48 protein-coding genes, 3 tRNA genes and 1 riboswitch are annotated in these 53,087 nt (G+C 70.3%); of the genes, 17 read left to right on the top strand and 34 right to left on the bottom strand.

The annotated features are described in order from the left end of the window. Positions 1 to 343 precede the first annotated feature (343 nt). The 7 genes from ACFY1E_RS37100 to ACFY1E_RS37070 all read right to left on the bottom strand — a co-directional run bounded on the left by ACFY1E_RS37100 (position 344) and on the right by ACFY1E_RS37070 (position 4,252). The gene (locus ACFY1E_RS37100) at positions 344 to 1,786 is read right to left on the bottom strand and encodes a DHA2 family efflux MFS transporter permease subunit (protein WP_389084219.1); all 1,443 of its coding nucleotides are present in this window, start codon (positions 1,784 to 1,786) and stop codon (positions 344 to 346) included. 112 nt (positions 1,787 to 1,898) lie between these two features. Further along, a complete protein-coding gene (locus ACFY1E_RS37095) occupies positions 1,899 to 2,468 on the bottom strand; it encodes a TetR/AcrR family transcriptional regulator (protein WP_389084216.1) in 570 nt (189 codons plus the stop codon). A gap of 152 nt (positions 2,469 to 2,620) precedes the next feature. Further along, a complete protein-coding gene (locus tag ACFY1E_RS37090; RefSeq protein WP_389084314.1) occupies positions 2,621 to 3,049 on the bottom strand; it encodes a MaoC family dehydratase in 429 nt (142 codons plus the stop codon). An 8-nt stretch (positions 3,050 to 3,057) separates the two neighbouring features. Beyond that, the gene (locus tag ACFY1E_RS37085) at positions 3,058 to 3,510 is read right to left on the bottom strand and encodes a MaoC family dehydratase N-terminal domain-containing protein (protein WP_344403656.1); all 453 of its coding nucleotides are present in this window, start codon (positions 3,508 to 3,510) and stop codon (positions 3,058 to 3,060) included. Positions 3,511 to 3,805: 295 nt separating this feature from the next. Further along, positions 3,806 to 3,970 (bottom strand): 50S ribosomal protein L33, encoded by a 165-nt coding sequence (gene rpmG, locus ACFY1E_RS37080; protein ID WP_003948671.1) that lies wholly within the window; start codon positions 3,968 to 3,970, stop codon positions 3,806 to 3,808. 90 nt (positions 3,971 to 4,060) lie between these two features. After that, positions 4,061 to 4,133, bottom strand: a tRNA-Met gene (locus ACFY1E_RS37075). A 46-nt stretch (positions 4,134 to 4,179) separates the two neighbouring features. Continuing rightward, positions 4,180 to 4,252 (bottom strand) — tRNA-Thr (locus tag ACFY1E_RS37070). A gap of 267 nt (positions 4,253 to 4,519) precedes the next feature. On the opposite strand from ACFY1E_RS37070, the gene ACFY1E_RS37065 reads away from it, so the two are divergent. Together ACFY1E_RS37065 and ACFY1E_RS37060 are read left to right on the top strand one after the other, a co-directional pair. Beyond that, positions 4,520 to 5,827 (top strand): amidohydrolase family protein, encoded by a 1,308-nt coding sequence (locus ACFY1E_RS37065; RefSeq protein ID WP_389084214.1) that lies wholly within the window; start codon positions 4,520 to 4,522, stop codon positions 5,825 to 5,827. A 679-nt stretch (positions 5,828 to 6,506) separates the two neighbouring features. Next, positions 6,507 to 7,163 (top strand): NAD(P)H-binding protein, encoded by a 657-nt coding sequence (locus tag ACFY1E_RS37060; RefSeq protein ID WP_389084211.1) that lies wholly within the window; start codon positions 6,507 to 6,509, stop codon positions 7,161 to 7,163. Between the two features lie 71 nt (positions 7,164 to 7,234). Here ACFY1E_RS37060 and ACFY1E_RS37055 read toward each other — a convergent pair whose 3' ends face one another. Continuing rightward, positions 7,235 to 7,447, bottom strand: a complete 213-nt coding sequence (locus ACFY1E_RS37055) for a hypothetical protein (protein ID WP_389084208.1) — start codon at positions 7,445 to 7,447, stop codon at positions 7,235 to 7,237. 229 nt (positions 7,448 to 7,676) lie between these two features. Here ACFY1E_RS37055 and ACFY1E_RS37050 point away from each other — a divergent pair, with 229 nt between their 5' ends. Then, positions 7,677 to 10,226: an MFS transporter gene (locus ACFY1E_RS37050; protein ID WP_389084206.1), complete on the top strand. Its 2,550-nt coding sequence runs from the start codon at positions 7,677 to 7,679 to the stop codon at positions 10,224 to 10,226. Between the two features lie 454 nt (positions 10,227 to 10,680). Here ACFY1E_RS37050 and ACFY1E_RS37045 read toward each other — a convergent pair whose 3' ends face one another. Then, positions 10,681 to 11,157: a DUF1003 domain-containing protein gene (locus ACFY1E_RS37045; protein WP_389084203.1), complete on the bottom strand. Its 477-nt coding sequence runs from the start codon at positions 11,155 to 11,157 to the stop codon at positions 10,681 to 10,683. 373 nt (positions 11,158 to 11,530) lie between these two features. Continuing rightward, positions 11,531 to 11,612: transfer RNA gene (locus tag ACFY1E_RS37040), tRNA-Tyr, on the bottom strand. Between the two features lie 233 nt (positions 11,613 to 11,845). Between ACFY1E_RS37040 and ACFY1E_RS37035 the strand changes: the two genes are divergently transcribed. After that, positions 11,846 to 12,334: a YajQ family cyclic di-GMP-binding protein gene (locus ACFY1E_RS37035; RefSeq protein WP_030945172.1), complete on the top strand. Its 489-nt coding sequence runs from the start codon at positions 11,846 to 11,848 to the stop codon at positions 12,332 to 12,334. A gap of 130 nt (positions 12,335 to 12,464) precedes the next feature. On the opposite strand, the gene ACFY1E_RS37030 is transcribed toward ACFY1E_RS37035, so the two are convergent. Beyond that, complete coding sequence (locus ACFY1E_RS37030) at positions 12,465 to 12,731, bottom strand: GlsB/YeaQ/YmgE family stress response membrane protein (RefSeq protein WP_389084201.1); 267 nt, start codon at positions 12,729 to 12,731, stop codon at positions 12,465 to 12,467. Between the two features lie 155 nt (positions 12,732 to 12,886). On the opposite strand from ACFY1E_RS37030, the gene ACFY1E_RS37025 reads away from it, so the two are divergent. Then, on the top strand, positions 12,887 to 14,137 hold the full coding sequence (locus tag ACFY1E_RS37025; protein ID WP_389084199.1) for an APC family permease: 1,251 nt from the start codon (positions 12,887 to 12,889) through the stop codon (positions 14,135 to 14,137). Between the two features lie 187 nt (positions 14,138 to 14,324). On the opposite strand, the gene ACFY1E_RS37020 is transcribed toward ACFY1E_RS37025, so the two are convergent. The 13 genes from ACFY1E_RS37020 to ACFY1E_RS36960 all read right to left on the bottom strand — a co-directional run bounded on the left by ACFY1E_RS37020 (position 14,325) and on the right by ACFY1E_RS36960 (position 27,045). After that, a complete protein-coding gene (locus ACFY1E_RS37020; RefSeq protein ID WP_389084197.1) occupies positions 14,325 to 14,891 on the bottom strand; it encodes an SMI1/KNR4 family protein in 567 nt (188 codons plus the stop codon). Between the two features lie 120 nt (positions 14,892 to 15,011). Further along, a complete protein-coding gene (locus ACFY1E_RS37015) occupies positions 15,012 to 15,404 on the bottom strand; it encodes a YccF domain-containing protein (RefSeq protein ID WP_389084195.1) in 393 nt (130 codons plus the stop codon). Beyond that, positions 15,401 to 16,264 (bottom strand): zinc metalloprotease HtpX, encoded by an 864-nt coding sequence (gene htpX / locus ACFY1E_RS37010; RefSeq protein ID WP_389084192.1) that lies wholly within the window; start codon positions 16,262 to 16,264, stop codon positions 15,401 to 15,403. Before htpX ends, ACFY1E_RS37015 begins: the two co-directional genes overlap by 4 nt. 193 nt (positions 16,265 to 16,457) lie before the next feature. After that, complete coding sequence (locus ACFY1E_RS37005; RefSeq protein WP_389084190.1) at positions 16,458 to 17,978, bottom strand: NADH-quinone oxidoreductase subunit N; 1,521 nt, start codon at positions 17,976 to 17,978, stop codon at positions 16,458 to 16,460. Beyond that, a complete protein-coding gene (locus ACFY1E_RS37000) occupies positions 17,975 to 19,549 on the bottom strand; it encodes an NADH-quinone oxidoreductase subunit M (RefSeq protein ID WP_389084187.1) in 1,575 nt (524 codons plus the stop codon). The genes ACFY1E_RS37005 and ACFY1E_RS37000 overlap by 4 nt, the downstream gene beginning before the upstream one ends. Before the next feature lie 6 nt (positions 19,550 to 19,555). Continuing rightward, on the bottom strand, positions 19,556 to 21,550 hold the full coding sequence (locus ACFY1E_RS36995; protein ID WP_389084185.1) for an NADH-quinone oxidoreductase subunit L: 1,995 nt from the start codon (positions 21,548 to 21,550) through the stop codon (positions 19,556 to 19,558). Beyond that, positions 21,547 to 21,936: an NADH-quinone oxidoreductase subunit NuoK gene (nuoK, locus tag ACFY1E_RS36990; protein ID WP_389084182.1), complete on the bottom strand. Its 390-nt coding sequence runs from the start codon at positions 21,934 to 21,936 to the stop codon at positions 21,547 to 21,549. Before nuoK ends, ACFY1E_RS36995 begins: the two co-directional genes overlap by 4 nt. Continuing rightward, positions 21,936 to 22,664 carry an NADH-quinone oxidoreductase subunit J gene (locus ACFY1E_RS36985; protein WP_389084311.1) on the bottom strand — a complete coding sequence of 243 codons (729 nt, stop codon included), beginning with the start codon at positions 22,662 to 22,664 and terminating at the stop codon, positions 21,936 to 21,938. The genes nuoK and ACFY1E_RS36985 overlap by 1 nt, the downstream gene beginning before the upstream one ends. A 23-nt stretch (positions 22,665 to 22,687) precedes the next feature. Next, positions 22,688 to 23,299, bottom strand: coding sequence for a NuoI/complex I 23 kDa subunit family protein (locus ACFY1E_RS36980; protein ID WP_389084180.1), 612 nt, complete (start codon positions 23,297 to 23,299; stop codon positions 22,688 to 22,690). Then, positions 23,299 to 24,267, bottom strand: a complete 969-nt coding sequence (locus tag ACFY1E_RS36975; protein WP_123966915.1) for a complex I subunit 1 family protein — start codon at positions 24,265 to 24,267, stop codon at positions 23,299 to 23,301. The genes ACFY1E_RS36980 and ACFY1E_RS36975 overlap by 1 nt, the downstream gene beginning before the upstream one ends. Further along, positions 24,264 to 25,922, bottom strand: coding sequence for an NADH-quinone oxidoreductase subunit C (locus tag ACFY1E_RS36970; RefSeq protein WP_389084177.1), 1,659 nt, complete (start codon positions 25,920 to 25,922; stop codon positions 24,264 to 24,266). The genes ACFY1E_RS36975 and ACFY1E_RS36970 overlap by 4 nt, the downstream gene beginning before the upstream one ends. Beyond that, a complete protein-coding gene (locus ACFY1E_RS36965; protein WP_389084175.1) occupies positions 25,919 to 26,647 on the bottom strand; it encodes an NADH-quinone oxidoreductase subunit B in 729 nt (242 codons plus the stop codon). The genes ACFY1E_RS36970 and ACFY1E_RS36965 overlap by 4 nt, the downstream gene beginning before the upstream one ends. Further along, complete coding sequence (locus tag ACFY1E_RS36960; RefSeq protein ID WP_344403636.1) at positions 26,638 to 27,045, bottom strand: NADH-quinone oxidoreductase subunit A; 408 nt, start codon at positions 27,043 to 27,045, stop codon at positions 26,638 to 26,640. Before ACFY1E_RS36960 ends, ACFY1E_RS36965 begins: the two co-directional genes overlap by 10 nt. A 227-nt stretch (positions 27,046 to 27,272) precedes the next feature. On the opposite strand from ACFY1E_RS36960, the gene ACFY1E_RS36955 reads away from it, so the two are divergent. From ACFY1E_RS36955 to ACFY1E_RS36935, 5 genes are all read left to right on the top strand, one after another. Next, on the top strand, positions 27,273 to 28,466 hold the full coding sequence (locus tag ACFY1E_RS36955) for a sensor histidine kinase (RefSeq protein ID WP_389084173.1): 1,194 nt from the start codon (positions 27,273 to 27,275) through the stop codon (positions 28,464 to 28,466). Positions 28,467 to 28,594: 128 nt separating this feature from the next. Then, positions 28,595 to 29,953, top strand: coding sequence for a sensor histidine kinase (locus ACFY1E_RS36950; RefSeq protein WP_389084170.1), 1,359 nt, complete (start codon positions 28,595 to 28,597; stop codon positions 29,951 to 29,953). Between the two features lie 424 nt (positions 29,954 to 30,377). Beyond that, the gene (locus ACFY1E_RS36945; RefSeq protein WP_311736815.1) at positions 30,378 to 31,037 is read left to right on the top strand and encodes a response regulator transcription factor; all 660 of its coding nucleotides are present in this window, start codon (positions 30,378 to 30,380) and stop codon (positions 31,035 to 31,037) included. Between the two features lie 278 nt (positions 31,038 to 31,315). Next, positions 31,316 to 33,244 (top strand): 2-oxoacid:acceptor oxidoreductase subunit alpha, encoded by a 1,929-nt coding sequence (locus ACFY1E_RS36940; protein ID WP_389084168.1) that lies wholly within the window; start codon positions 31,316 to 31,318, stop codon positions 33,242 to 33,244. Continuing rightward, positions 33,237 to 34,316, top strand: coding sequence for a 2-oxoacid:ferredoxin oxidoreductase subunit beta (locus ACFY1E_RS36935; RefSeq protein ID WP_389084165.1), 1,080 nt, complete (start codon positions 33,237 to 33,239; stop codon positions 34,314 to 34,316). The genes ACFY1E_RS36940 and ACFY1E_RS36935 overlap by 8 nt, the downstream gene beginning before the upstream one ends. A 181-nt stretch (positions 34,317 to 34,497) precedes the next feature. On the opposite strand, the gene ACFY1E_RS36930 is transcribed toward ACFY1E_RS36935, so the two are convergent. Next, positions 34,498 to 34,908 (bottom strand): winged helix-turn-helix transcriptional regulator, encoded by a 411-nt coding sequence (locus ACFY1E_RS36930; RefSeq protein ID WP_389084163.1) that lies wholly within the window; start codon positions 34,906 to 34,908, stop codon positions 34,498 to 34,500. 94 nt (positions 34,909 to 35,002) lie between these two features. Between ACFY1E_RS36930 and ACFY1E_RS36925 the strand changes: the two genes are divergently transcribed. From ACFY1E_RS36925 to ACFY1E_RS36915, 3 genes are all read left to right on the top strand, one after another. Next, positions 35,003 to 35,857, top strand: coding sequence for an SDR family oxidoreductase (locus ACFY1E_RS36925; protein WP_389084160.1), 855 nt, complete (start codon positions 35,003 to 35,005; stop codon positions 35,855 to 35,857). Between the two features lie 127 nt (positions 35,858 to 35,984). Beyond that, on the top strand, positions 35,985 to 36,932 hold the full coding sequence (gene rarD, locus ACFY1E_RS36920; protein WP_389084157.1) for an EamA family transporter RarD: 948 nt from the start codon (positions 35,985 to 35,987) through the stop codon (positions 36,930 to 36,932). 182 nt (positions 36,933 to 37,114) lie between these two features. Next, on the top strand, positions 37,115 to 37,603 hold the full coding sequence (locus ACFY1E_RS36915) for a VOC family protein (protein WP_389084155.1): 489 nt from the start codon (positions 37,115 to 37,117) through the stop codon (positions 37,601 to 37,603). A 115-nt stretch (positions 37,604 to 37,718) separates the two neighbouring features. Here ACFY1E_RS36915 and ACFY1E_RS36910 read toward each other — a convergent pair whose 3' ends face one another. After that, entirely contained in the window at positions 37,719 to 38,948 is a 1,230-nt protein-coding gene (locus ACFY1E_RS36910) for a tetratricopeptide repeat protein (protein ID WP_389084152.1), read from the bottom strand. A gap of 247 nt (positions 38,949 to 39,195) precedes the next feature. Between ACFY1E_RS36910 and ACFY1E_RS36905 the strand changes: the two genes are divergently transcribed. Further along, entirely contained in the window at positions 39,196 to 39,705 is a 510-nt protein-coding gene (locus tag ACFY1E_RS36905; RefSeq protein ID WP_389084150.1) for a hypothetical protein, read from the top strand. Here ACFY1E_RS36905 and ACFY1E_RS36900 read toward each other — a convergent pair. From ACFY1E_RS36900 to ACFY1E_RS36880, 5 genes are all read right to left on the bottom strand, one after another. Further along, a complete protein-coding gene (locus ACFY1E_RS36900; RefSeq protein ID WP_389084149.1) occupies positions 39,695 to 40,576 on the bottom strand; it encodes an ABC transporter permease in 882 nt (293 codons plus the stop codon). The two genes, ACFY1E_RS36905 and ACFY1E_RS36900, sit on opposite strands and share 11 nt — an antisense overlap. Then, a complete protein-coding gene (locus ACFY1E_RS36895; RefSeq protein ID WP_389084147.1) occupies positions 40,563 to 41,540 on the bottom strand; it encodes an ABC transporter ATP-binding protein in 978 nt (325 codons plus the stop codon). Before ACFY1E_RS36895 ends, ACFY1E_RS36900 begins: the two co-directional genes overlap by 14 nt. Positions 41,541 to 41,625: 85 nt before the next feature. After that, entirely contained in the window at positions 41,626 to 42,864 is a 1,239-nt protein-coding gene (locus tag ACFY1E_RS36890) for an outer membrane lipoprotein carrier protein LolA (RefSeq protein ID WP_389084146.1), read from the bottom strand. Between the two features lie 255 nt (positions 42,865 to 43,119). Next, complete coding sequence (locus ACFY1E_RS36885; protein ID WP_389084143.1) at positions 43,120 to 44,067, bottom strand: CHRD domain-containing protein; 948 nt, start codon at positions 44,065 to 44,067, stop codon at positions 43,120 to 43,122. A 157-nt stretch (positions 44,068 to 44,224) separates the two neighbouring features. Next, positions 44,225 to 45,235 (bottom strand): polyprenyl synthetase family protein, encoded by a 1,011-nt coding sequence (locus ACFY1E_RS36880; protein ID WP_389084140.1) that lies wholly within the window; start codon positions 45,233 to 45,235, stop codon positions 44,225 to 44,227. A 680-nt stretch (positions 45,236 to 45,915) separates the two neighbouring features. Beyond that, positions 45,916 to 46,085: riboswitch (cyclic di-AMP (ydaO/yuaA leader) on the top strand. A 4-nt stretch (positions 46,086 to 46,089) separates the two neighbouring features. On the opposite strand from ACFY1E_RS36880, the gene ACFY1E_RS36875 reads away from it, so the two are divergent. Beyond that, entirely contained in the window at positions 46,090 to 46,572 is a 483-nt protein-coding gene (locus ACFY1E_RS36875) for a transglycosylase SLT domain-containing protein (RefSeq protein WP_344403617.1), read from the top strand. Positions 46,573 to 46,718: 146 nt separating this feature from the next. Here the strand turns inward: ACFY1E_RS36875 and ACFY1E_RS36870 are convergent, their stop codons facing one another. From ACFY1E_RS36870 to ACFY1E_RS36860, 3 genes are all read right to left on the bottom strand, one after another. Then, positions 46,719 to 47,576, bottom strand: a complete 858-nt coding sequence (locus ACFY1E_RS36870) for an HAD family hydrolase (protein WP_389084137.1) — start codon at positions 47,574 to 47,576, stop codon at positions 46,719 to 46,721. Positions 47,577 to 47,710: 134 nt separating this feature from the next. Next, complete coding sequence (locus ACFY1E_RS36865) at positions 47,711 to 48,913, bottom strand: FAD-dependent oxidoreductase (protein ID WP_389084134.1); 1,203 nt, start codon at positions 48,911 to 48,913, stop codon at positions 47,711 to 47,713. A 67-nt stretch (positions 48,914 to 48,980) separates the two neighbouring features. Continuing rightward, positions 48,981 to 50,249, bottom strand: a complete 1,269-nt coding sequence (locus ACFY1E_RS36860; protein ID WP_389084132.1) for an ATP-grasp domain-containing protein — start codon at positions 50,247 to 50,249, stop codon at positions 48,981 to 48,983. Between the two features lie 242 nt (positions 50,250 to 50,491). Between ACFY1E_RS36860 and fahA the strand changes: the two genes are divergently transcribed. Together fahA and ACFY1E_RS36850 are read left to right on the top strand one after the other, a co-directional pair. Beyond that, on the top strand, positions 50,492 to 51,721 hold the full coding sequence (gene fahA / locus ACFY1E_RS36855; RefSeq protein WP_389084129.1) for a fumarylacetoacetase: 1,230 nt from the start codon (positions 50,492 to 50,494) through the stop codon (positions 51,719 to 51,721). 211 nt (positions 51,722 to 51,932) lie between these two features. Further along, positions 51,933 to 52,874 carry a M56 family metallopeptidase gene (locus ACFY1E_RS36850; RefSeq protein WP_389084126.1) on the top strand — a complete coding sequence of 314 codons (942 nt, stop codon included), beginning with the start codon at positions 51,933 to 51,935 and terminating at the stop codon, positions 52,872 to 52,874. Positions 52,875 to 53,087 lie beyond the last annotated feature (213 nt).

The raw sequence follows: 53,087 nt of genomic DNA, 5'->3' as shown, positions 1-53,087 counted from the left end.
AGTCGTGCCGCTGGGGCGGCACGGGTGGGCGCAGCGGCACCTCGCCGGCGCGGGAACCGGTTCCGGCGCCGTACGCGACTGCGGGTGCCACTCGCCGCCCTAGCTGCGGGCAGTCGTGCCGCTGGGGCGGCACGGGTGGGCGCAGCGGCACCTCGCCGGCGCGGGAACCGGTTCCGGCGCCGTACGCGACTGCGGGTGCCACTCGCCGCGGTAGCTGCGGGCAGTCGTGCCGCTGGGGCGGCACGGGTGGGCGCAGCGGCACCTCACCGGCGCGGGAACCGGTTCCGGTCGCCGGACGTACGTGGCGGCCCCGCCCTTTCGGACGGGGCCACTGCGGTGGGGGTCAGCCTGCGACCGGCTCCAGGGTCGGCGTCGGTTCGTCCGTGGGCGTCGGCGCGGAGGGCTCCGTGGCGCGCCGCCTCGGGATCAGCAGTGCCGCGAGACCGGCAAGCGCTACGACCGCGGACCCGGTCACCAGCGCCGGCTGCAGGCCGTCGACGAAGGTCTGCGCGGACTCGTAGCCACCCTGCGCCGAGAAGATCGACGACATGATCGCGATGCCGAGCGCGCCGCCCACCTCGCGCAGCGCGTTGTTGGCCCCGGAGGCGATGCCCTGCTCGTTGGCGCGGACACTGGACATCACCAGGTTGGCGGCCGGGGCGAAGTAGAGCCCCATGCCGATGCCGCTGATGATCAGGGCGGGCAGCTGGGCGGCGTAGGAAACGCCGGGCGCCACCACGGAAGCCATCCAGCCGAGACCGACGGCCTGCAGGAAGAGGCCGGTGGCGACGACGGGACGGCCGCCGATGCGGTCGGACAGGATGCCCGCGATCGGCGCGGCGATCATCGGCATGCCGGTCCAGGGCAGCATGCGCAGGCCCGCCTCCGTGGGCGAGTAGCCGAGTACGCCCTGCATGAACTGGCTGAGCAGGAAGATCGAGCCGAACATTCCGAGGAACATCAGCAGGCTCGCGGCGTTGATGCCGGAGAAGGCGCGGGAGCGGAACAGCCGCATCGGGAGCATGGGGTTCTTGGCGCGCAGGCTGTAGCCGACGAACGCTGTGAGCAGCGCGGTTCCGGCGAAGAGGCCGGTCAGGACCAAGGGGGCGGTCCAGCCGTCGGCCGGGCCGCGCACCAGGCCGTAGACGATCCCGAAGAGGCCTCCGCTGGCGAGCAGGGTGCCGGGGACGTCGAGCGGGGCGCCGGTGCCGTACGACTCGGCGAGGCGCAGGCGGGCCAGCGGCAGCAGGGCGAGGCCCAGCGGGACGTTCAGCCAGAAGATCCAGTGCCAGGAGACGTGCTCGGTGAGGCTGCCGCCGATCAGCGGGCCGGAGGCCACCGCGAGGCCGTTGACGGCACCCCAGATGCCGTACGCCATCCCGCGCTTGGCGGCGGGCACGGCGGCCGTGAGGAGGGTGAGCGTCAGGGGCATCATGATCGCGGCGCCCACGCCCTGCACCGCACGGGCGGCGATCAGGGAGTCGATGCCGGTCGCCATGGCCGCGCCGGCGGAGGCGCCGGTGAAGACGGTGAGGCCGACGAGGAAGAGCCGGCGGCGGCCGAACCGGTCGCCGAGTGCCGCGCCGAACATCAGGAGGACGGCGAAGGTGAGGGTGTAGGCGCTGACAGTCCATTCCAGGTCGTCCAGGGCGCCGCCCAGGTCCTTGCGGATGGAGGGCAGGGCGGTGGTGACGACGAGGTTGTCGAGGGCCGCCATGAATCCGGCGACGCTGGTGATGACGAGGGCCCAGACGGTTCCCCCGCGACGTGCGGTCTGCTGTGACATCGCTCCCCCAGAGGGTGATCAGTCGCTCGGTAGAGATTTGGTTAGTTATTGATGACTAACTTTCGCGGGCATGAAAAGGCGGTTGCGGCGCCTTCCCCGCGGCGTGCGTGGACTACTTCTCCAGACGGCCTTCCAGCCGTGCCTCGGGATACAGCCCCTCCCAGACTCGATGCTCGGGAGGAAAACCCATGGCCACCAGGCAGTTGATGAGCATTCCGTACGCCATGAACGTCGTCGTCCCGTCGGTGTCGGCACCCAGCGGCAGATGGACCGTGTCCCACAGCCGCATCCATCCGTTGCGCACCGCCTCGCCGAGCTCGCGGTCGCCCGCCTGCTCGGCGGCGCCCACGGTGACGTACATCTGCATCTGCATCAGCAGCCGCTCGGGCTGCTCCGCGATGACCTTGGTGTACGCGTTCGCCATCGCGCGCAGGGCCTCTTCGCCCTCCAGCCCCTTGGCGGCCTCCTCGAAGGTGCGGATGGTGTCCTCCATGCACCGCTGCGCCACCGCGAGGAAGAGTGCCTTCTTGCCCGGGAAGAGCCGGAAGAGATACGGCTGCGAGACACCGACCCGCTTGGCGATCGCCTCGGTCGACGTACCGTAGTAGCCGCCGCGGGCGAACTCCGTGGTCGCCGCTCGAATGACGCTCTCGCGCCTCTCCTCTGCGCTCATCCTGACCATGCGAGTAAGTTAGTACTCAATCACTAACTAGGTCAAGCCTGTGCCGGAACCTTCCTTGGCGCGCGCACGTTGTCGCAGGCAGAGGGCCACATGCAAGTAAGGGGCGCCCTCAATGGAGCGCACCCCTTACCAGCAGTACGTGCTGTACGCCCTCAGGCCAGCCGTACGACCGCCCGTGACATGCCCAGCACCTTCTGGCCGGCGCTGGTCGCCGTGAGGTCCACGCGGACCGTGTTGTCTTCGAGCTTGGCGGCCACCTTGGCGCTGACCTCGATGAGGGCGCCCTGGTCGTCGTTCGGGACGACGACGGGCTTGGTGAAGCGGACGCCGTACTCGACGACCGCGCCCGGGTCGCCGGTCCAGTCGGTGACCACCCGGATCGCCTCGGCCATGGTGAACATGCCGTGTGCGATGACGTCCGGGAGGCCCACCTCCTTGGCGAACTTCTCGTTCCAGTGGATGGGGTTGAAGTCCCCGGAGGCGCCGGCGTACTGGACGAGCGTGGCGCGGGTCACAGGAAAGGTCCGGGCGGGCAGTTCGGTGCCGACCTCGATGTCGTCGTATGCGATCTTCGCCGTCATGTTCTCGCTCACGCCTCCTCTGCCGCGCGCGCGACGAGCTTCGTCCAGGCGGTCACGACGTGCTCTCCGGCCTCGTCGTGGACCTCGCCGCGGATGTCCAGGATGTCGTTGCCCGCCATGGACTTGATCGCCTCGATGGTGGAGGTGACGGTGAGGCGGTCGCCGGCGCGGACCGGGCGGACGTAGGAGAACTTCTGGTCTCCGTGGACGACCCGGCTGTAGTCCAGGCCGAGCTGGGGGTCCTGGACGACCTGTCCGGCCGCCTTGAAGGTGATCGCGAAGACGAATGTCGGCGGCGCGATGACATCGGGGTGACCGAGTGCCTTGGCGGCCTCCGGGTCCGTGTACGCGGGGTTCGGGTCCCCCACCGCCTCGGCGAACTCGCGGATCTTCTCGCGGCCCACCTCGTAGGGCTCGGTGGGCGGGTAGCTCCGCCCCACGAAGGACTGGTCGAGCGCCATGGCTCGGCACCTCCTTTGTCTGCCTGCTGACTGCTGATTACTGATTGCCGCCGTCGGCCGTCGGCCGTCGGCCGTCGACCATCGGCTGCTGGCCGTCGACCATCAGCTGCTGGCCGTCGGCCGTCGGCTGCTGGCTGCTGCCGGCTGCGGATGCCGACTGCCTCGGGTGTCGGCCGGATGACTGACGGATGGCTGTCCGGGCGCCTGTGATCGGGCGGAACCGGCCGGTAACCGGGGGTGAAACGCCGCGAGGCCGTCCCCCGCTAGTGGGGACGGCCTCGCGTACGAGCCTGATTTATCGCGTCTCGCGGTGCGCGGTGTGCGCGTTGCAACGCGGGCAGTGCTTCTTCATCTCAAGACGGTCCGGGTTGTTGCGCCGGTTCTTCTTGGTGATGTAGTTCCGCTCCTTGCACTCCACGCAGGCCAGCGTGATCTTCGGGCGGACGTCGGTGGCAGCCACGTGAGTGCTCCTTGACGAACGGATGGGACGGGTTTAACGCATAGAAGAGTAGCCGATCGAAGGACCGACCCCGCAATCGGCTACTGTCAGTAGCGGTGACCGGACTTGAACCGGTGACACAGCGATTATGAGCCGCTTGCTCTACCGACTGAGCTACACCGCTGTGATGCGATCCGTTCCCGTCTTGCGACGGGAACCTCACACACCAGAGCCCCAATACGGAATCGAACCGTAGACCTTCTCCTTACCATGGAGACGCTCTGCCGACTGAGCTATTGGGGCGAGCGATGAAGACATTACACGCTCGGCCGCCGTTCACCCAAATCCGTTTCGCGGCCCCCGTCCCGGCCTGTTCCACCGGCGGGCGACGCCTCTGCCCCGGTCCGTTTCCCGGCTGTCCCGGGAGCCACTGAGGGCGCTTCCATACGGCGGACCACACCGGTACGACTATTGCGCTCCTCCCCGACACGGGCGGATCGCCACCCTAGGCTCGACTCACTCTGCGTGATCTTGCGTTCCCCTGCGCAGCCCCCGAGCCCCTGGAGTGCGATGCCCGACAGCCAGCCGCAGCCACCCCACTCGTCGTCCTCCTCTTCGGGCTCGTCGTCCTCATCGGGGTCCTCGGGTTCTCCGGGGTCCTCGGGACGGGTGGGCGACCCGGCCGCCCTGCTGCTGTGCGGGGCCCGGCTGACCGACGGCCGGACCGTGGACGTGCGGCTGAGCGGCGGGCGTATCGAGGCGGTCGGCACGGCCGGAAGCCTGGCTGCCGGCGGGGCGCGGGACTGCGGCATGCGCGTGGATCTCAGCGGCTATCTGCTGCTGCCGGCCCCGGCCGAACCGCATGCTCACGGGGACACCGCACTGTCCGCCGAGGACGACGGTCCGGCCTCGTACGAGCCCCAGGACGTCCAGCGCCGGGCCACCGAGGCGGCGCTGTTGCAGCTGGGGCACGGGGCGACCGCGCTGCGGGCACATGTGCGCGTGGGCGACGTTCAGGGGCTGGGCGCGCTGGGCGCCGTACTGCAGGCGCGGCGTTCGCTGCGCGGGCTGACGGAACTGACGACGGTGGCGATGCCGCGCATGCTGACCGGCGTGGCCGGGGCGGAGGGCCTGGCGATGCTGCGGGACGCCCTGAAGATGGGCGCCTCGGTGGTGGGGGGCTGTCCGGACCTGGATCCGGATCCGACCGGTTACGTGGAGGCGGTCCTCGAGGTCGCCTCCGAACACGGCTGCCCTGTCGACCTGCACACGGACGCCGCCGATCCGGCCCGGCTCGCCCGCATCATCGCGATGGCCGGGGGGCTGCGGCCCGGGGTGACGCTCGGGCCGTGCGGCGGCCTCGGCCGACTGCCCGCCGAGACGGCACGGCGCACCGCCGACCAGCTCGCGGCGGCCGGAGTGACGGTGGTGTGTCTGCCTCAGGGCGGCTGCGGCGGCACCGACCGGCGCGACACGGCTCCGGTACGGCTGCTGCGGGCGGCCGGCGTACGGGTGGCCGCGGGTAGCGGCGCCCTGCGCGACGTGTCGAACCCGGTGGGGCGCGGGGACCCCTTGGAGGCGGCCTATCTGCTGGCCTCCCGGTACGGGTTGCGGCCCGAGGACTCGTACGACGCGGTGAGTTCCTCGGCGCGGTCGGCCATGGGGCTGCCCGAGGTGCGGGTGGAGGCGGGCTTCCCGGCGGAGTTGCTGGCCCTGCGCGGCGACCGGCTGGCGGGGGCGTTGTCGCTGGCGTACAGCCGCATCGTGGTGCACCGGGGGCGGGTGGTGGCACGGACGAGCGCGGTACGGGAGTACTGCAACTCGGCCGCGGCCGCGGAGCTGGGGTTGCCTCGGCAGGGGCGGGGGGAGTTGTCGTGAGGGGTTGGGTGGGAGGGGTTGGCGGGACGGGTTGGCGGGAGGGGTTGGTGGGAGGAGTGGGGGCGCGGGTTTGTGGGGGTGCGTGCTTGTGGGGGCGCGTGTCTGTGGGGGTGTGAGAGGTGGGCGCGTGCGTTGCGGGGGTGTGAGAGGCGGGCGCATGCGTTGCGGGGGTGCGAGGGGCGGGCGCATGCGTTGCGCGGGCGCGTGCGTTGCGGGGGTGCGAGGGGCGGGCGCACACATTGTGGCATTGCGGGGGCGCGCGTTATTGGGGGTCCGCGTTTTCGGGGTGTTGCCGCCGTGGTGAGGAAGCCCGGCGGGCGTTGAGGGCGTGCAGGGGCGTGTAGGCGTTGAGAGCGGTCGGCGTGGGGATTGTGCGCGGGGCGCACGCCGGGCGTGTGAACCTGCCCGGGCTGGGCGCCCTGCTTCAGATCCGCCAGCAGGCCGATGCGAAGTCACGCCGTCGGTTCGGGTGACGGAAACGCGTGCCAGCAGAGCCCGCTCCGAGGTCTTGCACATGGAGTGAGCGGGCAGTGCGTGCCTCAGCGATGTGCGCCGGGAGCGCATGGTCGGGGCTCACGCGCCCGGCGCACGCCCTCCATTTGTGCGCTCCGCGTGCGCACCCTGAGGCGTGGCTCAAGTCGTGCGGCGGACGCGGCCGTCCGGGCGTACGGTCGGAAACATGCGCATTGTCATCGCTGGTGGTCATGGTCAGATCGCGCTGCGGCTGGAGCGGTTGCTCGCTGCGCGCGGAGATGAGGTCGCGGGGATCATCCGTCACGCCGAACAGGGCGACGACCTGCGGGAGGCCGGTGCCGAACCGGTTCTGCTCGATCTGGAGTCGGCCTCGGTCGAGGAGGTCGCGGCGCATCTGCAGGGCGCCGACGCGGCGGTGTTCGCAGCGGGTGCGGGTCCGGGCAGCGGGGCGGCCCGCAAGGACACGGTGGACAAGGGAGCGGCGATCCTGTTTGCGGACGCGGCGGTTCGAGCGGGCGTACGACGGCATGTGGTCGTCTCGTCGATGGGCGCCGATCCCGCGCACCGGGGGGACGACATCTTCGACGTGTATCTGCGTGCGAAGGGTGAGGCCGACGCGTACGTGCTGCGGCAGGACGCCCTGGACGCGACGATTCTGCGCCCTGGGATGCTGACGAACGACGCCGGCACCGGCCTCGTACGGCTGGAGGCGCACACGGGCCGCGGCACCGTCCCCCGGGACGACGTGGCCGCCGTACTGGCGGAGTTGGTGGAGACCCCGGCGACGGCCGGACTGACCCTGGAACTGGTCAGCGGATCGGCGCCCGTGTCGGTCGCGGTGAAGTCGGTGGCCGGGAACTGAGGGTGGACTGCGAGGGATGTTGTAGGAGGGTGCGGCTTGAGGAGCTCACTCTGGCTTCGCCCTAAGCCTCTTTAGAACAAGGGCAGTTGGCCCGGTATCTCCGGGACGACGTATCCGTCCAGTGACGGCTGGGCCGCGTCCGGTTGTGCCTGGCGGCGCGAGCCGGGGCAGGAGACGAGTACGCCGTTCTCGCGCGCGCCGGGCGGGTCGTGGCGAGCGAACCGTCCGGCGACGACGGCGATCTCGCGACGGCATTCGGGGCAGCGTCTGCGGCGAGTGGACATGGGGTCAGTGTGCCCCGGGGCGGGGCGTGTTGTGCGCGGGGCGCAAGCTCCGGCCCGCATGGACCTCGCGCGCCGTCATGTCGCCGAGGGAGCCCCCTGACCCCACAGTCACCCCCGAAGCCTTCACCGGGGCGCTACGAAGCCCGATAACGCTTGCTTAAGTCAATCAATCTACTTACTTTAAGGATGTCGCACACACCCGATGCCCCTTGCCTACGGAGGCCGACCCATGTCCCACGCCCTCCCCCGACCCGCCGCCGACGACGACGGGGTGGTGTCCGCAGCGCCACGGGCCAATGCCGTCGTAGCGGTCCTGGCCTTCGGCGGGATCGTGGTCTCGCTGATGCAGACCCTGGTGATCCCGATCGTCCCGGAGCTGCCGAAGCTCCTGAACGCCCCGGCGTCCGACACCGCCTGGGCCGTCACCGCCACGCTGCTCGCCGCCGCCGTGGCCGTCCCGATGATGGGCCGACTGGGAGACATGTACGGCAAGCGCCGCATACTCCTGGTCAGCCTGGTCCTGCTGGTCGCCGGATCGGTCACCGCCGCGCTCAGCGACTCCCTGGCGCCGATGGTCGTCGGGCGGGTGCTGCAGGGCATGGCGGGTGGTGTGATCCCGCTCGGCATCAGCATCATGCGGGACGAACTGCCCGCCGAACGGCTCGGTTCGGCCACCGCGTTGATGAGCGCCTCGCTGGGCGTCGGTGGCGCTCTCGGACTGCCCGCTGCCGCCCTCATCGCGGACCACTTCGACTGGCACGTACTTTTCTGGAGCTCGGCCGGCATGGGTGCCGTGGCGCTGCTGCTGGTGTTGTTCGTCGTCCCCGAGTCCGAGGTCCGCACGGGCGGCCGCTTCGATGTCGTCGGCGGCCTCGGCATGGCGGTCGGCCTGGTCTGCCTGCTGCTCGGCATCTCCAAGGGCGGCGACTGGGGCTGGGCCGGCGGCACCACGCTCGGCCTGTTCGGGGCGGCCGTCGTGGTGCTGCTGCTCTGGGGCTGGTACGAGCTGCGTACCGAGCAGCCACTGGTCGACCTGCGCACCACCGCCCGCCGTCAGGTACTGGTCACCAACCTCGCCTCGATCGCCCTCGGCTTCGGCATGTTCGCGATGTCCCTGGTGCTTCCGCAGCTCCTGCAGTTGCCTGAGGCGACCGGCTACGGTCTGGGCAAGTCGCTGCTGACCGCCGGTCTGGTCATGGCCCCCTCCGGCCTGGTGATGATGGCGGTCGCCCCCGTCTCGGCCGCCCTTTCCAAGGCCAAGGGCCCGAAGGCCAGCCTGATGCTGGGCTCGCTGATCGTGGCGGCCGGCTACGGCCTGCAGATCCTCCTGATGTCCGAGGTCTGGCAGTTCGTCCTGGTGTCCTGCGTCATCGGTTCCGGCATCGGCTTCACGTACGGCGCCATGCCCGCCCTCATCATGGGCGCCGTGCCCCCGTCCCAGTCGGGAGCCGCCAACAGTCTCAACACCCTGATGCGGTCCATCGGCACGTCGACCGCCAGCGCCGTCGCCGGCGTCATCCTGTCGCAGATGACCATGGACCTGGGCGGGGTCCCTCTCCCCTCGGAGAACGGCTTCAAGACCGTTCTGGCCATCGGCGGCGGAGCGGCGCTGCTCGCCTTCGCCGTCGCGTCCTTCATTCCGCGGCATCGGGCGGCGGGGGCTCGGGCTTCGACTGCGACTGGGGCTTCGACTGCGGCTGGGGGCGACTCCGCTTCCCAGGAGAGGGGTGTTGCCGGAGGGGCGTCCGCTACGGCGACAGCCCTGGTGTCTGCTACGACGCCGTCCGCGGCAGGGGGCGAGGAGAGCGTGCCCGGGCAGGCTGAGGAGGGCGCACCCGCGCCGCCTGAGGAGGGCGTGCCCGGACGGTCCGCGGCGGCCGCGGCTGCGGCCGCGATCGGGGAGGGTGCGCCTGGTCTGTCGGCCGCGCGGTCGCACGGATCCTCGCCCGGACCCGCGTCCTCATCGGCTTCCGTAGAGCCCGTCGGGCCTGACGGGGCGATGGGCTCCGCCGACGGCGGAATCCCGGTGAGCGGGCATGTCCTGGGGGCGGAGCGGGTCCCGGTGGCGGGGGCCGCGGTCACACTCATCTCGCTCGGCGGGGAGCAGCTGAGCCGATCGGTCTCGGGGGCCGACGGCTCGTACTGTGTCGACGCGCCCGCCGCCGGTTCGTACGTCCTGATCGCCTCCGCCGACGGCTTCCAGCCGCAGGCCTCGACACTCGTCGTCGCCGACGGGCCGGTCTCGTACGACGTCATCCTGCTGAGCGGCACGAGCGGCCTCGCCGGGTTGGTGCGGTCGGCCGACAGCGGGGCACCGGTCGCCGACGCCGTGGTGATCGTGACCGATGTGCGCGGGGAGGTGCTGACCACCGGACGGACCGACGTGCTGGGCGAGTTCACGGTCACCGACCTGGTGCCGGGGACGGTGACCCTCGCCGTCAACTCCGCCAAGCACCGCCCACTGGCCCTGCCCGTCGAGATCGGCGGCGCGGGCACCACACGCATCGAGGTCGAGCTCCGGCCCGGCGCCCATGTCCGGGGCACGGTACGCAGAGCGGGCGCCCCACTGAGCGACGCCCGGGTCACCCTGGTGGACGCGGCGGGCAACGTGATCGCCACGACCCGGACCGGGCACGACGGTGCGTACGCCTTCTCCGACCTGGACAGCGGCGCGTACACGGTGATCGCGACGGGCTATCCGCCGCAGGTGACGACCGTGACGGTATCGGCCGGCGGCACGGACGACCACGACATCGAACTTGCGTACAGCGGGGAATAGTTGCCCCTGCAGTTCTGATGAGGTTCCGTCTGCCCACAGCAGGAGGACCGCGTCGGATCGGCCTGAGACACGGCTCGCATGGACACCTCGAGCGAGGGGGGTCGTGCGGGCCGTTCGGCTTGATGGCGTGATGGGGGCGCAGTACAGGAAGTGGCGGCGCCAGGATTCGAACCCTGGGGACGCCTGAGCAGGTGCGCTCCCCCGCTGCGAACTACGGGTACGCCGGGGAACGGGCCGACGTCTATGTCGGGCTCGGCCCCCCTGCGACGTGCCCACGAGGTCGGAGGAGAGCACCGGGCCGTGGTGGTCGGTCATTTCCGGCCGCCGGCTGAGGTGCGAGAACGGCGCGTGCGCTCACTCCCTCGGGCACAGGTCCGGCTCGGCCGGACATGCCTCCATGCTTCCACGCGGCCGTGGTTCGCGTAGGGGGACGATGCTGTCGGATCCGGGGCCTTCAGCCTCCCGTGGAAGGCCGGGCGGTGCCGTCCAGGCGGGCGCGGTTCTCGGCGAGCATCTCCTGGACGCGGCGCTCGACCTCCACGGGGTCGACGCCGAGGGCACGGCCCATGTGGATGGACCACACCTCCGAGCGCACGTTGGTCTCGAAGTCCAGGTCGGCGCGGACGTTCTCGCGGGCGGCCTGGCGGTTCTGGCTCACCATGACGAAGGTGGACAGGAAGATCGCCTCCAGGCTGACGATCATGGTGAGCAGTCCGAAGGGAAACGGGTCCCAGATCGCTCCCTCCCCGAAGACCCCCTCGTTGCACACGATCCACGCCGTGAACCACGCGGCATGCAGATACACGAACGTCATGGTCCCGGAGAAGGCGGTGATACCGTCCGCGATCTTGTCCTGGGTCCCACGCATCCGCGCGAGAACGTCCTGTTCGTTGACGATCCGTACGCCCGGCCGCTTCGGCGCAGTGCCCATCGCTTCTCCCTGCCCGGTGTCCGACGAGGAATCGCCGTCAGCGTACGGCGGGCTACAGCGAAGTCGACCCGATGGAAGTCGCCCGTCGGGCCGGACCACTCCGTTGCCGTGCTGCTGCGTGTCTACGCGAAGGTTCTGGCGCATGCCCAGGAGCGGGCGAACCGCCAGATTCAGGCTGGCCTGCGGGAATGGGATGAGACCGGTCCGTCCCCCGGGGGACGCCTGAGGGACATGCCCTGATCAGGGGTGGGACTCACCTGAGATCAGGTGAGTCAAGTCGCCCTTTTCGTTCGCGTTTGAGTGAGGTTGTTCGAACACGAAAGGACCCCCTCTATCCTGCTCTTACACAGGTCAGAGGGGGTCTCTCTCAGCGTGGCGGCGCCAGGATTCGAACCTGGGAAGGCTGAGCCGGCAGATTTACAGTCTGCTCCCTTTGGCCGCTCGGGCACACCGCCGGGTTTGCTGCCGTTCGAACCGCCTTTCGGCGGTGCTCCCTGGCAACGACGTAAACAATACCCGATGCCGAGGGGTGCTTCGCCACCCGATTGATCTGCGCCCCGAGGGCGACGGGTGGCTAGGCTTGTCCGGATGCGGCCCGGACCACGCCGGGCTCGGCGCCCGCCCCCACGTACGCCGATACGCCCCCCGTACGCACCCCATCACGCACCGATACAAGGAGCCACAGGACATGGCCGACTCCAGTTTCGACATCGTCTCGAAGGTCGAGCGGCAGGAGGTCGACAACGCCCTCAACCAGGCCGCCAAGGAGATCTCGCAGCGCTACGACTTCAAGGGCGTGGGTGCCTCGATCTCGTGGTCCGGTGACAAGATCCTCATGGAGGCGAACTCCGAGGACCGGGTCAAGGCCGTCCTCGACGTCTTCCAGTCCAAGCTGATCAAGCGCGGGATCTCACTGAAGGCGCTGGACGCGGGCGAGCCCCAGCTCTCGGGCAAGGAGTACAAGATCTTCGCGTCGATCGAGGAGGGCATCTCCCAGGAGAACGCGAAGAAGGTGGCGAAGATCATCCGCGACGAGGGCCCCAAGGGCATCAAGGCGCAGGTGCAGGGCGACGAGCTGCGCGTCAGCTCGAAGAGCCGTGACGACCTCCAGGCCGTGATCGCGCTCCTGAAGGGCAAGGACTTCGACTTCGCGCTGCAGTTCGTGAACTACCGGTGAGCCACTGCTTCACCGTTGTCGGCTGACAGTCACCGGCCGGCGGCTGCCAGTCCACGAGGAAGGGTGGGCACCTGGCCGGTGCCCACCCTTCTCGCCTGCTGGCTGCGGTCCGGGGCGTTCTCGGTCGTGCTCAGTTGCGCGAGTTGCCGAACAGGATGCGGTAGACGATCAGGAGCACGAGTGAGCCGCCTATCGCCGCGGCCCATGTCGCGCCGTCGTAGAAGTGCTTGGTGATCGGATGGTCCAGCCAACGGGCCGAGATCCAGCCGCCGATGAACGCACCTGCGATGCCGATGAGAGTCGTGCCGATGAAGCCGCCCGGGTCGCGGCCCGGCAGCAGGAACTTGGCGATGGCTCCGGCCAACAGCCCCAGAATGATCCAGCTGATGATGGTCATGCCGTGAACCTGCCCTTCCGCACTGTGGCTGCACTTTCCGGACAGTGAGATTTCGGTCAAGATCCGCTGCGCACCGCGTGCTTGTTCCTGCTCTGTTGATGAGCAGGACGTCGCAGCGGCACTCATCGGTTGCAGCGATCAGTAGGGTGCGGAACATGGCATCGACCGGTACAGCTTCCGAACTGCGGCGCACGCTGGGCGTGGGCGACGCCGTCGTCATCGGGCTGGGCTCGATGGTGGGGGCCGGGATCTTCGCCGCCCTGGGACCGGCGGCGCGTGCGGCCGGGTCCGGGCTGCTGCTCGGCCTCGCCGTCGCCGCCGTCGTCGCCTACTGCAATGCCATGGCGTCGGCGCGGCTGGCCGCCCTGTATCCGGCCTCGGGCGGTACTTATGTGTACGGGCGTGAGCGGCTCGGCCCGTTCTGGGGTTATCTCGCGGGCTGGTCGTTCGTGGTCGGGAAAACTGCCTCCTGTGCGGCGATGGCGCTCACCGTGGGGGCGTACGTCTGGCCGGGGCAGGCGCACGCCGTGGCGGTAGCGGCCGTGGTGGCGCTGACCGCGGTGAACTACGGCGGAGTTCAGAAGTCCGCGTGGGTCACACGGGTGATCGTGGCGGTGGTACTGGCTGTCCTCGCTTCCGTCGTGGTGGTGTGCCTGGGGTCCGGGACGTCCGACGCGGGGCGCCTGGACGTAGGTACCTCGGGCGGTGTGGGCGGGGTGCTGCAGGCGGCGGGGCTGCTGTTCTTCGCGTTCGCCGGGTACGCGCGCATCGCGACCCTGGGCGAGGAGGTACGGGATCCGGCGCGCACCATCCCGCGCGCGATCCCCTTGGCTCTGGGCATCGCGCTGGCGGTGTACGTGTGTGCGGCGGTGGCTGTCCTTTCCGTGCTGGGGGCCGACCGACTCGGGGGTGCGGGTGCTCCGCTGGCCGATGCGGTGCGGGCGGCCGGCGTGCCGGGGCTGGTTCCGGTGGTGCGCGTGGGGGCCGCCGTGGCGGCGCTCGGTTCGCTGCTCGCCCTGATCCTGGGCGTCTCTCGGACGACGCTGGCCATGGCCCGCGACCGGTACCTTCCCGGCGCGTTGTCGGCCGTGCATCAGCGCTTCCAGGTGCCGCACCGGGCCGAACTGGCCGTGGGTGCCGTGGTCGCCGCCCTGGCCGCCACGGTGGACGTTCGGGGTGCGATCGGTTTCTCCTCCTTCGGTGTGCTGGCGTACTACGCCGTGGCCAATGCCTCCGCCTGGACGCTGAGTTCGGCCATGAGGCCTCGGCTGTTGCCTGCGGTGGGCCTTCTCGGTTGCGTGGTGCTGGCGTTCTCGCTGCCCGCGGTTTCGGTGGTCGTGGGCGCGGGAGTGCTGGCGGTGGGTGTGGGCGCGTACGGCGTACGGCGACAGGTGGCTGCGCGGTAGCGCACTGGGCCGAACGCCAGTCCGGGCGGGCGGGCGCCTGGTCAAGGCTTCCGGCCCAGGGTGGGCAGGTCCGGCCGTCAGGGCCGGGGCTGGGCGCGTTCTTCCGGCTTCCGGATGTTGTCTCGCGGGATATCCGCGTCGCCGTACTGGAGGGTTTCTTGCGCTGTCGTACGCATGGTCGCGGCTGCTATGACGCTCGTGCCGCCGTGGGGCGTATGCGGAAGTCGGTCCAAGGGATCATCTCGAGTTCCTCGTTCGTCTCCTCGTACCAGCCCGTGCCGTCCACCCAGGACCTCAGCCAGGCCGTGAGGCTGGGGGCGTCGACGTACCACGCGTGGTGGGCGTGGTCGGCGTTCGGCTCGAAGAGGAGGACGGGGGCTTCCGAGGTGCGGCAGTCCACGCACGCGTACATCGCGCAGCCCCAGTGGGATATCGGCAGGACGCCTTCGGGCCAGGGCCAGTCGGGGTCCTTTCGGGCGCTCTCGCGATTGGCGAGGTATTGCGCTACGGCGGCAGGCTCGTCGGCGGGCGGACTGTCGAGGAGGGGCAACAGGCCGTACTCCGGGCCGAACCCGCCGTCTCCTATGCGCAGGTAGAGGTCGGCGAGCAGCGGAGGCAGGGGGAAGCCCAGGGCGGTCTCGGCGCGGGCCAGCGTGGACGCGTCGACTGGCTCCGGAAGTGAAGGCCAGCCCCACGGGCGGGTGTTGTGCGCCTTGGCCGACACCCGTACCAGCAACTGCTCGTTCTCGGTCATGGGTTCATGATGCAAGGCGCCACTGACAATCGGTCCGGCCTGTGGACAACCTTCGAGCTGTGGAAAACCTGGTCACTCGGATGGGGGCGAGCAGACCGCCCCCGCCCTGGTCCCGGTTGGTCAGCTGGTGGCGAACGGCTGGTCCGTAGGCACGATTTCGCGGCCGAGCGGCAGCAGCGAGACCGGGATCAGCTTGAAGTTGGCGATGCCGAACGGGATACCGATGATCGTGATGCACAGGGCGATACCGGTGACGATGTGCGTGAGCGCGAGCCACCAGCCCGCGAGGATCAGCCACAGGACGTTGCCGAGACATGAGGGCGCACCGGCGTCGCGGCGCTCGACTGTCGTGTACCCGAAGGGCCACAGGGCGTAGACACCGATGCGGAACGCCGCGATGCCGAACGGGATGCCGATGATCGTGATGCAGAGAAGGATGCCCGCGGCCAGGTAACCGAGGAACAGCCAGAAACCGCTCAGGACGAGCCAGATGACATTCAGGATGGTTTTCACTGGGGGCGACCTGCCATCTTCTCGAGCCGGGCGATGCGCTCCGCCATCGGCGGGTGTGTCGAGAACATCTTGGAGAGTCCCTGGCCCGGGCGGAAAGGATTCGCGATCATCATATGGCTCGCGGTCTCGATGCGCGGCTCGGGCGGCAACGGCAACTGCCTCGTACCTGCTTCGAGCTTGCGCAGCGCACCGGCGAGCGCGAGGGGATCGCCGGTCAACTGCGCGCCGGAGGCATCGGCCTCGTATTCCCTGGAGCGGCTGATGGCCAACTGGATGAGACTGGCCGCGAGCGGGCCCAGGATCATGATCATCAGCATGCCGAGGATGCCCGGGCCGTCGTCGTCGTCGGACCGGCCGACCGGGATCAGCCAGGCGAAGTTGACCAGGAACATGATCACGGAGGCCAGGGCCCCGGCGACTGACGAGATGAGGATGTCGCGGTTGTAGACGTGACTGAGCTCATGACCGATGACACCGCGCAGTTCGCGCTCGTCCAGGATCCGCAGGATGCCTTCCGTGCAGCACACGGCGGCGTTGCGCGGGTTGCGGCCCGTCGCGAAGGCGTTCGGCGCCTCCGTCGGGGAGATGTACAGGCGTGGCATGGGCTGACGGGCCTGGGTGGAGAGGTCGCGGACCATGCGGTAGAGGGCGGGGGCCTCGAACTCGCTGACGGGGCGCGCACGCATCGCGCGTAGCGCCAGCTTGTCGCTGTTCCAGTACGCGTACGCGTTCGTGCCCAGTGCGATCACAACCGCGACGACGAGCCCCGTGCGGCCGAAGAAGCTGCCGATGACGATGATGAGGGCGGACAGTCCTCCGAGGAGAACTGCGGTCCTTAGCCCGTTGTGCCGGCGGTGCACGGTACGCCCTCCAAGTCGTGCAGCAGGGGAACCCTTTGCTTGCTGATGTCGGGTGCCACTGGTGCCGTGGTGTCACGTCCAGTGGACCCTCCCGTACTGGTCAACGCCAGGCGAGGGCCACTAGTTCCCTTGTGCGTACGGCGACCTGCGTGGGCCGTCCGGGTGACGGCGCCCCTGGGTGGCCGGCGTCGGCTCAGAAGAGGGCTGTGCCGGCGAAGCGCAGGACCAGCTGGGGTGCTCCGGAGAGGACGATGCCGAGGGCGCCGGTGAGGGTGATCGCCGCGGTGAGGGGCGCGGGGAGGCGGTGCTTGACGGGCTCGCCCTCGGGGGCGCGGAACAGCAGTGCCGTCCATTGGAGGTAGTAGAACAGGGCGATGACGACGTTGACGGCCATGACCACGGCCAGCCAGCCGAGTCCCGCGTCGACCGCCGCCGAGAACACGGTGACCTTGGCGAACAGGCCGATGATGCCTGGGGGCAGTCCCGCCAGGCAGAGCAGGAAGAACGCCAGCAGGAGAGCGGCGACCGGATTGCTCGCGTAGAGGCCGCGGTAGTCCGTGATGCGGTTCGCGGACCTGGTACGGCCCATCAGTGCGGCCATCGCGAAGGCTCCGAGGTTCACGGCGGCGTACATGAGGGCGTAGGCGACCGTGGAGCCGATCGAGTGCTCGGCGTTGTCGGAGTAGGCGGCCGCGGCGATCGGTACGAGGAGGTAGCCGGCCTGGCCGACCGACGACCAGGCGAGCAGCCGTACCGCGCTGTACGCGCGCGTGGCTTGCTGGCGCAGGGCGCCGACGTTGCCGACCGTCATGGTGAGCGCGGCAAGCACCGCGAGCGCGGGCCCCCAGACGTCGGCGTACGAGGGGAACGCGACGACTGTGACGAGGATCAGGCCGGAGAAGCCGACCGCCTTGCCGACGACCGACAGATAGGCGGCGATGGGCAGGGGCGCGCCCACGTAGGTGTCGGGAACCCAGAAGTGGAAGGGCACGGCGGCCGTCTTGAAGGCGAAGCCGACGAGGGTGAGGACGACACCGGTCTGGGCGAGCGTGTGGAGCTGTCCGTCGACGTGCTGGATCCGGTCGGCGACCTGGGTGAGGTAGAGGGTGCCGGTGGTGGCGTACACGAAGCTGATGCCCATGAGGCTGACGGCGGTCGCGGTGACCGACGACAGGAAGAACTTCAGGGCCGCTTCGGAGGACTTCTTGTCGCCGTGCCGGATGCCGACGAGGGCGAAGGCGGGCAGGGAGGCGACCTCCAGGGCGACGATCAGCGTCGCGAGGTCGCGGGAGGCGGGCAGCAGGGCGGCGCCGGCCGCGGAGGAGAGCAGCAGGAACCAGTACTCCCCTTCGGGGAGTTGTCTGTCGGCGTCCTTCAGGGCCGTCACCGACAGGAGGGCGGCGAGGAGGGCGCCGCCGAGGACCAGGAACTGGATGACGAGCGTGAAGCGGTCCGCGGTGTAACTGCACGCGTGTGTGCCGTTCACGCAGAAGGTGCTGCGGTCGCCGTCCAGGAGGGGCAGCAGCAGGAGCGCGGAGGCGGCGAGGCCGGCGATGGAGACCCAGCCGAGGAGTGCCTTCCTGGCGTCGGCGAGGAACAGGTCGGCGACGAGGACGACGAGTCCGACGACCGCCGTGAGGGTGGGTGGCGCGATGGCGAGCCAGTCGACGGACTGGACGACGCTCGCGGCCAGCGGCTGCGCCAGGGAGCTCATCGGGTGCCTCCTGAGAGGAGCTGCTGGACGGCCGGGTCGGTCAGGCCGAGAAGGGCCTTGGGCCACAGGCCGGCGGCGACGGTGAGGGCGACGAGCGGGGTCCAGGCCGCGAACTCGTACGTGTGGACGTCGGCGAGCTGCGGCGCTTCCGCGGGTACGGCGCCCATGCAGACGCGGCGGACGACGACCAGCATGTATGCGGCCGTGAGCAGAGTGCCGAAGGCCGCGATCGCCATGAAGGTGAGGAAGGCCGGCCGGCTGAGGTCGCCGGCGGGCCTGAACGCGCCGAACAGGGCCAGCATCTCCCCCCAGAATCCGGCCAGGCCCGGCAGACCGAGCGAGGCCACTGCGCCGAAGGCGAGCAGACCGCCGAGGCGGGGGGCCTTGCCGTAGAGCGCGGCACCGGTCTCCTCGGCGAGGGTGTCGAGGTCGGTGGTGCCCGTACGGTCCTTGAGCGCGCCGACCAGGAAGAACAGCAGGCCGGTGATGAGGCCGTGGGCGATGTTGGCGAACAGGGCGCCGTTCACGCCGGTCGGGGTCATGGTCGAGATGCCGAGCAGGACGAAGCCCATGTGACCGACGGACGAGTAGGCGATGAGGCGCTTGAGATCGCCCTTCGCTCCCTGCTTGGCGAGCGCCAGGCAGGCCAGCGAACCGTAGATGATCCCGACGACGGCGAAGGCGGCGAGGTAGGGCGCGAAGGTGTGGAGCCCGTCCGGCGCGATCGGGAGGAGGATCCGGACGAAACCGTACGTACCCATCTTCAGCAGGACCCCGGCCAGCAGGACCGAGCCGACGGTCGGGGCGGCGGTGTGGGCGTCGGGCAGCCAGCTGTGCAACGGCCACATCGGCGTCTTGACCGCGAGCCCGATCCCGATGGCCAGAACGGCGATGACCTGCACGGATGTGGTCAGCGACCGGCCGTTGTCAGTGGCGAGTGCCACCATGTCGAACGTGCCGGCCTTGATCCCGATCAGGAGCAGGCCGAGCAGCATGACGACCGAACCGAGCAGTGTGTAGAGGATGAACCGCCAGGCGGCCTGGGTCCGGCCCTCGCCGCCCCAGCGGGCGATGAGGAAGTACATCGGGACGAGGACCATCTCGAACGCGAGGAAGAACAGCAGCAGATCGAGGACGGCGAAGCTCGCAAGGGTGCCTGACTCGAGGACCAGAACCAGTGCCACGAAGGCCTTCGGGGTCGGGCCCGACGGCATCTTGAAGTACGAGTAGAGCGCGCAGAGGAAGGTCAGCAGCGCGGTCAGGACCAGAAGGGGGAGGGAAATGCCGTCGATGCCGAGGTGGATCCGCACGTCGAGGGCGGGGATCCAGCTGATGTCGGTCGTGGCCTGCATCTTCGACGGGTGGTCGTGGTCGAAGCCGAGCGCAAGGACGATCGCGGCGATGAGGACCGCGCCGGTCACGGTCACGCCGTGGCGGAGCACGGCCTGCTCGGGTGACTTCCCCTTCAGTCCCGGCGGAGCGGGCAGGAGAGCGGCGACGGCCCCGAGGAGCGGGCCGACGACGACGAATGCCAGAAGGAACTGCATCACGGACTCGTTGATATCGATCACGCCTGCTCACGCTCCCGTGGCGACGAGGAGGACGGCGACCGCCAGGACGACGGTGCCGGCGAGCAGCGCGCTCACATAGGTCTGCACATTGCCGGTCTGGGCGCGCCGTACGGCGGTACCGAGCAGACGGGGCAGGGCGCCCGCGCCGCGTACGTAGGTCTCGACGACCTCGCGGTCCAGGAAGCGGACGAGACTCGCTCCGGCCAGGACCGGGCGGACGAAGAGGGCCGCGTACACCGCGTCGAGGTGGAAGCCGACGGCTGCGTGCCGGTGCAGCGGGCCGAGCAGCAGCCGTCCCGGGTCCGCCGGGTCGGGTGCGTAGGCCACTCCCCCGTAGGCGGGCGCGTGGCTGGCGATGGCCTCGGCCTCGACGAGTCCGGCGTCGCCCTCGGGGTGGGCCGCGACCGCGCCGAGCGGGGCGCGCGACGCGAGGGCGGTGGTGTGCCGCCAGGCCGCATAGGTGACGATGCCGCCGACCAGGGCCACACCCGTGCCGAGCACGGAAGTGGTGAGCGTCGGGGTGAGGTCACGGCCGTCGAACCAGTCGGGCAGCGAGCGGTAGGTGAGCCCGCCGAGCGCGAGGGAGGGGACGGCGAGGACCCATAGCACCACGGTCATGGTCAGTGGCTGGCGGCCGTGGTCGGGGGCCTCGGCACCTCGGCCGTGGAAGGCCAGCAGCCACAGGCGCATCGCGTACGCCGCGGTGAGTACGGCGGTGAGCAGGCCGGCGACGAGAGTGATCCAGCCTGCGGCGAGGGGGGTGTTCCCGGTGTGACCGGTGACTACGTGCTCGGCGGCGCCGAGGACGGACTCCTTGGAGAAGAAGCCGCTGAAGGGCGGGATCGCGGCGAGCGCGAGAAGCGCCACGGTCATCGTCCAGTAGGCGTCGGGGATGCGTTCGCGCAGGCCCCGCATGCGGGACATGGTGGCCAGCGAGTTGGTGCCGGCGGCGTGGATGATCACACCGGCCGCGAGGAACAGCAGCGCCTTGAAGGCGCCGTGGGACAGGAGGTGGAAGACGGCCGCTCCGCGGTCGCCGACTGCGAGGGCGCCGGTCATATAGCCGAGCTGCCCGATCGTCGAGTAGGCGAGGACGCGCTTGATGTCGTCCTGGGCGAGCGCGGCGAGACCCGAGCCGACCATCGTGACAGCCGCCATGACGGCCAGGACGACCATCGCGGCCCGGGAGGCCTCGAAGACCGGGAGGAGGCGGGCGATGAAGTAGACGCCGGCGGCCACCATCGTCGCGGCGTGGATCAGCGCGGAGACGGGTGTCGGGCCCGCCATCGCGTCGGGGAGCCAGGTGTGCAGTGGGAACTGTGCCGACTTGCCCGCCACTCCCGCCAGGAGCAGCAGGGCGATCACTGTCGGGTGGTGGAGTCCACCGCTCGCGACGGTGCCGAGGACCTTGGTGATGCGGAAGGAGCCGGCATCGGTGGCGAGGGCGAACAGGCCGATGAGGAAGGGGACGTCACCGAGCTTGGTGACCAGGAAGGCCTTGATGGAGGCGGCGCGGGCCTCCGGGGTCTCCCAGTAGTGGCCGACCAGGAAGTACGAGCAGATACCCATGATCTCCCAGCCGACCAGCAGCACGATCAGGTCGCCGGAGTAGACGACGAGCAGCATCGCGGAGGTGAAGAGGGAGACCAGGGCGGCGTACGAGGGGTAGCGCGGGTCGTCGCGCAGGTAGCCGGTCGAGTAGATCTGCACGCAGGTGGCTACGACGCCGACCAGGACGGCGACGAGGGCGGCGAAGCCGTCGATGTGCAGGGCGAGTTCGATGGGGACCGAGCCGGTGGGCGTCAGCTCGGTGGCGGCGTCGATCGCCTGGTCGCCGCCCTGGCGCACGGCGACCAGCACCGCCAGCACGAGGGAGGCGAGGGTCGGCAGGACGGCGAGCGGGCGGACGAAGCCGGGGGCCGTGCGGCCCAGGAGCAGGCCGCAGGCGGCGCCCAGGAACGGCAGGAGGGGGACGAGGGCGGCGAGGGTGGTCGTGGTCACGCGGTGGCCTCAGCCTTCCCGGTCTCTTCCGCCGTGAGCGCGTTGCCGTCGGGGCGGTCGCTCTCGTGGCCCTCGGCGCTGTCGCGAAGCTTGTCGATGTCCGAGGTGCCGCGGTTGCGGTAGACGGCGAGGACGATCGCCAGGCCGATGCCGATCTCGGCGGCGGCGATGGCGATGGTGAACAGGGTCAGGGCCTGGCCGGAGTGCAACTTTTCCCGGGCGGCCTTGCTGAGCCAGACGTCGAAGGCGACGAGGTTGAGGTTGACGGCGTTGAGCATCAGCTCGACGGACATCAGGACCAGGATCGCGTTGCGGCGGGCGAGGACGCCGTACAGGCCGGTGCAGAAGAGGAGGGCGGAGAGTACGGCGGGATAGGCGAGGTGCATCAGCGGGCGCCTTCCTGCTCGGCCGGACTGGTTCCCTCGACCCGGCCTTTCCGCTCGATCGGGTGATTACGGGAATCCGGGACGGATGGGGAACTACCGGTTGCTGCCCGGGAGTTCACAGGAGGAGAGCTCATCTCCGCCTTCGCCTTGCGGGACAGGACGATCGCGCCGACCAGGGCGGCGAGGAGGAGGACGGAGAGGGCCTCGAAGGGGAGGACCCAGTTCTGGAAGAGGCTCGCCCCGGTGACGGCGGTGGAGCCGGCTGCCGGGCCGTCCAGGTCGATCCAGGTCGTGCGGAAGGCGTCGACGACGACCCAGACCAGGGCGGTGGCCGCGGCGAGGGCCACGGTGAGCGCGGCCCACCGGTTGCCGGAGTCGGCGTCCGGGGAGCGGCCGATCGGGGCCTTGGTGAGCATCAGACCGAACAGGAGGAGGACGACGACGGAACCCACGTAGATGAGGACCTGCACCCAGGCGATGAACTCGGCGGTGAGCAGGAGGTATTCGACAGCGAGGCCACCAAGGGTGACCACCAGCCACAGGGCGGCGTGCACCAGTTGCCGGGTGGTGACGGTGACCAGGGCTGCGCCGAAGGTGGCGAGGCCCACGAGGAGGAAGGCGATCTCGACACCAGTCGGTGAGAGGAAGCCGTGGGCGCCGGCGGCGGTCGTGATGGCGTGGGCGTGGGCGTGGGCTGCCGTTGCGTGAGCTGCCGTGGCGTGTGCCATCGTCGCGGTGGCTGCGATGAGGGTCACGACGCTCCTCCCTCGGGTTCGGTCGGCCGGGCAGGGTCGGCGGCTTCGGTGGACTCGGCCTGCGCGGCAGCGAGCTTCTCCGCGGTCTTGCGGGCGGCGGCGATCTCCTTCGGCTCCTCCGCTCCGGGGTCGAGGGCGGGCGGGGCCGGGACCGTCCACATCCACTCGCGGAGCTTGTCGCGTTCGTGGGTGAGTTCGTGGATGTCGGTCTCGGCGTATTCGAACTCCGGGGACCAGAACAGGGCGTCGAAAGGACAGACCTCGATGCAGATACCGCAGTACATGCACAGGGAGAAGTCGATGGCGAAGCGGTCGAGGACGTTACGGCTGCGTTCCCGGCCGCCCGGGGTGGCCGCCGGCACCGTCTCCTTGTGGGAGTCGATGTAGATGCACCAGTCCGGGCACTCCCGGGCACAGAGCATGCAGACCGTGCAGTTCTCCTCGAACAGGCCGATGACGCCGCGGGTGCGGGGTGGCAGGTCGGGCTGGACGTCCGGGTACTGCTCGGTGACGGTCTTCCGCGTCATCGTGCGGAGGGTGACCGCCAGGCCCTTGGCCAGACCGGAGCCGGGGATGCGGGAGCGGGTGGGCGGGAGCGGCTCAGCCATCAGGAGATCACCACCTTGACGATGCCGGTGAGGGCGATCTGAGCGAGGGAGAGAGGAACGAGGAGGGTCCAGGAGAGTTTCTGGAGCTGGTCCTCGCGTAGCCGGGGATAGGTGACGCGGAGCCAGATCACGAGGAAGGCGAGGACGGCCGTCTTCAGCAGGGTCCAGACCCAGCCGAGGCCGTCGGCACCCCAGGGGCCGTGCCAGCCGCCCAGGAAGAGGACGGTGGTCAGGCCGCACAGGACGATGATTCCGGCGTACTCAGCGAGGAGGAACAGGGCGAAACGCAGTCCGGTGTACTCGGTGTACGCGCCGAAGATGATCTCCGAGTCGGCGACGGGCATGTCGAAGGGCGGGCGTTGGAGTTCGGCGAGACCGGCGACGAAGAAGACGATCGCGCCGACGATCTGCCAGGGCAGCCACCACCAGTGGAAGGCGTCCAGGATGCCGGGGAGGGAGACCGTGCCGGCCGCCATCGCGACGGAGGCGGCGGCGAGGAGCATCGGGAGTTCGTAGGCGAGTAGCTGAGCGGCCGTGCGGAGGCCGCCGAGGAGGGAGAACTTGTTGGCGGAGGCCCAGCCGGCCATGAGGGAGCCGAGGACGCCTACACCCATCACCGCCAGGACGAAGAAGATGCCCGCGTCCAGGACCTGACCGACGGCGCCCTCGCCGGGCCCGATGGGGATGGCGAGGAGAACCAGGAGGTACGGGAGGAGGGCCACGGCGGGGGCGAGCTGGAAGATGCGGCGGTCTGCGCCCGCCGGGACGACGTCTTCCTTCTGCGCGAACTTCACGCCGTCGGCGACGAGTTGGGCCCAGCCGTGGAAGCCGCCGGCGTACATCGGGCCGAGGCGGCCCTGCATGTGGGCCATGACCTTGTGCTCGGTCTGGCCGACGATCAGGGGGAAGGTGAGGAAGACGACGAACACGATCAGGAGTCGCAGGGTGACGTCCAGAGCGTCGGTCACTGCGGGCCTCCTGCGGGGTCATCTGGGTTCGGTGTCGGATCTTCGGCGGACGGATCTTCGGGGGTGGCGTGGGGTGACTCCTCGGCGGGGGCCTCCTTGGCGGAGGCCGGCCTTGAGGGGCTGTCACCGGAGGTTGACTCGGCGGAGGGGCCTGAACCCGCGTCGGAGTCGGCGCCGGCGGAAGGTTTCGAGCTGGGTTCGCCTTCGCTCGCCGGTTCGGCGACGGGCTCGGCATCCGAGCTCGGCTCAGCCGCCGGTTGCCGCTCGGGAACCGGGCTCGGCTCAGCCGCCGGTTGCCTCTCGCGAACCGGGCTCGGCTCGCCCTCCGGGGCCGACTTCGAGCCAGGGCTGGGCTTCGTTTCCGCGCTGGGATTCGTTTCTGCGCTGGGCTTCGTTTCTGCGCTGGGCTTCGTTTCCGGGCTCGACTTCGTTCCAGGCCCCGCTTCGATCTCCGGGGCCGGCCCACCCTCCAGGGCCGACCCGCCCTTCGAGGCCGACCCACTCTCCATGGCGGACCCGCCCTCCCGGGCCCGTCCGCTCTCCAGCCCCTGCTCGCCCTCAGGCCTCGTCTCCGGCTCGTCGAAAGCCGGGCGGGCGTGGTGCCACGGGGCGTCCGAACTGCGGGGGGCGGGTGCGGGTCGGGTGGTTGGGCTCTGTGGCGACGGCGTTCGGGGGGTCTGCGAGGCCGAGCCTTCGCTCGCGCTGCGTGTACGTCGCGGCGCTGCCGCACCGGAGGCACCCGGCTGCCGGCCGGCTGGGGCGCCCTCGGCCGCAGTCGACGCCACCTGACTCGCCGACCCCTCCGCCGCCGACCGCGCACGCCGCGGAGCAGCCGGGGCATCGGCACGCCCTGCGTCCGCCGCCCGACCGCTCGCACCCTCCGCCTGGCTCGCCGACCCCTCCGCCCCCGACCGAGCACGCCGCGGAGCAGCCGGGGCATCGGCAGAAGGCGGTGTGGCTGCCTGGCTCGCCGAACCCTCCGCCGCCGAGCGGGCGCGGCGCACCGGGCGGTCGCCTGCCGCACGGGCCGGGCGGTCGGTCGGGGGGCGGCCTGCGGCTCGGGTGGGGCGGGCCGGGGCAGGGGGGAGCTGGCCCTTCAGAGGGCCCCACTCGTTCGGGTCGGGGACGCCCGGGGGGAGCATCTGGCGGCGCTTGGGGCCGCCGTGGTCGGACTCGCCGGGTTCCTTGGCGCCCGGCCAGGCCTTGGCCACACGGGCGGCCAGCACGAAGTCCTTGCGCAGGGGGTGACCTTCGAAGGTTTCCGGGAGGAGGAGGTGGTCCAGGGCGGGGTGGCCCTCGAAGACGACGCCGAACATTTCGTGGGTCTCGCGTTCGTGCCAGGCCGCGCCCGCGTAGATGCCGACGGCGGAGGCCAGCGTCGGCGCCTCGTGCGGGACCGTGGTGCGCAGCAGCAGACGGCGCAGGGGAGACAGGGAGACGACGTGCGCCGAGACACGGAAACCCGTGCCCGGTTCGTCGACCGCGCTCAGCCAGTCGAAGTAGGTGCACGACAGCTGGTCGCGGGCCACCTGCAGCGATTCGAGCCAGCTCGCCGGCGGGACGTCGACCGTCAGGAGCTCGTACGACTCCTCGGCGGTGGCCTCCGCACCGAACAGCTCGTCGGCGGGGGCGGGGAGCCAGCCGACCGTGCTCATCGGTCCTCCTCCGAAGGAGACTCCGAAGACGACGGAGGCTCCGACGACGACAGAGAGCCGGGAGCCGACGAAGAATCCGCAGCAGACGAAGAGCCAGGAGCCGACGAAGAGTCGGGAACAGACGGGGAGCCGGCAGCCGGTGGCTTCACCAGGTCGCTTTGCAGGGCCGCCGCCGACGGGCGGGCCGGTGCGGTTCCGTACCGCTCCCCCAGCGACTCGCGGGCGATCTTCTCCTGGAGCTTGAGGATGCCCTGGAGGAGGGCCTCGGGGCGGGGCGGGCAGCCGGGGACGTAGACATCGACCGGGATGATCTGGTCGACGCCCTTGGTGACGGAGTAGGAGTCCCAGTAGGGGCCGCCGCAGTTGCTGCAGGCGCCGAAGGAGATGACGTACTTGGGTTCCGGCATCTGTTCGTACAGGCGCTTGACGGCCGGGGCCATCTTGTCCGTGACCGTGCCGGAGACGACCATCAGGTCGGCCTGGCGGGGGCCCGGTGCGAAGGGGATGACGCCCAGGCGGATGAAGTCGTGGCGGGCCATCGACGCGGCGATGAACTCGATCGCGCAGCAGGCGAGACCGAAGTTGAAGACCCACAACGAGTACCGGCGGCCCCAGTTCAGGACCACCTTCATCGGTTCGGGGGCCAGGCGGGCGAGGGCGCCCAGCCGTTTCGGCTCCGGGAGGAGTACGGGCTGACCGTTGGTGTCCGGCGTCGTCACGTCCATGCCAGGACGCCCTTCTTGTATGCGTACAGCAGGCCCACGGCAAGGAAGCCGAGGAAGATGAACATCTCCACCAGTGTGGTCACGCCGTACCCGTGTGCGGCAAACACGGTCGCCCAGGGGAACAGGAAGATCGAGTCGACGGCGAAGATGACGTACAGGAAGGCGTAGACGTAGTAGCGGACCTGGGTGTGGGCCCAGCCCTCGCCGACGGGGTCGACTCCGCACTCATACGTCAGGAGTTTCTCGGGGGTGGGGACCATGGGCCGCAGCAGTCGGCCGGCGCCGAAGGCGACCGCGACGAAGAGCACGCCGACGACGGCGAGCAGTCCGACGACCGAGTACGACTGGAAGTAGTCCGCCGCGACGACGGTCGGACCGGCGACGGTCGATTCCCGCACGTCCGTACCCCTCGCTCCCTGCGACCTTGATGAACGCTGCTGTTCGACGATCTGTACGCACGGGAGTCTAGGCCCTGATAAAGAGACGGTAAGCAGCCCGTCACCGCTTGAGACGACCTTGAGATGCCGGGAAGCCGCCGAGGAGCCGTCAGGGTGGGGTTTTCCCCAGTGGACGGGGGCGGCCGACCTCATGGCGCGGGCGCCCGGCGCGCGGCACGCTAGCCCATATGACCGAACGACACGCGCGCCCGATGGGGGCCCCGGAAGGTGACGGCGACCGTCTGCCGCCTGCCCGTTTCGCCTACGACCGGCACACCTGGAAGGAGATCGCGCATCTGCTGGCGAACCTTCCGGTGTCACTGATCGGGTTCGTCTACGTCGTGACTGTGCTGTTCACCGGCTTCTGGCTGACCGTGACGGTGATCGGGTTCCCGCTGCTGGCGGCCGGTCTGACCGGCGCCCGGCTGCTGGGCAGGATGGAGCGGGCGCGGGCCAGGAAGCTGCTCGGCGTGCGGGTGGACGAGCCGAGCCGGCTGCCCGGACGCGGCACCGGTTTCCTCGCGTGGATGTGGATGCGGGTGAAGGACCCGGTGGGCTGGCGGACGGTGCTGTACGACTTCATCCGGCTGCCCTGGGGGATCCTGACCTTTGTCATCACGCTGACCTCGCTGTTCGTGCTGTGGCCGGTGCTGCCGTTCATCGCGAGGGGGCTGGCGAATGCCGACCGGGCGATGGTGCGCGGGCTGCTGTCGCCCTCCGACGAGCTGGAGCGGCGTATCGCGGAGCTGGAGTCGGACCGGGGGGTCGTGGTCGACACCGCCAACGCCGATCTGCGGCGGATCGAGCGCGATCTGCACGACGGGGCGCAGGCCCGCCTGGTCAATCTGGCGATGGGTCTCGGCCTGGCCAAGGAGAAGCTCCTGGAGGACCCGGACTCGGCGGCGGAGATGGTCGCGGAGGCGCACGGCGAGGTGAAGCTCGCGCTGCAGGAGCTGCGGGATCTGGCCAGGGGGATCCATCCAGCCGTACTGACGGACCGCGGGCTCGATGCCGCGCTGTCCGCGGTCGCCTCGCGCTGCACCGTTCCCGTGAAGGTGACGGTCGACCTCGACTCGCGGCCCGCCGCGGCCATCGAGGGCATCGCCTATTTCACCGTCTCCGAGCTGCTGCAGAACGTCAGCAAGCACAGTGCGGCGAAGACCGCGTCCGTGGAGGTGTGGCGGGCGACGGACCGGCTGCTCATCCAGGTCGAGGACGACGGCCGCGGGGGCGCGCGCCTGGACGGCGGGTCGGGGATGCAGGGGCTCGCCGACCGGCTGGACGCCGTGGACGGACTGTTCGTCATCGACTCGCCGCAGGGCGGGCCGACCGTGGTCACGGCGGAGCTGCCGTGGCGCGACCGCGCGCCCGGCAAGGGGTAGGGAAAACCCCCCTTCCAAGAGGCCGACGGCCTCCATGGTCCGCGGACCTGCGGCGCAGCAGTGTGGGGGTACGGCAGGACCGCCGCAGCCGGACAGGGCGAACGGGACGAGTAGAACGGACGACGCCGATGGCCACGGAGTACGGACAGGGCTACGGGCACGACAGCGGGCTCGCCTTCACCGAGGGGGCGCGGCGCCGGCTGCCGGCCGGGCTGCGGGCGCCGTTCGAGGGGCGCAGCTGGCGCGAGTTCGGGTATGTGCTGCTGAGCCTGCCGATCGGCATCATGCTCTTCGTCTACGCCGTCACGATGGTGTCGCTCGGGGCGGGTCTGCTGGTGACGTTCCTGGGGATCCCGGTGCTGGCGGCGGGGCTGGCCGGCTGCCGGGGCTTCGGCGCGCTGGAGCGGGCGCGGGCGCGGGGGCTGCTGGGGCTCGAGGTGGGCGACCCGGAGCCGCTGCGGATGAGGAAGTCCGGCGTGATGGCCTGGATGGGGGCCGTGCTGAAGAGCGGCACCTCGTGGCGGGCGCTGCTGTATGCGCTGGTGCAGTTCCCGTGGTCGGTGTTCTCGTTCGTGGTCGCCGTGAACTTCTGGGCGTACGGCTGGGGGCTGCTGACGTATCCGCTGTGGTTCTGGCTCTTTCCGATGTACGGCGGTCAAGGCGGGCTTCAGCTGTACGGCGACGGCAGCCACAGCATCTACCTCGACAACCCCTTCGAGATCACCGTCACGGCGCTGGTGGGGCTGTTGTTCACTCTGGCCACGCCGTGGATCGTGCGGGCGCTGACGATGGTGGACCGGGTGCTGGTGCACGGGCTGCTCGGGCCGTCCCGGCTGGCGACGCGGGTGGTGGAGCTGGAGTCCGACCGGGGCGTCGTGGTGGACACCGCGGCTGCGGATCTGCGGCGGATCGAGCGGGATCTGCATGACGGGGCGCAGGCCCGGCTGGTGGCCTTGGCCATGGATCTTGGGCTGGCGAAGGAGAAGCTGGCGGAGGATCCGCGGGCGGCGGCGCGGATGGTGGACGAGGCGCACGGTGAGGTGAAGACGGCGTTGCAGGAGCTGCGGGATCTGGCGCGCGGGATCCATCCGGCCGTGCTGACGGACCGCGGGCTGGACGCGGCGCTGTCCGCTGTGGCCTCGCGGTGCACCGTGCCGGTGCAGGTGGAGGTGGATCTGGCGGAGCGGCCGGCGCCGGCGATCGAGGGGATCGCGTACTTCACGGTGTCGGAGCTGCTGCAGAACATCAGCAAGCATGCGCGGGCCACGTGGGCTGCGGTGGATGTGTGGCGGGTGGAGAGCCGGCTGATGGTGCAGGTTGTGGACAACGGGGTGGGTGGGGCGGATGCGTCCGGGGGGTCCGGGCTGGGCGGGCTTGCTGAGCGGTTGGATGCGGTGGACGGGATTCTCGTGGTGGATTCGCCGGTGGGGGGGCCCACTCGGGTGACGGCGGAGTTGCCGTGGCGGGGCGAGCGGGCGGTGGGGTGAGCGCCGGGGGCCGCGGCGGGGCCGCCGTTGGATGCAGCTCGCCCCCGCCGCCCCTACCCGTCCCGTCCCAGGGGCGCTGCCCCTTCGGCCCCGCCAGGGGGCTCTGCCCCCTGGACCCCCGATCGGCCTGAACGGCCTCCTCCTCAAACGCCGGACGGGCTGAAAGTGCCTGCCCCGCCCAGACGTGAACGCCCGACGGGCTGAAAGTGCCTGCCCCGCCCAGACGTGAACGCCCGACGGGCGGAGGACCTCAAACGCCCTCAAGTCCCCGACGGGCTGAAAATGCCTGGCCGGAAGCCGTCGTACCGTGTGTATTCGCATTGATTCCCGTTGGTCACGGGCGGTCGGGTCCGAATGCTGGAATGCTGGACCACTGGCAGACGGAGTCGGGCTGGCGGGGGGCCGGGGAATCGTGGAGGACAGGGTGCGGGTGGTCATCGCCGAGGATTCAGTGCTGCTCAGGGAGGGGCTGACCCGGCTGTTGACCGATCGTGGGCATGACGTGGTCGCCGGGGTGGGTGACGGGGACGCGTTGATCAAGACCATCACCGAGCTGGATGCGCAGGGCGAGCTGCCCGATGTCGTGGTCGCGGACGTGCGGATGCCGCCGACGCACACCGACGAGGGGGTGCGGGCCGCGGTGCAGCTGCGCAAGGCCCATCCGGGGCTCGGGGTGCTGGTGCTGTCGCAGTACGTGGAGGAGCGCTACGCCACCGAACTGCTGGCCGGTTCCAGTCATGGCGTCGGATATCTGCTCAAGGACCGGGTGGCCGAGGTCCGGGAGTTCGTGGATGCCGTGGTGCGGGTGGCCCAGGGGGGTACCGCGCTCGACCCGGAGGTGGTCGCGCAGCTGCTCGGGCGCAGCCGTAAGCAGGACGTGCTGGCCGGGCTCACCCCGCGGGAGCGGGAGGTGCTGGGGCTGATGGCCGAGGGACGGACCAACTCGGCCATCGCGCGGCAGCTGGTGGTGAGCGACGGCGCCGTGGAGAAGCACGTCAGCAACATCTTCCTGAAGCTCGGGCTGTCCCAGAGTGACGGGGATCACCGGCGCGTTCTGGCGGTCCTCACCTATCTGAACTCCTGAGGGGCTGACACTGAGTCAGTAAGCGCGCGTTCAGTCATCGATCCAGGATCCGTCCAGCCTCCGTCCACACCCAGAACCGAACGAATCGCACGAAGCGTCTCCAAAGGGAGCGCCGGGGGGCGAGAAATCATGACAAGTCAGGGCGCCGCACCGTCTCAAAACTGTGTCCATGATGCAAATGGCCACGGGAAGGCGACCCTAACCGACGTAGGGTTGATTTTGGGAAGGCCTACGGGAAGGCCGGTCCCAGACAGCCGCCTCGAGGGAGGTCCAGTTCAGTGACCAGCCAGGTCAGCAGGACAGCGGAGCAGGCAGACGGAGCCGTCGTAGGAGAGCAGCGGGGGCCGGGCGGAACGAAGGACGTACGCAAGCTGGACCGGGTGATCATCCGCTTCGCGGGGGACTCCGGCGACGGTATGCAGCTCACCGGCGACCGTTTCACCTCCGAAACCGCGTCCTTCGGGAACGATCTGTCCACTCTTCCGAACTTCCCCGCCGAGATCCGGGCTCCTGCCGGGACCCTGCCCGGTGTGTCGTCCTTCCAGCTCCACTTCGCCGACCACGACATCCTCACCCCGGGTGACGCGCCCAATGTGCTGGTCGCGATGAACCCCGCCGCCCTCAAGGCCAACATCGCCGACCTGCCGCGCGGCGCGGAGATCATCGTCAACACGGACGAGTTCACCAAACGGGCGATGCAGAAGGTCGGGTACGCCGCCTCTCCGCTGGAGGACGGGTCGCTCGACGGGTACAGCCTCCACGAGGTGCCACTGACGACGCTGACGGTCGAGGCCCTCAAGGAGTTCGATCTCTCCCGCAAGGAGGCCGAGCGCAGCAAGAACATGTTCGCGCTGGGGCTGCTGAGCTGGATGTACCACCGGCCCACCGAGGGCACCGAGAAGTTCCTGCGGACCAAGTTCGCGAAGAAGCCGGAGATCGCCGAGGCGAACCTCGCCGCGTTCCGCGCGGGCTGGAACTTCGGCGAGACGACCGAGGACTTCGCGGTCTCCTACGAGATCGCCCCGGCCACGACCGCCTTCCCGACCGGCACCTACCGCAACATCTCCGGGAACCTGGCCCTCGCCTACGGCCTGATCGCCGCCTCGCGCCAGGCCGACCTGCCGCTGTTCCTGGGCTCGTACCCGATCACTCCGGCCTCGGACATCCTGCACGAGCTGAGCAAGCACAAGAACTTCGGCGTAAGGACCTTCCAGGCCGAGGACGAGATCGCCGGCATCGGCGCGGCGCTGGGCGCGGCCTTCGGCGGCTCGCTGGGGGTGACGACGACCTCCGGCCCGGGTGTGGCGCTCAAGAGCGAGACCATCGGGCTCGCCGTCTCCCTGGAGCTGCCGCTGCTCGTCATCGACATCCAGCGCGGCGGGCCGTCCACCGGTCTGCCCACCAAGACCGAGCAGGCGGATCTGCTGCAGGCCATGTTCGGGCGGAACGGCGAGGCCCCCGTTCCGGTGATCGCCCCCCGCACCCCGGCCGACTGCTTCGACGCGGCCCTGGAGGCGGCGCGGATCGCGCTCACGTACCGCACCCCGGTGATGCTGCTCTCCGACGGCTATCTGGCCAACGGCTCGGAGCCCTGGCGCATCCCGGAACTGGACGAACTCCCGGACCTGACCGTGCAGTTCGCGCAGGGCCCGAACCACACCCTGGAGGACGGCACCGAGGTCTTCTGGCCGTACAAGCGCGACCCGCAGACCCTCGCCCGCCCCTGGGCGATCCCCGGCACTCCCGGCCTCGAACACCGCATCGGCGGCATCGAGAAGGAGGACGGAACCGGGAACATCTCGTACGCCCCCGCCAACCACGACTTCATGGTCCGCACCCGGCAGGCCAAGATCGACGGCATCGACGTGCCCGAGCTGGAGGTCGACGACCCGCACGAGGCGCGCACGCTGGTGCTCGGCTGGGGCTCGACCTACGGACCGATCACGGCGGCGGTACGGCGGCTGCGCACGGCCGGGGAGTCCATCGCGCAGGCCCATCTGCGGCACCTGAACCCCTTCCCGCGGAATCTCGGCGCGGTTTTGAAGCGTTACGACAAAGTGGTGATTCCCGAGATGAACCTCGGGCAGCTCGCCACGCTGATCCGGGCGAAGTACCTGGTCGACGCCCACTCGTACAACCAGGTGAACGGCATGCCGTTCAAGGCTGAGCAGCTCGCCACGGCTCTCAAGGAGGCCATCGATGGCTGAGACGTCCACGGAAGGCACGGGCACGATCGAGGCGCTCTCGCTCGTCCCCAAGGCCGAGGCCCGCCAGTCCATGAAGGACTTCAAGTCCGACCAGGAAGTGCGCTGGTGCCCCGGCTGCGGTGACTACGCGATCCTGGCGGCCGTCCAGGGCTTCATGCCGGAGCTGGGCCTGGCCAAGGAGAACATCGTCTTCGTCTCGGGCATCGGCTGCTCGTCCCGCTTCCCGTACTACATGAACACGTACGGGATGCACTCGATCCACGGCCGGGCGCCCGCCATCGCGACCGGGCTCGCCGCCAGCCGGCGGGATCTGTCCGTGTGGGTGGTCACCGGTGACGGCGACGCCCTGTCCATCGGCGGCAACCACCTCATCCATGCGCTGCGCCGCAATGTGAACCTCAAGATCCTGCTGTTCAACAACCGGATCTACGGCCTGACCAAGGGGCAGTACTCGCCGACCTCGGAGGTCGGCAAGATCACCAAGTCGACGCCGATGGGCTCGCTGGACGCGCCCTTCAACCCGGTGTCGCTGGCGATCGGCGCGGAGGCCTCCTTCGTCGCCCGCACCATCGACTCCGACCGCAAGCATCTGACCGAGGTGCTGCGCCAGGCGGCCGCCCACCCGGGCACCGCGCTGATCGAGATCTACCAGAACTGCAACATCTTCAACGACGGCGCCTTCGAGGCCCTGAAGGACAAGCAGCAGGCCGAGGAGGCGGTGATCCGGCTCGAGCACGGGCAGCCGATCCGCTTCGGCAGCGGCCTGTCCAAGGGCGTGGTCCGGGATGTGGTCACCGGTGACCTGAAGGTGGTCGACGTGACCGTGGAGAACGAGGCCCGGATCCTGGTGCACGACGCCCACGCCGAGTCGCCGACCACCGCCTTCGCGCTCTCGCGGCTGGCCGACCCGGACACCCTGCACAACACGCCGATCGGTGTGCTGCGGTCGGTGGACCGGCCGGTGTACGACACCCAGATGGCCGACCAGCTGGACACGGCGATCGTGCAGAACGGCAAGGGCGACCTGGCCGCGCTGCTGGCGGGCGGGGACACCTGGACGGTCGTCGGCTGACCGACACATACCAAGGGAGGGCCCGGATGCGGCGGTGCGGCATCCGGGCCCTCCCGTGCGGTGTCACAGACGCCGGCGGCGGCCGCCCCGCGCGAGGACACCTTCCTCTTGCGCTCGACGAGCGCCCGCCGCATGTGTCCCACAGCTGCCGACGGACGCGTCGGCCCTGCTCCGCCCCCGCTCAGCGCTGCCGCTTCGCCGCGTCGTACGCGTCCCGCGCCTGCTGTACGGCGTCCATGCGCTGCTCGGTCCACATCGCCAGCGCCCGCACCTGCTGCGCCGCCTCGCGCCCCAGGTCGGTCAGGGAGTAGTCGACCCTCGGCGGGATCACCGGCTTGGCGTCGCGGTGCACCAGTCCGTCGCGCTCCAGGGTCTGCAGGGTCTGGGTGAGCATCTTCTCGCTGACGCGGCCGATGGCCCGGCGCAGTTCGCTGAAGCGGTAGGGGCGCTCCAGGAGTTCGATCAGGACCAGCACGCCCCAGCGGCTGGTGAGGTGTTCCAGGACGAGCCGGTAGGGGCACATCGCCTCGCCGGTGTCGTACTTGGCGACGGGTGCCGACTCCACGACGGATTCCGGAGTACTTACTGCCATGCCAGTACCTTACTTCAAAGTGGGTACTTTCCAATAGTTAGCGCCACTCCTAGGGTTAGTGACACATCCGCACCCCACAAGGAGATCGCAGATCATGAGCATCGTCGTCACCGGATCCACCGGACACCTCGGCCGTCATGTCGTGGAGCAGCTGCTGGAGAAGGTCCCGGCAGAGCAGATCACCGCCGTCGTACGCGACGAGGTGAAGGGCGCCGACTTCGCCGCACGCGGGGTGAAGCTCGCGGTCGCCGACTACAACGCCCCCGAGACCTTCGACAGCGTCTTCTCGGCCGGTGACAAGGTGCTGCTCATCTCCGGCAACGAGTTCGACAAGGGCCGTGTCGGCCAGCACAAGGTGGTCATCGAGGCCGCGAGGGCCGCCGGTGTCGCGCTGCTCGCCTACACCAGCGCCCCCGGCAGCCTGACGGCCGCGCTCGCCGACGACCACCGCGGCACCGAGGAGGCCCTGCTCGCCTCCGGTGTGCCGTTCACGCTGCTGCGCAACAGCTGGTACCACGAGAACTACACCGAGAACCTGGCCCCCGTGCTGGAGCACAACGCCGTCGTCGCCGCCGCCGGTGACGGCCGGGTCTCCTCCGCCTCGCGCGCCGACTACGCGGCCGCCGCCGTCGCCGTACTGACCGGCGAGGGGCACGAGAACAAGACGTACGAGCTGGGCGGCGACGAGGCGTGGAGCTTCGCCGAGTACGCGGCCGAGCTCAGCAAGCAGACCGGCAAGGAGATCGCCTACAGCCCCGTCTCGGTCGAGGCCCTCACCGGGATCCTGACCGGCGCCGGGGTGCCCGGCCCGCTCGCCGCGATCCTTGCGGGCGTGGACGCCTCCATCGAGAAGGGCGAGCTGGTCGTCTCCACCGGCGACCTGTCCCGCCTGACCGGCCGGCCGACCACGCCGCTCGCCGACGCGATCGCGGTGGCCGTCAAGGGCTGACGCTCCCGGGCGCCGGGTGCGACACCCCCGCCTGTCATGACCGTATGGCGATACGGGCATGACAGACGGGGGCGCTCGGCGTTACCTTCTGCCTGGCACGCGTGCGCGACGAGGTGAGGAGGGGCCCGTGACCGGGAAGTCGAGGGGCGAGCGGCGCACAGGACTGCTGAACGGCTTCGCCGCCTACGGGATGTGGGGCCTCGTCCCCCTCTTCTGGCCCCTGCTGAAGCCCGCCGGCGCGGTCGAGATCCTCGCCCACCGGATGGCCTGGTCCCTGGTGTTCGTGGGCGCCGCGCTCGTCGTGATGCGGCGCTGGGCCTGGGCGGGCGAGCTGCTGCGGCAGCCGCGCAGGCTGGCGCTGGTCGCGGTCGCCGCGGCCGTCATCACCGTCAACTGGGGCGTGTACATCTGGTCCGTGAACAGCGGTCATGTGGTCGAGGCCTCGCTCGGGTACTTCATCAACCCGCTGGTCACCATCGCCATGGGCGTGCTGCTCCTGAAGGAACGGCTGCGGCCCGTGCAGTGGGTGGCGGTCGGGACCGGCTTCGCCGCGGTGGTCGTGCTCACGGTGGGGTACGGGCAGCCGCCGTGGATCTCGCTCACGCTCGCCTTCTCGTTCGCGACGTACGGGCTGGTGAAGAAGAAGGTCGGGCTCGGCGGGATCGAGTCGCTGGCCGCGGAGACCGCGATCCAGTTCCTGCCCGCGGTGGGCTATCTGCTGTGGCTGGGCTCGCGCGGCTCGTCGACGTTCACGACGCACGGGGTCGGACACGGGGCGCTGCTCGCCGCGACCGGCGTGGTGACCGCGTTGCCGCTGGTGTGTTTCGGGGCGGCGGCGATTCGGGTGCCGCTGTCGACGCTGGGGCTGCTGCAGTACCTGGCGCCGGTGTTTCAGTTTCTGCTCGGGGTGCTGTACTTCCATGAGGCGATGCCGGTGGAGCGGTGGGCCGGGTTTGCGTTGGTGTGGATTGCCTTGTGCCTGCTGACGTGGGACGCGTGGCGTTCTGCGAGCAGGCTTGCCCGGGTGCGCGTGCCGCAGGTTGAGACGGCGCCCTCCGCTGTGGTGGACGTCTGACTTGGACCCTGCCTCCAAGGTCCCCAGGGCCCCGTGTCGGCCGGAACGGCCTCGTCCTCAATAAACGCCGGACAGGCTGAGAGACAGACGAAACGCCGGACAGGCTGAGAGACAGACGCCGACCGGCGCGGGGAGTTGTCGACCCGGAAGACATCGGCCGCCGAGCCGCATATAAGTGGTCCATGACGCAGACGCCCTCACCCACGCCCTCCTCCGGCCCCACCCCCGTCCACTGGAAGCTGGTCGTCGACGCCGGTGATCCGCATGCGCAGGCCGACTTCTGGGCCGCGGCGCTGCGGTATGAGGTCGAGGACAACAGTGCGTTCGTGGAGCGGCTGCTGGAGCTCGGGGCGCTGCCCGCCGCGGCCACCGTCGAGTTTCATGGGCGGCGCGCCTTCCGGGACCTGATTGCGGTACGGCATCCGGACGATCCGTACGACAAGGAGCGGGGGACGGGGCTCGGGCGGCGGCTGCTGTTCCAGCGGGTGCCGGAGGCCAAGAGCGTCAAGAACCGGCTGCATCTCGATCTGCATCCCGGCGACGGGCGGCGGGACGGCGAGGTCGAGCGGCTGGTGGGGCTGGGGGCGAGCGTGCTGCGGCGGGTGAAGGAGCCCGCCGGGGAGTGGGTGGTGATGGCGGACCCGGAGGGGAACGAGTTCTGCGTGCAGTAGGTCGCAGCGGCCGGATGTTCCGTCATGCGAACTGGCTCGGCAGCCGCTCCGGACCGCAACAGCGACGCCGTCGCCCATGCGGTGCGGGAGCTGTCCGAGTGGCCGCCCCCGGTCGTCAACCCGGCGTCTGCCGGGCCGACTTGCGGGCGCGTTCCGTGAGCCGGCCCATGCGGGTGCGGGCCGACTCCAGCCGTTCGATGTCGTCGGCCGCCGGGCCGTCCTCGGCCGTCAGCTCGGTCCACAGGCCGATCAGCTCGTGGCCGAGGTCCAGGCCCTGCTGCGGATCGCGCACGGCACGCCAGGCGGAGGCGGCGCTCTGGATGTTGCCGTAGGCCGCCTCCGCGTCCCCGCTGCGCCGGTGGAGCCGGGCCAGGTCGAGCGAGAGCCGGAACGCGCGGATCGGCTCGCCTGCCAAGTAGGCGATGTACGCGGTGAGTTCACGCAGCCGGAGCACTTCGGCGTGCTCCGGTCCGAGGGCCGCCGACGCCTCCTCGACCGTGGTCTCGGCCAGCGCGGCCGCGGCCTCGGTCCGGCCCGTCTTCACGGCCTCGTTGATCTGCGCCATCGGCTCCGCGAGGAACGCGGGAGCGGTCGGCGGTTCGTCACCGAGGACCGCTTCGGCCACGGCGTCGAAGCCGCGGGCGGGGGTGGGCCTGGGGTCGGGGTCGAGGGCCGGGTCCGGGGGAACCAGGAGGAGGGGGGCGGTCGCCGGGCGCTTGGATGCAGGCGCGTCCGCGGTCTCCTTGCGGGGTGCGGATTCCTCGCGGGGTACGGGTGCGTCCTCGGGTTCCGGGTGGTGGTGCTGCGGGACCGCGTCCATCGGCGGGGGCGGGCCGAACTCGCCGGTCGGGGCCGCCACCGTGCCCGGGGCCCTGTCCGGTGCCGGTTGTGGCAGCGCACGCAGCACGAACGTCGGGGAGGTCTCCCGCGCGGGTTCCGCGGGCGCCCGCAGCACGTGCGTCGGCTTGTCGCCCTGGGGCGCCTGCTCCGGCCGCCGCGGCGGGGACGGCGGAGCCTGGGCCGCGGGAACAGTCATCCCTTCGGGTTCCCCGGTGAAGCTGCTGGCCCCGTCCGTGTCCACCTGAAGGTGTACGACGCAGCCGATCCGCTCGTCGTGCACGGTGGCGAGGACGGGGTGGCCGGTGGCGAGGGCGATGCGATGGAGATGGTTCAGGACGGCCTGTTGGATCTCCTCACCGGCGGCCGCGGTGACCGGCACACCGCCGACCCAGGCGCCGTCCGCACCTGCTACGGGTACGCGGACGTCGATCGGTGCCGCCACCAGGGCCGCCGAGCCCTCGGCGCGCTGCTGTTCCCGCTTCTTCTCGCGGCTGAGTCGAGCCATCGGTTCCCTCACTCGGATGCGTCGGGGAGTCTGCGGACAGCGCGTTCGGGTTCCATGGTGCTCCCTCCCGCCGTCGGGTTTCCCGCTCCCCCGGCGTCAAGATCCGTTCGTGCACGTACTGTTGAGTCTCGCCGGTCGCTGCCGGTTCTCCGGTCACCGTGGCGTCACAGACTCGTCCCAGGAGCCCGCCCCCGCCGTGTGGCCGGCGCCATGAGCACCGGTGGGTGTACGAGGGAGGGAGGCGGGCATGCGGACGGACGTGCAGCAGGGACCTGAGATCTGGATCCGCGGCCCGGTCACCGTACCCGAGCCGGGACCGCAGCGGCCCGCCCCGTCCACCGCCACCGCCCGGCGCTACTCCTGGGTGGGCACGCACGGCGGCGCGGGCGTGTCCACCCTTGCCGCCGTCTACGGCGGTCACGACTGCGGCCGTGCCTGGCCCGGCCCCGAGGACCCGCGGTCCGTCCTGCTCGTCGCGCGTACGCATGCGTCGGGGCTGACGGCCACCCTGCGCACCCTGGAGGTCTTCCGTCTCGGGGAGGCCCCGCCGGGGCTCGACCTCGACGCCGTCGTGCTCGTCGCGGACGCGCCGGGGCGGCTGCCGCGGCCCCTCGACCGGCAGATCCGGCTGATCGAGTCGCTCATCGACGTGTACCGCGTGCCCTGGGTGCCCGACTGGCGCCTCGGTGACCTCGGCGGGTCGCCGCCGCGTGAGACGCAGTCACTCGCCCGCCTCACGGGGGCGGCTAGGCGGTGATGTCCTTCGCCGTGAACCGCGCCCATGCCGCCGAGCCGAACACGGCCGCGTACAGAGCCTGGATCTCGAGGTTCTTCACCAGGTCGTCCCAGTAGACCGGGTCGCGCATCAGGTCGGCGAAGGACAGCCAGTAGTGGGAGAAGAAGTACGGCTGTACCGCGTGGAGCTGGGGTATCTGGTCGAGGATCTGGACGGTGATCAGCAGTCCGACGGTCGTCGCCATCGCGGCGATGCCGCTTCCGGTCAGGGTGGAGACGAACAGGCCGAGGGCCGCGACGCCGATGAGGGACACGGCGACGACCAGGGCGATCAGCACGGCTCTGCCCAGGCCCTCGGTGAAGCTGATCTGTGTGCCGGAGATGGTCGTCAGTTCGCCGAGCGGGAAGAGTATCGCCCCGACGGTGAGCGCCGAGACGGCCACCACGAGGGTGGCGACCAGGCAGAAGGTCATCACGGTCGCGTACTTGGTGAGCAGCAGGCGGGTGCGGCCGGCCGGGGCGACCAGCAGATAGCGCAGGGTGCCCGAGTTCGCCTCGCCTGCGATGGCGTCGCCCGCGACGACGCCGATCGCCATCGGCAGGAAGAACGGGAGCGTCGCGGCCAGCGCGGTGAACACCAGGAACAGGCCGTTGTTGGTGATCTGCGAGATGAAGGCGGGGCCGCCGCCGCGACCGGGGCCTTCCGGCGAACTGCCGCTGGTCTCGATCTTGACTGCGATGCCGACCAGGATCGGGACAGCCGCGAGCACGGCGAGGAGCGCGAGGGTCCGCCAGCGGCGGAACGTGGTGACCAGTTCACTGCGGAAGAGCCCGAAGGTCCACAAGGGACTCGGCTGACGCACCTCGGTCACGACCGCTTCAGCCTGCGACATCGAACCCCTCCCCCGTCAGTGCCACGAAGGCGTCCTCCAGGGACGCCCGTTCCACGCCGAAGCCACGGACCCGGACGCCGGCTGTGACCAGCGCGGCATTCACCTCGGCGAGGTCGCGGTCGGGGGGCTCGGCGGTCACCCGGTCGTCGGTGACGACGACATCGGCGGCGCCCTGCTCCTTCAGCACGCGGGCCGCGTCCCCGAGGTCGGGCGTGGACACGACCAGCCGGCCGCGCACCCCCGCGGCCAGGTCGGCCACGGCGCCCTGGGTGATCAGACGACCCTGCGCCATCACCGCGGCATGGGTGCAGACCTGCTCGATCTCGTCGAGCAGGTGGGAGGAGAGGAAGACCGTCGTGCCGTCGGAGGCCAACTCCCTGACCAGGGAGCGGATCTCACGCATGCCCTGCGGGTCGAGCCCGTTGGTCGGCTCGTCGAGCACGAGCAGTCTGCGGGGCTGCAGCAGCGCCGCCGCGAGGCCGAGCCGCTGCTTCATGCCCAGCGAGTACGCCTTCGCCTTCTTGCCGGCCGCCGCGGTCAGGCCCACCCGGTCCAGCGCGGCCGCGACACGGGCACGGCGGGTGCGCGGATCGGCGGTCGGGTCGGCGGCGTCGTACCGCAGCAGGTTGTCGCGGCCGGAGAGGAAGCCGTACAGGGCGGGGCCCTCGATGAGGGCGCCCACGTGCGGGAGCACGGTGCGCGAGGCACGCGGCATGGGCCGCCCGAGGACGCGCGCCGTACCCGATGTGGGCTCGATCAGGCCCATCAGCATGCGGATGGTGGTGGTCTTGCCCGAGCCGTTCGGACCGAGGAAGCCGAAGACGCTGCCCGCCGGGACGGTCAGATCCAGGCCGTCGACGGCGAGTTGCCCGCCGCGGTAGCGCTTGGTGAGCCCATGGGTGGCGATGAGGCTGTCACCCGGCGGCTCGCTCTGCTCCGGCTCCGTGGCGGACTCCTCGTCCATCGGCTTCCTCGATTCGCACTGGTACGACCTCACGCGACGACTACGTACAGTGACTACGCTCGGGCCCCGCGCAAGGTTCCCGGGGCTAGCCCGCGTTCGCCGCCCTGATCAAGGCGTCCTTGCTCACCGCGCCGACGTAGACCTTGCCCTTGTCGGTGATCAGGGCGTTGATCAGGCGGGTCTTGAAGACCGTGCCCGAGCCGAACTTGCCGGAGACCTTGTCGCCGAGCGAGTCGAGGAAGCCACCGAACTGGCCGCCGGCCTTGGAGCCGGACGGGATGCCCTCGCCGCCGGTGTCGAAGGTGGCGATGGAGTTCCAGCCCTTGCCGATGACGTTCGGTCCGTCGGCCCCCTTGCCGAGGTCCTGGCCGGGCTTGCCGTGGGGCCCGGAGGCCTTGTGGTCGCCCTTCGGGCCGCCCTCGAAGTGGCCCTTTGTGTGGTCGCCCTGCTTGTCCTCGGTGACCTTCGCACCCTTGGGCGGGGTGAAGTCGAAGGTCGAGGCGCTCGGCTTGGCGAAGCTGACCTGGGTGAAGCCGGCGTCGATCACGGCGGCGCCGCCGCTCGCCGGGGTCAGGGTGAACTTCAGCGGCAGCCCGGTCTTCGAGTCCACGGCCACGGTGATCTGACCCACCGTCGAACCGGACTGCTTCGGCTTGACGACCAGCCGGTACGCGTCACGGCCCGCGACCTGGGCGGTCCCCTCGACGGTCACCGAGGTGGTGGAGTCGACCGACTTCAGGGCGTCCTTGGTGAGGTCCTCGGGCGTGGCGGGGACGTCTTGCTTCTGCTGCTTCTCCGCGCCCGCGGGGGCGGTCGAGTGGTAGACCTCGTTCGACTGGCTGTCGTAGCCCCAGACGTCCTTGCCGTTGTGGATGATGCTGTATTCGGCCGCGTTCTCCAGCAGCGACAGCTTCTGCCTGTCCTGGCCGTCGGCCGCGACGCGCAGGGTGTGCGTGCCGGTGGCGAGTTCCGTGAGCTTGGAGGTCGGGTCGGCGGACGAGCCGTCGCCCGACCTGCCGGCGCCGGACGTCAGGCTGCTCTCCAGACCGCCGAGGTCCGGCAGCCCCAGGTCCGTGGTGATCTTCACGGTGCCGGACACCTGCTGTACGTCCGACTTGGCGATCTTGTCGATGAGTTGCTGCGCGCTGATCTTCGGCAGGTCGGGGTCACCGGAGTCGGCGAGCGCCGGGACCAGCCCGATGGTCGCCGCCGCCACCCCCACCACCGCGACCGGGACGACGTACCGCGCGGCCTTGCGACGACCCGCGCGCAGGTCGTCGGCCTCCCCGGCGGTCGTGCTGTCGTCGGATTCGTACGGTGCCATGTGTGCGCTACCTCCGTCGTCGGCGGCGGCTTGTCCAACTCGCGTGTTTCCGTTGTCCACCCCGAGCCGCCATTCTCACCCGAATCGGTGATCAGTGGTGATTTCCGTGGTTTCCATCTCACCAAATCGGCCAGGAGGAAGCGTCAGCCCCGGGGGCCAACTCCGTGTACACCTGGGGTATGACGCGAGAGGGCGGCGCCTGCCCCGACCCGTAGGGGTCGTAGGAGGGAAGACGCCGCCCGAGGTGAGCTCCCGTCAGTTCTGCAGGAAGACGTAGTCCGCCCGGTACGGGACTCCTACGATCTCGCCGGGCGTGCAGGAGCCGGCCGGGGCCACTCCGCCCACGGTGTTGAGCCGCAGGATCTCGGTGGTGTTCGCGAGCAGGCCGTGGTGCTTGCCGGACCGGGTGGCCTTGAGGTCGAGCTCGGGGATGTTGCCGTCCCCGTTCGGAGTCTTGGACAGGACGGCTCCGGTCACCGCGCTTCCGTCCGGTGCGACCCACTGCGGCGTACCGGAGTTGGGCGCGACGAAGGAGTGCCGGATACCGCCGCCGAGCAGGGCGCCGACATCCCGCTGGGCGAAGGCGTAGCCCCCGGCGGCGGCAGGCTTGCACTCGTAGATCTGCTTGCCCTTGATCACGGACGCCTGGAAGTTGTGCAGGGCGTCACGGAAGTCGAAGGCGGCGACGGTGACCTTGTGGAGCTGGCCACGGACGGCTCCGCCGGGGAACTCGGTGGTGTGCAGATTGGCGTAGAACGAACCGGGGTCGGACTTGAGAGCGGCGAGCAGGGCGGCGTCCTTGACCTGGACCGTGCCGGTGACGCTGTGCCGCTTGCTGTTCTTCAGCAGGTCGGTGAAGTCGACCTTGACGCCGCCGTTGGTGCCCTTGGCGCCCTGGTGGATGTGGAGCATGGTCGGTTTGCCGGTGCCGCGCCAGGTCACGGCGACGGACACCTTGTCGTCCTGCACCTTGATGAACTCGAGAGCGGCGCCGTCCTGGTCACCGACGGCCGGACCGCCCGCGACGGGCACCTCGTTGGCCCCGCGCAGACTGGCGGCCAGAAGGGTTCCCCCGGTGCCGTCGGACGCGGCCCCTCCGGTGGCGTGGGCCGGGATCACCGCGGCGGCGATCCCCCCGGCGGCGGCCACCGCGACAGCGGTGGCCATCAGGCTCTTACGGCGCTTCGAGAACGTCGTGTTCATGCGCATGATTCTGTTGTCTCCCCGTAGACGGGCCGACACCCCCTGCGTCGGCCTTCTGAGGATGACTACGGAAGCGATCTCATTCTGGACTCAGTCCAGATGTGTGACGTACGCCACATCGCTTGGAGTGCAGGTCAGAGCCCGCTCGAACGGCAGCTCAGCCGGCCCGATGCACCACGGCGTCACACATCTCCATCAGCGCGAGCTTCGCATCGCACTCCGGCAGCGGAGCCAGCGCCGCTCGCGCGTCCTCCGCGTAGCGCACCGTGTCCCGGCGCGCCTGCTCCAGCGCCGGGTGCGCCCGGAGTCCGGCGAGCGCCTCGGCGTGCCGCGCGTCGTCGCTCAGGTCGGAGTCCAGCAGCTCGCACAGGGCGATGTCCTCGGCAAGCCCCAGCCGGGCCGCCCGCTCCCGCAGCCGCAGCACCGGAAGCGTGGGGACCCCCTCGCGGAGGTCGGTGCCCGGGGTCTTGCCGGACTCGCGCGACTCGGAGGCGATGTCCAGTACGTCGTCCGCCAGCTGGAAGGCGACTCCGAGCCGCTCCCCGTACTGCGTGAGCACGTCCACGACCGTCTCGTCGGCGCCCGACATCATCGCCCCGAAGCGGCACGACACGGCCACCAGCGAGCCCGTCTTGCCGCCCAGCACGTCCAGGTAGTGGTCGACCGGATCCCGGCCGTCCTGCGGCCCCGCCGTCTCCAGGATCTGCCCGGTGACCAGGCGCTCGAACGCCTCGGCCTGCACCCGGACCGCCTCGGGCCCGAGGTCGGCGAGGATGTGCGAGGCGCGCGCGAACAGGAAGTCGCCGGTGAGGACCGCCACCGAGTTGCCCCAGCGGGTGTTGGCGCTGTCGACGCCGCGCCGCACGGCGGCCTCGTCCATCACGTCGTCGTGGTACAGCGTCGCCAGATGGGTCAGCTCCACCACCACGGCCGAGGGCACGACCCCCGGTGCATACGGGTCGCCGAACTGGGCGGCGAGCATCACGAGCAGCGGGCGGAACCGCTTCCCGCCCGCCCGCACCAGGTGCTGGGCGGCCTCCGTGATGAAGGGCACCTCACTCTTGGTGGCTTCGAGCAAACCTTCCTCGACGGCCGCCAATCCGGCCTGGACATCGGCTTCCAGAGCCTGGTCCCGCACGCTCAGCCCGAACGGCCCGACGACGGTCACGAGGGGTCTCCTGTCTGCTGGTGTCTACTGGCGGTTACACGGTTTGTCGATAGGTCGCTGACATCACTCAAGTCAGCGTATCCGGTCACCTTTCGATCACCGATGCCGCCCACCCGTCCAGCCTGGGCGGTATCGGATCACGACCGGTATGTTTTCGATCAACCGATAAGAACGGATATCCATCGACTTGTCTATCGGGGTGTCGGCCGGCGCGCCTCTCGGCGTGTCCCCCGGTGCGTCCGTACGAGTCGGTACGCCCGAGTGCCCTTCCCTCAGGAAACGACTCACGAGGACCTCCGGATCCCGGCACGGGGTGCTCGACGGGCGACCGCCATGACAACGACGTGCACCACACGCCAGGTTCCGCTTTCGCCCCCCAATGAGGCGATGGGCGGCTGGTTGACCACGAGTTGGGGCCATTGCCCTATTTGCCACTCTTGCGAATGCCGGTGACTTGACTCACACGGCAGTACGGGCCGACAAGCGCTGCCCTCTCGCCGGTTCCCCTCTCCCGTACGCGAGTTGAGACTTGGCAACCGCAAAGGATCAAGTGCCCCATAAGCCTCAGAGCAAGGTCAACAGGCGTGATCTGTGAGGCCGACCCTTGTTCCCGCCATGTGCTCTCGCATACGTTCCCGGCCTGTCGGGTGGACGCCGAATCCTGCCGCCGCCCGGACACGACCATCGACCAACTGACTCGCACGGCAGGAGCGGGGGAACCAGGTAGGCCGCCGGACCGGGCATCGTCCCGGGCCGGCTAGGGGTGAAGTCGCGTGGCCGTACGGCTGCGCGGCCGGGCATCTCCCCGCCCGAACCCGACAGCTCACCTCGCAGGCGACGGAGAGGATCCCGCCATGCCTGCAACAGGTCAGCACCGCCGTCCCAGAAGCAACCGCCTCGCCCGCAAGCTCGCCGTCACCGGTACCGGCGCCGCCGTTCTCGCCCTCCCGCTCATCGGGGCGAACAGCGCGTCCGCGGCCACCCCGACCGTCGCCAACGTGAAGTCGATGGGCTACGCCGACAACCTCGACGGCTGGATCCGGGGCGCCCTCCAGGTCATGAAGCAGAACGGTATCCCCGGGACGTACAACGGCATTTACCGCAACATCATCCGCGAGTCCTCGGGCGACCCGGCCGCCATCAACAACTGGGACTCGAACGCGGTCGCCGGCACCCCGTCCAAGGGACTGCTGCAGGTCATCGACCCGACGTTCCTCGCCTACCATGTGCCCGGCACGGCGATGAACCCCTTCGACCCGATCGCGAACATCACGGCCGCCTGCAAGTACGCCGCCGCGCGGTACGGGTCGATCGACAACGTGTTCGGTGCGTACTGAGCACTCCGTGGGAGTGCCGCGATCGGCCGTTCGTCGGCTGCGGCGCCTTCGTGGCTGGTCGCGCCCCGCGGCGGAGCCGCAAGTCAATACAGCCCCGCGCCCCTGAAGGAGCGCTGCCGTAACGTAGCGGACTTCGCTGAGGCCGCTCAGAGCTCCTCCAGCTCTCCGAGTTCATGGAGCTCATCGAGCTCCCCGAACTCGAAGAACATTCGCTCGAGGACGACGGCGATGCCGTCGTCCTCGTTCGACAGGGTGATCTCGTCGGCCACCGCCTTGAGTTCGGGGTGGGCATTGGCCATGGCGACGCCGTGGGCGGCCCAGTCGAACATGGGGATGTCGTTGGGCATGTCACCGAAGGCGATCGTCTGCTCGGGGCCGAGTCCCAGGTGCGCGGCGGCCAGTGCGAGGCCCGTCGCCTTGGTGATGCCGCATGGCTGGAGTTCGACGGTCCCCGGTCCCGACATGGTGACGGTGGCCAGCGAACCCACCACCGAGCGCGCCGTCGCCGCCAACTCGTCGTCGGACAGGGCGGGATGGCGCAGCAGCACCTTGCTGATGGGTTCGCACCACAGGTCGTCGCGCCGGTCGACGCGGACCGCCGGCAGCGTCGGATGCGGCATCAGATAGCCCGGTTCGATGAGCGTGAGTCCCTCCACACCGTCCTGGTCGACAGCCGCGTACACCTGGCCCACCTCGGCCTCGATCTTGCCGAGGGCGGTCTCGGCCAGCTCCCGGTCCAGGGTGACGGACCACAGCAGACGGTCCGCGCCCACGTCGTAGACCTGCGCGCCCTGCCCGCACACCGCGAGCCCCCTGCCGCCCAGTTGGTCGAAGAGCGGCCGCACCCTGGGGGCCGGCCGGCCCGTCACGACCAGGTGCCGGGCGCCGGCCCCGGCGACCCGTGCCAGAGCGGCGAGGGACCGGTCGGAGAGCGTGTCGTCGCCTCGGAGCAGCGTGCCGTCCAGGTCGGTGGCGATGAGTGCATATGCGGTGGGTGCGGCCATGATCAGAGAATACGGACAGGACGCCCCACCGACTCATCGCGAACCGGACGACGGCCGATTGCCCCACCGTCCCTCGCTCAACTCCCCTATCCTTGTGGGCTCTTCATCGTCCGGCGGGAGCCCGCGGCCGCTGCCTAGCCGTGCGCTGCCGCCAGGTGTTTGGCCAGCCTCGGAGAGGCGAACTCGGTGCCGCAGACGAAGCGCATCACCGGGCCGTACGACGCCGCGGCCGGCAGGCCGGTGAAGTACAGGCCGGGGACCGAGGAGACGTATCCCGCGCCCAGTTTGGGGGTGCCGCGGCTCACCGCGAGACGCGTGCGCAGTTCGTGGCCCAGGAAGTCCATGGCCGCGATGTCCACCCGGTATCCGGTGGCCGCGATGACATGGTCCGCGGACATGTCCAGGATGCGGCCCGTGTGGGTACGCACCCTCAGCTTGCAGCAGCCGTCGGCCGCGTCCGCCCCCACGATCCGGTCGACCTCGCTGACCTGAACCTTCCCCTCGAAGCGGTCACGCAGCCACCACGCCCCGAGCGGGCCGAGGACGCGCCGCACCAGGTAGTGGCGGGTCTCGGCCGGCAGATAGCGGTAGGGGTGCGGGTAGTAGCTGAGGGCCCACAGGGACCAGGCGCGGCCGAAGGGCGACTCGGGGCGCAGCTTCGGCTGCTTCCACGGCGGTGCGCCGAAGGCGACCCTGCCGCGGCCGCGGGAGACCACCCGCACCTGTGCGCCCGCCTCCGCCGCCAGCGCCGCCGTCTCCAGCGCGGACTGGCCTGCGCCGACCACGATCAGTTCCTTGCCGGCGTAGCGCGTGAGGTCGTGCTGCTGGGAGCTGTGGGAGACCGGGCCCGTGGGGGTGGGTCCGTCCGCCGCGGCGGTGGCCAGTTCGGCCGGCAGGTGTGCGAGGCCGGACAGGCCGGTCGCCACGACGACCGCGCGGGCGGTGAACAACTCCCCGGAGTCCAGTTTGAGTTCGAAGCCGCCGCCCTTGTGCCGGTCCACCGAGACCACCCGCACCTGCTCCAGTTCGGGCACCAGCTTCTGCTGGAACCACTCGCCGTAGGAGATGAAGGTCTCGACGGGGATGATGTCCTCGTCCGTCACCAGCCGCCTGATGCCGGCGGCGTCGCAGTAGTCGGCGAGTGTGTGGCCCTGCTGCGGCGCGTCCAGACTGGAGGCGGCAGGGGTCGACTTGAGGAGCATTCCGGCGGGCATGTGGTCGCGCCAGCTGACCATGGGCTCGCCGAAGACACGGACCGGCAGTCCGCGGGCTCGGAGATGGGCGGCGGTCGACAGGCCGAAGGGCCCGGCGCCGATGACTGCAACCGGTTGAATCACGAAGTCCCTCCCCAGGACGCTCACTTCGTCACTTCGTGTGGTTCGTCTCGGACCGCTGACCGGTCGGCTAGCCGCCCGAACTGGTGGAGCTGCCACGGCGGTTGGTCCGCCACAGCTGGTACAGATGCTTCGCGCCCGGCCGTACGAAGCGCGCGAGCATCGTGAGGAACGGCAGCGGGTCGTCACCCGCGAGCCAGGCCAGCTCCGTCCCGCTCGCGTGCGCCGGTGCGTGCGGCGTCGTATAGCCGCTGCGGCGGTAGGCGAGCAGGGCGGGCAGGTCGATGTTCTCCACGATGTACCGGTGGCCGGCCCGCTGTTCCCCCTCCGGGACGGAGCGGCCGGTCAGGTCCAGATGCATGGCGCGGACGACGTCCACCCCCGACTCGTTCTCGAACAGCCGGAACTGGGCGCCCATGCGTGGATTGAAGTCGAGGAGTTTGTACTGTCCGTCGCGCCGGTCGAAGCGCAGGTCGAGGTCGATGACGCCGGTGAAGCCGATCTGTTTGATGAAACGCGCGGCGATGTCCGCGAGTTCCGGATTGTCGACCACATACGCATTGGCCGTCATGCCCGCGTGCGGCGGCCAGGAGCGCACCTTCACGCCCGTGAACATCGCGAGCGGCGTCGAGTCCTGGTCGAAGTAGGCGTGCACGATCCAGTCCTCGGCGTCCTCCCTGGGCAGGTACTCCTGGAGGATCACCCCGGGACACTCGCCCCAGTCGCGGGCCAGGCCGAGCAGGCCCTCGCGGGTGGCGATCCGCGTCGTGCCGTTCACCGCCGGCCGTTTGCGCCGTACGAAGGCCTCACGGTTCTTGGCCACCACCGGGAAGCGGGCCTTCTCGGCGAACGTGACGATGTCGTCGTACGACTGCGGGAAGGCGGCCGTGGGGCTCGGGATGCCGTGTTCCACGCACAGTTCGTGCAGGCCCTGCTTGCTCGCGAGGCGGCGGGGCAGGGCGGGCTCGACCCGCGGGAACAGGAAGCGGCCGGCGAGTTCGTCCTGGTGCTCGGCGATCAGGACGGCTGCCTCCTCGTCGGTGGGGACGAGGACGGTGGGGCGGCCGATGCGGCGCCCGATGCGCAGCAGGCCCTCCACCAGACGGGCGGGTTCCTCCGTGCCGGTGGTCGGCCAGACGAAGGCTTTCTCGAGGTAGCGGGAGGAGGCGGCGGGTGTGTAACGGTCCTCGGTGATCGCGTACATGGGCACGCCGAGGCGGCCCAGGCTGCGGATCGCACCCACACCGCCGTGGTGCAGCGGGTAGTCGCCGAACTTGACGATCAGGCCGGGCACTTCACGGTCGGCCGCGAACGGCACACTGCGCGTGCTGCTGGCCACGGGTCCCCCCACGTGTCCCCCCTACGGACCGGACCCACCCCGTCCGTGTCCCCCAAAGGACGCTAAGCCGGAATTGCCACATCCGACAAGCCCAATTCGGACATTGCAAACTCTTTAGACACTGCCCAAGACCGGCCACGCGGCCGTAACGTGTGGCGCGGCCACCCAGCAGCCGTATAACGGTTCGCGCAGGTGGCACACGACAGACGGCTCGCGACACAGTGAGAGTGAGGCAGCACCCCATGCCCCCCTTCGATGTCCCCGAGGGCGATCCCTTCGGTCCGCACAACCTTCCGTACGGCGTCTTCTCCCCCGCCGGCTCGACGGAGCGGACCGTCGGCGTCCGGCTCGGCGACCAGGTCCTGGACGCGGGCGCGGCGGCGCGGGCGCTCGGCTCGCCGTACGCCTCCCTGCTCGCGCAGCCCTCGCTGAACCCGCTGCTCGCCGCGGGCCGCACCGCCTGGTCGGACGTGCGGCGCGCCCTGACGGCGTGGGTGACGGTACCGGCGCACCAGGAGGCGGTAGGGGCGTTCCTGCATCCGCTGGCGTCGGTGACGCTCCACCTCCCGTTCGAGGTCGCGGACTACGTCGACTTCTACGCCTCGGAGAACCACGCCCGCAACGTCGGCCAGATCTTCCGCCCGGACGCCGCGGACTCGCTGACGCCCAACTGGAAGCACCTCCCGATCGGTTACCACGGGCGGTCGGGAACGGTCGTGGTGTCGGGTACGGACGTCGTACGGCCGTCCGGGCAGCGCAAGGCCCCGGCCGATGCGGCGCCCGTCTTCGGGCCGTCCGTCCGCCTGGACATCGAGGCCGAGGTCGGTTTCGTGGTGGGTGTGCCCTCGGAGCGCGGGCGCCCGGTGGCGCTCGGCGACTTCCGGGAGCATGTCTTCGGCCTGTGCCTGCTCAACGACTGGTCCGCGCGCGACATCCAGGCCTGGGAGTACGTCCCCCTCGGCCCGTTCCTCGGCAAGTCCTTCGCCACGTCGGTGTCGGCGTGGATCACCCCGCTGGACGCCCTGGAGGAGGCGCGGGTGGCGCCCCCGGAGCGGACCCATGCGCTGCTGCCGTATCTGGACGACGCGGCCGACTCGGGTCACGAGCCCGGCGGGTACGACCTTCGGATCTCCGTCGCGATCAACGGTTCCGTCGTCTCCGAGCCGCCGTTCTCCACCATGTACTGGACGGCCGCGCAGCAGCTGGCCCATATGACGGTGAACGGCGCCTCCCTGCGGACCGGCGACCTGTACGGGTCGGGCACGGTGAGCGGCCCGGAGCCCGCGCAGCGCGGGTCGCTCCTCGAGCTGACCTGGAACGGGCGCGATCCGCTGGAACTTCCCGAGGGCAAGCGGACGTTCCTGGAGGACGGGGACGTGGTGACGTTGTCGGCGTGGGCGCCCGGACCGGGCGGAACCCGCGTGGGTCTCGGCGAGGTGAGCGGACGGATCGTGGCAGGCGCGACGGAGTGAGCGGGAGTTGCGGGACGTGACGGCGGCGGTACGGGTCGTGCGGACGGTCGTACGAGACGTGCGAGATGTACGGGGTGTGTCGTACGGGATGGCCGTCGTCCCCTGACTCCTGCGCCGTTCGCCGTCATACTGGCGGCGGGCGTCTTGTGCGCCGAGCCGCACCACCGCACCGCCCCGCCCCTTCCTCCGACCAGGATCCGGAGACCGTGGCATGACCGTCTGTCTGCTCCTGCTGAGCGTCGTCGCCCTGATGGCCGCCGTGCCGGTGCCGCGTGCGCTGGTGCGGTCGGCGTGGCCCGAGCGGGAGCCCGTGGTCGCGCTGTGGGTGTGGCAGTGCCTGGTCGCCACCGTCCTGCTGTGCTGTCTGACGGCGCTCGTGCTGGGCGCGGCCGCCGTCTTCCACACCTTCCGCGACCACGTCTTCGCGCCGGCGCCGCCGGCCGTGACCGCGGCGTACGACCTGACCGCCGCGCCCGCCTGGTCCGCGGCCCTCACCCTGCTGCTGGCCTGCGGCGCCGCCTGGACGACGGCGATGCTCGCCCGCGAACTCGTCGAGGCGCGCCGCCGCCGCGGACAGACCCGGGCGCATCTGCGCGAACGCGCCCCCGAGCTGCCCGCCGGACTGGAGGAGGCGGCCCGCGGCCCGCTGCTGGTGCTGGAGGACGAGTACCCGGACGCCTGGTGGATGCCCGGCCACCCGCCCCAGCTGGTCGTCACCACGGGCGCCCTGCACCGGCTCACCGACCACCAGCTCGACGCGGTCCTGACGCATGAACGCGATCATGCGCGGGCGCACCACGACTGGCTGCTGCATCTGTCCAGCGCGCTGGCCACCGGCTTTCCCCGCGTCCCGCTGTTCGCCCACTTCTGCGAGCAGACCCACCGGCTGGTGGAGCTGGCGGCGGACGACACGGCGTCCCGCCGGTGCGGCCATCTGACCACCGCGCTCGCGCTGATCGAGCTGAACCAGCACCGCGGCGTGCTGTCCTGCGCCTCCAGCCACCGCCTCCTCGGTGAGCGTGTCGACCGCCTCCTGGAGCCGCCGCCGCGGCTTGGGCGCCGACACCGGGCGCTGACGACGACGGTGGCGGCGCTGGTGCCGTTGCTGCCGCTGCTGATCGCGTTCGCACCGGGGCTCACGGCGCTGGGCTGAGCCTTGCCGTGGGGGCTGCTTTCTTTGGGACGGGCCCTTTCGGCCTGACGGTCTCGTCCTCAGACGCCGGACGGGCTGACATTGGCTGAGCTCGTCTCTTCCTCGCACGCCGGACCGGCTGGAAGTGGCCGAGCTGGCCTCGTCCTCAAACGCCGGACGGGCTGACATTGGCTGAGCTGGTCTCGTCCTCAAACGCCGGACGGGCTGACATTG

This window comes from Streptomyces sp. NPDC001604, assembly GCF_042893475.1.
In the GTDB taxonomy this organism is placed as follows: Bacteria; Actinomycetota; Actinomycetes; order Streptomycetales; family Streptomycetaceae; genus Streptomyces.
This window is presented reverse-complemented; position numbering and strand designations above follow the sequence as displayed.

Coding starts and splice junctions, on each gene's coding strand:
- ACFY1E_RS37035 (WP_030945172.1), top strand. CDS start 11,846: ATGGCCGACTCCAGTTTCGACATCGTCTCGAAGGTCGAGCGGCAGGAG.
- ACFY1E_RS37060 (WP_389084211.1), top strand. CDS start 6,507: ATGCGCATTGTCATCGCTGGTGGTCATGGTCAGATCGCGCTGCGGCTG.
- ACFY1E_RS37030 (WP_389084201.1), bottom strand. CDS start 12,731: ATGACCATCATCAGCTGGATCATTCTGGGGCTGTTGGCCGGAGCCATC.
- ACFY1E_RS36965 (WP_389084175.1), bottom strand. CDS start 26,647: ATGGACGTGACGACGCCGGACACCAACGGTCAGCCCGTACTCCTCCCG.
- ACFY1E_RS36905 (WP_389084150.1), top strand. CDS start 39,196: ATGCGGACGGACGTGCAGCAGGGACCTGAGATCTGGATCCGCGGCCCG.
- nuoK (WP_389084182.1), bottom strand. CDS start 21,936: ATGCACCTCGCCTATCCCGCCGTACTCTCCGCCCTCCTCTTCTGCACC.
- ACFY1E_RS36935 (WP_389084165.1), top strand. CDS start 33,237: ATGGCTGAGACGTCCACGGAAGGCACGGGCACGATCGAGGCGCTCTCG.
- ACFY1E_RS36915 (WP_389084155.1), top strand. CDS start 37,115: ATGACGCAGACGCCCTCACCCACGCCCTCCTCCGGCCCCACCCCCGTC.
- fahA (WP_389084129.1), top strand. CDS start 50,492: ATGCCCCCCTTCGATGTCCCCGAGGGCGATCCCTTCGGTCCGCACAAC.
- ACFY1E_RS37055 (WP_389084208.1), bottom strand. CDS start 7,447: ATGTCCACTCGCCGCAGACGCTGCCCCGAATGCCGTCGCGAGATCGCC.
- ACFY1E_RS36890 (WP_389084146.1), bottom strand. CDS start 42,864: ATGGCACCGTACGAATCCGACGACAGCACGACCGCCGGGGAGGCCGAC.
- ACFY1E_RS36885 (WP_389084143.1), bottom strand. CDS start 44,067: ATGAACACGACGTTCTCGAAGCGCCGTAAGAGCCTGATGGCCACCGCT.
- ACFY1E_RS37025 (WP_389084199.1), top strand. CDS start 12,887: ATGGCATCGACCGGTACAGCTTCCGAACTGCGGCGCACGCTGGGCGTG.
- ACFY1E_RS37050 (WP_389084206.1), top strand. CDS start 7,677: ATGTCCCACGCCCTCCCCCGACCCGCCGCCGACGACGACGGGGTGGTG.
- ACFY1E_RS37020 (WP_389084197.1), bottom strand. CDS start 14,891: ATGACCGAGAACGAGCAGTTGCTGGTACGGGTGTCGGCCAAGGCGCAC.
- ACFY1E_RS37100 (WP_389084219.1), bottom strand. CDS start 1,786: ATGTCACAGCAGACCGCACGTCGCGGGGGAACCGTCTGGGCCCTCGTC.
- ACFY1E_RS37085 (WP_344403656.1), bottom strand. CDS start 3,510: ATGGCGCTCGACCAGTCCTTCGTGGGGCGGAGCTACCCGCCCACCGAG.
- ACFY1E_RS36870 (WP_389084137.1), bottom strand. CDS start 47,576: ATGGCCGCACCCACCGCATATGCACTCATCGCCACCGACCTGGACGGC.
- ACFY1E_RS37095 (WP_389084216.1), bottom strand. CDS start 2,468: ATGGTCAGGATGAGCGCAGAGGAGAGGCGCGAGAGCGTCATTCGAGCG.
- ACFY1E_RS36850 (WP_389084126.1), top strand. CDS start 51,933: ATGACCGTCTGTCTGCTCCTGCTGAGCGTCGTCGCCCTGATGGCCGCC.
- ACFY1E_RS36895 (WP_389084147.1), bottom strand. CDS start 41,540: ATGGACGAGGAGTCCGCCACGGAGCCGGAGCAGAGCGAGCCGCCGGGT.
- ACFY1E_RS37045 (WP_389084203.1), bottom strand. CDS start 11,157: ATGGGCACTGCGCCGAAGCGGCCGGGCGTACGGATCGTCAACGAACAG.
- ACFY1E_RS36900 (WP_389084149.1), bottom strand. CDS start 40,576: ATGTCGCAGGCTGAAGCGGTCGTGACCGAGGTGCGTCAGCCGAGTCCC.
- ACFY1E_RS36930 (WP_389084163.1), bottom strand. CDS start 34,908: ATGGCAGTAAGTACTCCGGAATCCGTCGTGGAGTCGGCACCCGTCGCC.
- ACFY1E_RS36970 (WP_389084177.1), bottom strand. CDS start 25,922: ATGAGCACGGTCGGCTGGCTCCCCGCCCCCGCCGACGAGCTGTTCGGT.
- ACFY1E_RS36925 (WP_389084160.1), top strand. CDS start 35,003: ATGAGCATCGTCGTCACCGGATCCACCGGACACCTCGGCCGTCATGTC.
- ACFY1E_RS36875 (WP_344403617.1), top strand. CDS start 46,090: ATGCCTGCAACAGGTCAGCACCGCCGTCCCAGAAGCAACCGCCTCGCC.
- ACFY1E_RS37065 (WP_389084214.1), top strand. CDS start 4,520: ATGCCCGACAGCCAGCCGCAGCCACCCCACTCGTCGTCCTCCTCTTCG.
- ACFY1E_RS36980 (WP_389084180.1), bottom strand. CDS start 23,299: ATGGCTGAGCCGCTCCCGCCCACCCGCTCCCGCATCCCCGGCTCCGGT.
- ACFY1E_RS37005 (WP_389084190.1), bottom strand. CDS start 17,978: ATGAGCTCCCTGGCGCAGCCGCTGGCCGCGAGCGTCGTCCAGTCCGTC.
- ACFY1E_RS36955 (WP_389084173.1), top strand. CDS start 27,273: ATGACCGAACGACACGCGCGCCCGATGGGGGCCCCGGAAGGTGACGGC.
- ACFY1E_RS36985 (WP_389084311.1), bottom strand. CDS start 22,664: ATGGCACACGCCACGGCAGCTCACGCAACGGCAGCCCACGCCCACGCC.
- ACFY1E_RS36910 (WP_389084152.1), bottom strand. CDS start 38,948: ATGGCTCGACTCAGCCGCGAGAAGAAGCGGGAACAGCAGCGCGCCGAG.
- ACFY1E_RS36950 (WP_389084170.1), top strand. CDS start 28,595: ATGGCCACGGAGTACGGACAGGGCTACGGGCACGACAGCGGGCTCGCC.
- ACFY1E_RS37090 (WP_389084314.1), bottom strand. CDS start 3,049: ATGACGGCGAAGATCGCATACGACGACATCGAGGTCGGCACCGAACTG.